This is a genomic window from Rathayibacter sp. AY1C5, from assembly GCF_002931705.1.
Taxonomy (GTDB): Bacteria; Actinomycetota; Actinomycetes; order Actinomycetales; family Microbacteriaceae; genus Rathayibacter.
Map to the genome: position 1 here is coordinate 1 of NZ_PSWD01000020.1, position 56,619 is coordinate 56,619.

Sequence of the window (56,619 nt, forward strand, 5' to 3'; positions counted from 1 at the left end):
GGGCCGGACCGGGGCCGCCGCGCCCGCCGCCCGCCCGACGGCCCCGGTCCGGCCCGCCTCCGTGCCGGCCGCCGCCGCGCTCCCCGTCATCGCGAAGCCGCCGATCCGCAAGCTCGCGAAGGACCTCGACGTCGACCTCCTCGAGGTGCAGGCCACCGGCCTCGCCGGCGAGGTCACCCGCGACGACGTCATCCGCCACGCCTCCCAGGCCAGCGTCTTCCGCAACATCCAGACCCCCGCCTGGGGCGACGACCGCGAGGAGCGCATCCCCGTGCGCGGCGTCCGCAAGGCGATCGCCGCCGCGATGTCGACGAGCGCGTTCACCGCGCCCCACGTCAGCGTCTTCGTCGACGTCGACGCGACCCGCACCATGGAGTTCGTCAAGCGCCTCAAGAACTCGCCCGACTTCGCCGGCGTCAAGGTCTCGCCGCTGCTCATCATGGCCAAGGCCATCATCTGGGCCGTCCGCCGCAACCCCACCGTCAACTCCGCCTGGACCGACACCGAGATCGTCGTCCGCCACTACGTCAACCTCGGCATCGCCGCGGCCACCCCGCGCGGACTGCTCGTCCCCAACGTCAAGGACGCCCAGTCGATGAGCCTCCTCGAACTGGCCCAGGCCCTCGAGAAGCTCACCCTCGACGCCCGCGACGGCAAGACCACCGCCGCCGACATGCAGAACGGCACCATCACCATCACCAACATCGGCGTCTTCGGGATGGACACGGGCACCCCGATCCTCAACCCCGGCGAAGTCGCGATCATCGCCCTCGGCACGATCAAGCAGAAGCCCTGGGTCGTCGACGGCGAGGTCCGCCCCCGCTTCGTCACCACGGTCGGCGGCTCCTTCGACCACCGCGTCGTCGACGGCGACGTCGTCAGCCGCTTCGTCGCCGACGTCGCCAGCGTGCTGGAGGAACCGGCGCTGCTGCTCGACTGAGCGGATTCCTCCTTCGTCGTCATCCGCTCCGCGGTCGGCTGTACGAGGTGGGGGCGTGTCGTGGAGCGGGGAGCGTACCGCTACGGCGAATCGCTGGAACGCGATTCGGCGGTGAGCTCGGCGGTGCTCGATCGGGCGGATTCCTCCTTCGTCGTCATCGGCTCCGCGGTCGGCTGTACGAGGTGGGGGCGTTTCGTGGAGCGGGGAGAGCGGGGGAACGGCAGCGGTCAGCGGGGGGAGACGGCGAAGGAGTGCAGGGCGAGGGCGTCGCTCAGGCGGGCGGCGACGCGGGCGCCGCGGACGCTGGTGCCCTGGGGGTCCAGCGGCGGGCTGACGACGGCGGCGCCGAGGCGGCCGGGAGCGGAGAGGACGAGGGCGCCCGAGACGCTCGACTTGGCGGGGACGCCGACCGCGCGCATCCAGCGGCCCGAGCCGTCGTAGACACCGCACGTCGCCATGACCGCGACCACGTCGCGCGCGACCGACGCCGGCACGACCCGCTCGCCGGTCCCCGGGTGCACGCCGCCGAACGCGAGGGTCGCGCCCATCGCGGCCAGGTCGCGGACGTCGACCAGCACGGCGCACGCCCGGGCGTACGCGGAGACGGCGTCGTCGGCGCTGCGGTGCAGGGTGCCCTCCGCGCGCATCAGGTGCGCGAGGGCGTGGTTCCGGTCGCCGAGGAGGTGCTCGTCGGCGGCGACGCTCTCGTCGACGGAGAGCGGGCGGCCGGCGAAGGCGGAGAGGCCGCGGAGGATCCGCTCGCTCCGGCCGTCGGCGTCGCCCCCGTCGACCAGGGCGGCGGTCAGCAGCGCTCCCGCGTTGACCATCGGGTTCGGCGGACGCCCGGTGCCGCTCTCGAGCTTGAGGGCGTCGAAGGCCTCGCCGGTGGGCTCGATGCCGACGCGGTCGAGCGCGTCGCCGCCGGTGTCGAGGAGCGCGAGCGCGAACAGGAACGGCTTCACGGCCGACTGGATGCTGAACCGCGCCTCCGCGTCGGCGCTCGCGCGGACGGACCCGTCGGGCAGGACGAGCGCGATCGCGCAGAGACCCGGGTCGGCGTCCTTGAGCGCGGGGATGCTGTCGTCGACCTCGCCCCCGTCGTCCGGCAGCACCTCCCGGCGCAGCGCCTCGAGGTCGAAGGCCAGGGGATCGGGGAGGGGGCTCATCCGTCCACTCTGTCAGGGCGGGGAGCCCGTCGCGTTCCGGGCCTCAGACGAGCCCGAACTCCGCGTCCAGCGCGTCCAGCTCCGCGGCGAACGACGCGCGCAGACTCTCCTTCTCGTCGGCGGGCAGCCAGGAGGCCTCCGCTCCAGTGAGCGCCATCGCGCGCAGCTGAGCGGCTGTCGCGCCGATCGGGCCGGCGGCGAGGCGGTACTCGTCGGCGAGCGTGGTCGGGAACACCCCGGGATCGTCGGAGCAGGGCACGACCCGCAGTCCCGCGTCGAGCATCGCCCGGATGGACGCGCGCCGCCAGGGCCGCCAGGAGCGGCGCGAGGTCGTCGAGGCGACGGTGAACACGACGCCCTGCTCGCGGACGCGCTCGACGACGGCGGGGTCCTCGAGGACGAAGTAGCCGTGGTCGATCCGGTCGCAGCCCAGCAGATCGAGGCAGGTCGTCGTGTTGGCCGCGGTCGGGGCGTGCTCGGAGGAGTGGGCGGTCCGCCCAGGCCGGCCTCCCCGGCGAGGCGGTAGGCGTCGGCGAAGCGCTCGGGCGGACCCGCCGTCTCGAGGTTGTCGAGCCCGATCCCCGCCACGTACTGGTGGGGGTGGCGGACGACCTCGCGGACCAGCTCGAGCGCCTCCTCCCCGCTGCGGCCCGCGGCCTGAGCCGGGACGGTTCCCGACGGGGCCCGCGGGTCCGCGCGGCTCCGGGAAGCCGGACGCGGTCCCGCGGGTCGGACGCCGCTATGCCATGAGCGCGACCGCCGTCCACGAGACGGGCGGGAGGGTCAGCGTCAGCACGCCGTCCTCGAGCGTCGCCGGGGCCTCGCGCAGGCGCACGCGGTCCTGGTCGTCGCGGGTGTTCTTCGCGTAGGGGTCCTCGTCGAACAGGGCCACCGCCTCCGCGATGCTCGAGACTCCGAGGCCGCTGACGTCGACGGTGACCTCGATCGGCTCCGTCTGCGACCGGTTCACCAGGAAGACGGCCGCGCGGCCCTCGTCGACGGTGGCGACGGAGTCGATGAGCGGAGCGTCGCCATGACGGGCGGTCGAGTAGGTCCCCGCGTCGATCCGGGGGCGCAGCACCGAGCCGGAGGCCAGGCGCGCGGTGGTCGAGAACGGGAAGAACGTGGTCTGGCGCCACGCGGCTCCGCCCGGCTCGGTCATGATCGGCGCGATCACGTTGACGAGCTGCGCGAGGGAGGCGGAGGTGACCCGGTCGGAGTTCTTCAGCAGCGTGATCATCAGGTTGCCGAGGACGACGGCGTCGGCGACGGAGTAGACGTCCTCGAGCAGGCGCGGGGCGTAGGCCCACTCGCGGGTGCTCTGGTCGCCCTCGGCGTCGGCCTTCTCCTTGGCCTGCCACTCCTCGAGGTACCAGACGTTCCACTCGTCGAAGGAGAGCTTGATGTCCTTCGTCTTCTTGAGCTTGAACTTCACGTGGTCCACGGTCGCCGCGACGGTGGCGATGAAGTACTCCATGTCGAGGGAGGAGGCGAGGAAGGAGCCGAGGTCGCCGTCGTACTCCTGGTAGTAGGCGTGGCACGAGACGTACTCGACGTCGTCGTACGCGTGCTCGAGGACCACGCGCTCCCACTCGCCGAAGGTCGGCATCGACGAGCTCGACGAGCCGCAGACGACCAGCTCGAGCGAGGGGTCGGCGATCTTGAGGGCCTTGGCGGTGCGGGAGGCGAGCTTGCCGTAGTCGTCGGCGCTCATGTGGCCGACCTGCCAGGGGCCGTCCATCTCGTTCCCGAGGCACCACATGCGGATGTCGTAGGGCTCGGTCCCGCCGTTGGCGATGCGCTGGTCGGCGAGAGCGGTGCCGGCCGGTCCGTTGGCGTACTCGAGGACGTCGAGCGCCTCGAGGACGCCGCGGGTGCCGAGGTTGACGGCGTACATGATCTCGCTGCCGGTCAGCTCCGCCCACTTCGCGAAGTCGTCCAGCCCGACCTCGTTGGTCTCGAGCGAGTGCCAGGCCAGGTCGCGGCGGCGGGGGCGCTCGGAGCGCGGGCCGACGCCGTCCTCCCAGCGGTAGCCCGAGACGAAGTTGCCGCCGGGGTAGCGGATCGTCGTGGTGCCCAGCTCCTTGACCAGCTCGACCACGTCGAGGCGGAACCCGTCCTCGTTCGAGGCGGGGTGGCCGGGCTCGTAGATGCCGTCGTACACGCAGCGGCCGAGGTGCTCGACGAACGAGCCGAAGAGGCGCGGAGTGACGGGGGCGACGACCGCGGCGGGGTCGAGGCTGATGCGCGCGGTGGCGGCGGGGGCGTCGGTCATGAGGGCCTTTCGGGCTTCGGGCTCCCGCAGCGGGCTCGGCGGCGAGCGGTCTTTCTAACGTTGTACACGATGGTCCGCCCCGCCTCCGCTGCTGTCAAGAGCGGCACGGGGCTCACCCGCCTCGCTGCGTGCCGCTGCCGAGGTCGGCCGACCTCCTCCCGCATCGACCCTCCCCGCCGCCGCTCAGCGCACCTGTGCTCGACTGGGCGGGTGCCCTCCTCCGATGCCGTCACCGACGCCTGCTCCGAGCTCGCCGACCGCGCCGACGCCCTCGCGGCGTCGCATCCCCGCCCGCGCGCGTTCCTTGCGGCCGTCGCGAAGGACGTCGCCGGCATCCGCAGCGCCCCGCTCGGCGCCCTCGACCTGGCGCACGGCGGCCGCAACCGGGTCCGGGGGAAGGGCTTCCGCCGCCCCTACGACGACGGCACCCGCGGCCAGGCCCGCCACTTCGCCGGCGTCGCGGGCGCCACGCTGTACCTCGGCGGCCCGCTCGCGCACCTGTTCCTCCGGACCGTCGGCGGCGACGTCCGCGGCTCGGCCGACGACCGGCTGACGACGCGGGCCGTGGAGTGGAGCCGGCTCCTCCGCCGCGGCGAGCTGGCCGTCGCGGACGCGGGAGCGTGGATCCGCCGCGAGATCTGCGGCAGCGGGACCTGCGCCTAGGCCCCGGCCGACGCCCGGCCGACCGGCGGGTCCTCCGCGATCGGCCGGCCCGCGGTCGACTCCCGGGCGACCACGGTGAACGCCGCCTCGTGGAGCGTCCCGGGGCCGGTGCGGGTGCCCTCGATCCGGGCCTGCAGCACCTCGACCGCAGTGCGCGCGATCTCGTCGCGCCCCGAGTCCACGCTGGAGAGGCTGGGGGAGGAGTAGCCCGCCTCGTCGATGTCGTCGAAGCCGATCACCGCCACCTCCTCGGGCACGCGGACCCCCGCCTCCTGGAGCGCGCGGACCGCGCCGAGCGCGAGGGTGTCGTTGAGTGCGAACACGGCGTCGAAGTCGAGCCCGGAGGCGAGCACGCGGCGCATCGCCTCGGCGCCGCCGGAGCGCCGCCACGGGCCCGAGACGCCGATCATCCGCTCGTCGTAGGCGATGCCGGCCTCGGCGAGCGCGGCGCGGTAGCCCTCGAGGCGGAGCGACGCCGAGCTGACCGCGGCGTCGGGGTGCGTCCCGAGCACCACGATCCGGCGCCTTCCGGAGGCGAGCAGGTGCGCGGTGGCCGCGTGCGCCGCCGCCGTGTTCTGCATGGTGACGTGGTCGACCAGCCCGGTGAAGATCCGCTCGCCGAGCAGCACCAGGGGGAAGCCGACCGCGAGTGCGTCCTCGTCGGCGAGGCCCAGCGGGCTGAAGAGCAGGCCGTCGGTGAGCTGCCGGCGCTCGCTCGCCAGGACGCTCCGCTCGCGCTCGGGGTCGCCGCCGGTCTGCTCGATCAGCACCGTCAGGCCGCGCTCGTCGGCGGCGCGCATCACGCTGTCGGCGAGCTCGGCGAAGTAGGGGAGGCTCAGCTCCGGCAGGGCGAGGCCGATCACGCCGGTGCGGCCGCGGCGCAGGCTCCGCGCGGACAGGTTGGGGCGGTAGCCCAGCTGCGCGATGGCCGCCTGCACCCGGGAGCGGGTGGCCGGGCGCACGTGCGGATAGTCGTTGATCACGTTCGAGACGGTCTTGATCGAGACGTCGGCGGCGCGGGCGACGTCGTGCAGCGTGACGGCCACGGTCCTCCCTCCGCTCGGCCCTCACGCTACCCCGGGGCTCCGCTCCGGCCTGTCGCGGATCGACGCCGGGGCGGCGTGCGGGCGGGGCGCGTCGCCGGAGCAGGACGCGCCCCGCGGCCGATCAGGTGTACCAGCTGGGCTCGGGGACGGTGTCGAGCAGGGCGAAGACGCCGACCTCGCGGCGCTTGTAGGGCAGCGGATCGTGCAGGGAGTGGGTGCGGAGGTTCCGCCAGTAGAGGTCGAGTCCGACCGAGCTCGCGGAGGCGCGGGCGCCGGTCAGCTCGAAGACGCGGGTCGCCGTCGCGAGGCCGTCCTCCACGATCCGCGCCTTGGCCGCGGCGATCCGCACGGCGATCTCGCCGCGGCGCCGAGGCGTCAGCTCCTCGCGCGGAGCGTGCAGCGCGGCCGAGAGCGCGGCCCCCGTCGCGTCGATCAGCGCCTCGTCGGCCCAGAGCCGGGACTGCAGGTCGCCGTATCCCTCGAGCACGTACCACTCGTCGCCGGCGCGCTCCTTGTCGTCGCCGCCGTACGGCCAGGCCCGGGTGCGCTCGCGGGTGTACTGCGCCGCGCGCTCGAGCGCTCCCTGCGCGATGCCGAGGTAGAACTCGGCGAAGACCTGCTGGATGACGGGCACGTTGAGGGTGTTGTAGACGAGCGGACGGTAGACCTTGTCGACGAAGCCGGCCGCCGCCGCCCACGGCACGCGGACGCCGCGGATCTCGACGGAGCCGGACTCGGTGAGGCGCTGGCCGAGGCTGTCCCAGTCGCGGCCGAAGACGATCCCCTCCTGATCGGTGGGCACGATCGCGAAGAGGTGGGTGTCCGTCCCCTCGAGCACCCCCTCGAGCACGGTCAGGTCGCTGACCACGCCGCCGGTCGAGAACGACTTGCGGCCGGTGAAGACCAACTCGTCGCCCTCCTCCCGCACGGTGAGGTCGGAGTCGCGCGGGTTCACCGCGCCTCCGTAGAGGAGGTCCCCCTCGGTCGCGAGCTGCTCGACCGCGATGATCTGCTCAGGGGTCCCCACGAGGCGGGCCGCCCAGGCCCAGAGGTAGTGGTAGCCGAGCAGCTGGCCGATCGAGCCGTCGCCGCGCGCGACGGTGCGGACGACGCGGAGGGCGGTGGTCCACTCCTGGGCGCCGCCGCCGTGCTCGGCGGGCCCGAGCAGCGTGACGAGGCCGGCCGCCTTGAGCAGGGCGACCTCGGCGAAGGGGGCGGCGCCGGCGCGGTCGCGCTCGAGGGCGTCGGTCGCGAGCACGGCGGCGACCTCCTCGGCGCGGACGAGCCAGGCGTCGGGGGAGTCGGGCCGGGGGGCGGCCGACCAGTGCTCGGCGGCGGCGCCGATCGTCGTCGCGGCGTCGGCGCCGGTGGTCGTGGGTGCGGTGATGGTCACGGTGTCCTCGTCTCGTCGGGGGCGGTGTGCAGCGACTGTGCCAGGGGCGAGGGGGCCGGAGCGAGGCGCGTGTCGCCCCGTGTCGGCGTGTGTCCGCGGATGACCGGCGGGCGCCTTCGCACGATTTTGACAATCGTTATCAATAGCCGTTAGCGTGGGGGCACCCGCCCGGCCCCTGACCCAGATCGGCTCACCGTGAAGATCCGCCTCCTCGCCCTCACCGCCCTCCTCGGCGGCACCGCGCTCGCCCTGAGCGGCTGCTCCGGAGCGGGCAGCGCCTCCGACAGCTCCTCCGCCGCCGCCGCGGGCGGGCCCGTGAAGGTCGTCGCGTCGACGAACGTCTACGGCGACCTCGTCTCGAGCATCGGCGGCGACCTGGTCGAGGTGACCAGCATCATCGACAGCCCGGACAAGGACCCGCACGAGTACGAGGCCACCGCCCGCGACCAGCTCGCCGTGTCCGGCGCGACCCTCGTGATCGAGAACGGCGGCGGCTACGACCACTTCCTCGACACCATGATCAGCGCGGCCGGCACCGAGGCCCCCGTCATCACGGCCACCGTGATCGCCGGCCTGGAGGACGTCCACGACCACGCGGAGGAGGAGGAGTCGGAGGGCGGGCACGAGCACGCGGAGTTCAACGAGCACGTCTGGTACGACCTCTCGGTGATGAAGGAGGTCGCGGGGCGGATCGGCGACGAGCTCGCCGCGCTCGACCCCGACAACGCCTCCGCCTACTCCGCCAATCTCGCCACGCTCGACGAGGGGCTCGACGCCCTGATCGCCCGTGAGAGCGAGCTGAAGGGCACGCTCTCCGGCCGCTCCATCGCGATCACCGAGCCCGTCCCGCTGTACATGACCGACGCGCTCGGCCTGACCGACGCGACCCCCGAGGCCTTCAGCGAGGCGGTCGAGGAGGGCACCGACGTCCCCGCGACCACGCTCCAGGAGACGCTGGCGCTGTTCTCCGGCGAGGCCGTGGACGCGCTGATCTACAACGAGCAGACCGAGGGGGCGCAGACGGACGCGGTGCTCGACGCCGCGAAGGCCGCCGGGATCCCGGCCGTCCCCGTCACCGAGACGCTGCCCGAGGGCGATGACTACACCGGCTGGATGACCGCCAACCTCGACGCGATCGAGGGAGCCCTCTCCCAGTGAGGCACGACTCCCCGACCAGGCCCGTCTCCCCGGAGGCGGGCCCTTCGGCGTCCGTGCTGCGGCTGCGCGGCGCCGGCCTCCGCTTCGGCGACCGCGAGCTGTGGAGCGGCGTCGACCTCGACGTGCGCGCCGGCGAGTTCGTCGCGGTGCTCGGCGCGAACGGCTCCGGCAAGACGAGCCTCCTGCGCGCGGTGCTCGGCCAGCAGCAGCTGAGCGCGGGGGAGCTGCAGGTGCTCGGCGAGCCCGTGCACCGCGGCAACCGGCGCATCGGCTACATCCCGCAGCAGAAGCTCGCCGACGAGGGCACGCCGCTGCGCGCGCGCGATCTGCTCGGGCTCGGGATCGACGGCCACCGGTTCGGCCTGCCCCTGCCCTCCCGTTCCCGGCGCGCGGCCGTCGACGCGCTGCTCGAGGCCGTCGGCGCCACCGCCTTCGCCGACGCCCCCATCGGCAGCCTGTCCGGCGGCGAGCAGCAGCGCGTCCGCGTCGGCCAGGCGCTCGCGGGCGACCCGGCGCTCCTGCTCTGCGACGAGCCGCTGATCGCGCTCGACCTCGCCCACCAGCGAGCGGTCAGCGAGCTGATCGACCGGCACCGCCGCGAGCGGAACCTCGGCGTCCTCTTCGTCACGCACGACGTGAATCCGGTGCTCGGCATGGTGGACCGCGTGCTCTACCTCGCCGGCGGCCGGTTCCGGATCGGCACCCCCGACGAGGTCCTGCGCTCGGAGGTGCTCAGCGAGCTCTACGACGCACCCGTCGACGTGATCCGCGCCCGGGGCCGGGTCATCGTGGTCGGCGCCCCCGACCACTCGCACGTGCACGAGCACGAGGAGGGGCAGTCGTGACGGACGTCTGGTCACAGATCTTCGACTTCTCGGACTACGGAGCGCTGCTGTCGCTCCTGATGAACTCGGTGATCGCCGGCGCGGTCCTCGGAGTGGTCGGCGGGCTCATCGGCGTCTTCGTGATGTCGCGCGACATGGCCTTCGCGGTCCACGGCATCAGCGAGCTCTCGTTCGCGGGGGCCTCCGCGGGACTGCTGCTGGGCGTCGGCGTCGTCGAGGGATCGATCGTCGGCTCGCTGATCGCGGCGGTCCTGATCGGCGTGCTCGGCTCGCGCGCCCGCGACCGCAACTCGATCATCGCGGTGCTGATGCCGTTCGGACTCGGCATCGGCATCCTCTGCCTGGCCCTCTACCCGGGCCGCAGCGCGAACAAGTTCGGCCTGCTCACGGGTCAGATCGTCGCGGTCGACGACCCGCAGCTCGGGTGGCTGATCGGCATCTCGGTGGTCGTCCTCGTCGGTCTCGCGCTGATCTGGCGCCCCCTCACCTTCGCGAGCGTCGACGCCGACGTGGCGGCCGCGCGCGGCATCCCCACCCGGGCGCTCTCGATCGCGTTCATGCTCCTGCTCGGCCTCGCGGTCGCCGTCTCGGTGCAGATCGTCGGCTCGCTGCTCGTGCTCGCGATCCTGGTGACGCCGGCGGCCGCGGCGCTGCGCCTGTCCGCCTCGCCGGTGATCGTGCCGCTGCTGAGCGTGCTCTTCGCCGTCGGCGCGCTGGTGGGCGGCATCCTGCTCGCGCTGGGCGGATCGATCCCGATCAGCCCCTACGTGACGACGATCTCGTTCGCGATCTACGCGGTCTGCCGGATCATCGGCCGCAAGGGCGTCCGGCGCTCCCGGCTCGCCGTCGGCGGGGGGCGGTAGCGTGGCCCGGGTCGTGCGGAATGGAGGTGGTCCAGTGGTCAAGCGCAACACGTGGCAGCGCGAGGCGGTGCGCGAGGCTCTCGGGCGTCGCGAGGACTTCGTCAGCGCCCAGGGCCTGCACAGTGCGCTGCACGCCTCCGGCTCGCCGATCGGGCTCGCGACGGTCTACCGCGCGCTCTCGGACCTGGCCGTGGAGGGCGAGGCCGACTCGCTGCAGTCGCCCGAGGGCGAGAGCCTCTACCGCGCCTGCACGCCGGGGACGCACCACCACCACCTGATCTGCCGCCGCTGCGGGCTGACGGTCGAGATCGCGGCCGACGAGGTCGAGGAGTGGGCGCGCTCGGTCGCGTCGCAGAACGGATTCACGGACGCGCACCACGTCGTGGACGTCTTCGGGCTCTGCGCGGCCTGCACCGCGGAGCTCGCCGAGGCCTGACGCCGGTCCGGCCGGGAGCCCGTCCGCGGGCGCCCCTCGATCCTGGTCCGGCTCAGGCCGGGAGGAACACCCCGATCGACCGGTCCTTCACCACGGAGCCGGCGGGCAGCACCCGCCCGCTCATCGCGAGGTAGACGCCCGGCGGCAGCAGCTGCACGGCGGCCACCGCGGTGCCGAGGTTGAACGCGGCGTCGCTGTCGAGCATCCGTGCGGGCTGCATCGCGCCGGTGAGGACGACCACCCGATCGCGGACGACGCCGAGGGCCTCGGCCGTCGCGGTCATCGTGTCGGTGCCGTGGGTGAGGACGATCCGGTCCTCCTCGGCGGCGAGCACCCGCTCGCGGATGAGGGCCCGATCGGCGTCGTCGAGCTCGAGGCTGTCCTTGGCGAGGACCTCCTCGACGCGGAACTCGAGCGTGGTGAGCACCGGGGCGAGCAGGCGCGGCACCATCGGGGCGCCGATCTCGAGCTCGCCCGCGAGCGAGTACTCCTTGTCGACGGTGCCACCGGTGGTGAGGACGAGGATGCGGTCAGTCACGCGATCAGACTAGGCGCCGCCTCCGACACCGGCACGTTCGTGCGCACTGGCCGCGCCACGGCGGCGGCGGCGGCCCGCATCGGGAACGATGGAGCGCATGACATCCTCCTCCCCCTCCCTCCTCCGCACCGGCGCCAAGGTGCTCCTCGGCTCCGCCCTCCTCTTCGCGGGGGTGAGCCACCTCACCCGCAAGCGGGAGGAGTTCCAGGCGCAGGTGCCCGAGTGGGTGCCGCTGGACAAGGACGCGGTCGTGCTCGCCTCGGGCGTGGTCGAGATCGGGCTGGGCGCCTCGCTGGTGCTCGCGCGCCGACGGGCGCCGCTGGTCGGAGCCGCGGCCGCCGCCTTCTTCACCGCGATCTTCCCGGGCAACGTCTCGCAGTGGGTGACGCGGACGAGCGCCTTCGGCCTCGACACCGACCGCAAGCGCGCCGTGCGCCTCGCGTTCCAGCCGCTGCTGGTGGCGTGGGCGCTCTGGTCGACCCGGCGTCCGCGGGGCTGATCCCACTCGGATGATCCCGCTCGCCGGGCGGCACGACGCCGGCCGTGAGCGCGTGCCGCCCGCCGCCCGCCGCAGAGGATCCCCCTCAGCCGTCGCCGTGCTGCGCCTCGGCCAGCAGCGGCGCGAGCAGCTCCTCGATCCGGCGCCGCGCCCCCTTGGCGTCGCCCGCGGCGATCGCCTCGACCAGCTCGGCGTGCTGGCGGGCGTGCACGTCCTCCTCGCCGACGACGTCCTCCTCCAGCACCGACTCGAACATGCCGGTGAGGCCGTCGTAGAGCTCGACGAACAGGTCGTTGTGGGTCGCGACGACGACGGCCCGGTGCAGCGCGGTGTCGGCGGCGATCCGCTCGGCGAGCTCCGGCGCCTCCCACGAGCGGGCCCGGCGGGCCAGCAGGGAGCGGAGGGCGGCGACGTCCTCCCCGGTGCGGCGCTCGGCCGCCAGCGCGGCCGTCGCCCCGTCGATCGCGAACCGCAGCTCGAGGCCCTCCCGGCGGGCGGCGCTCGGGATGCGGCGGCGCAGCGACTCGGCGAGCTGCGAGCGCGCGGTGACGAACGTGCCGCGCCCCTGCTCCCGCCGCACGAGGCCCGCCTGCACGAGGGCCTGGACGGCCTCGCGGACGGAGTTGCGTCCGGCGCCGGTCCAGCGGGCGAGCTCGGCCTCCACCGGGATCCGCTCGCCGACGGCCCAGCGGCCGGAGCGGATCTCCTCGTGGAACAGCGCCGTGACGTGGTCGATCACGCTCTCGCGCTGGAACGGCGCCGCGGGGCTAGACTCGCCAGGATTCATCCCATCATCCTATCTCTCGGGGACTCCATGACCGCAGCACCGACGCTCCGCGCCACCGCCCTCCTGGCCCTCGCCGCCATCGCGATCACCGCGCTGAACCTCCGCACCGCCGTCACCGGCTTCAGCCCGCTGCTCGACACGATCGGCACCGATCTCGGCTTCGGGCCCTCGCTCTACGGGGCGCTGGGGACGATCGTCACCGCCTCCTTCGCCGTCTTCGGCTTCGTCGCCGCGGCCGTCTCGCGCCGGATCGGCCTGGAGCGCACGCTCGCGATCGCGACGCTGGTGACCACGCTGGGCATCGCCCTCCGCGCGCTGAGCCCGAGCCCGGTCGCTCTGGTGCTCTCGACCGTCGTCGCCTTCGCGGGCGTGGGCACCACGAACGTGCTCATCGTGCCGATCGTGAAGCGGTACTTCGCCGAGCGGATCAAGACGGTCAGCTCGCTCTACCTGGCGCTGCTGCAGGTGGGCCAGTTCGTCGCTCCGCTGGTCGCGGTGCCGCTGGCCTCGACGGCGGGGTGGCGCTGGGCGATCGGGATCTGGGCCGTGATGACGGCCGCGGCCTGCCTGCTCTGGGCGGCGCTCGCGGCCCGCGGAGGAGGCGGGGCGGCTCCGGCCGCCGCCGGCGGCCGCGTGGACGGGGCCTGGCGCACGCCGCTGCTCTGGGCGATGGTGCTGATGCTCGGGATGACCGGTCTGCACACCTACGGGATCATCACCTGGCTGCCGACGATCCTCGTCGACGCGGGCGCGGATCCGGCGCAGGGCGGTGCGCTGCTGGCGCTGTTCTCGGTGTTCGGCCTCGCCGCCGCCTTCGTGGTGCCGCCGCTGACGCTGGGGATGCGCAACCCGGTCGTGGTCGTGGTGGTGTGCTGCGCGCTGCTCGCCGTCGGATACGCCGGCCTCGTCGTCGCTCCGCTGGAGGGAGCCGTGGCGTGGGTGGTCTGCCTCGGGCTCGGCGTCAGCACGTTCCCGATGACGCTGACGCTCGTGAACGCGCGGACGCGGACGACCACCGGCTCCTCGACCCTCTCCGGCGCCACGCAGGGGCTCGGCTACGGGCTCGCCTGCCTCGGTCCGCTGCTGATCGGCGTGCTCTACGAGGCGCAGGGGGACTGGAGCGGCGCGTACGCGCTGCTGTTCGCCGGAGTGGCGGTGCTGCTGGTCAGCGGGATCGTCGCGTGCCGTCCGCGGTTCCTCGAGGACGAGGCGGCGCTCCGCCGGGCCTGAGCGGCGGCGCTCAGCGCGACGCGGCCGGAGCGAGCGCGGAGACGATCCGCCCCAGCCCGAAGCGCCAGGCGCTCTCCACATCGCCGCCGAGGGTGAAGGCGCCGGTGATCTCCATCCCGATGAACCCCGTCGCCCAGGCGGTCAGCGTGCGCGCCGCCTCGAGGGCGTCCTCCTCGCCCGCCAGCTGCGCGGTGAGGTCCAGCAGGCGGGCGCTCGCCGCGTCGCGGTACTCCTGGGGGGCGACGGGCGTGCCGGGAGCGGGGGCCGTCACGAGGAGGAACGCGGCCGGCCGGTCTCTGGCCGGAGCTCCTGGCCGAGCTGCGCGCGATGGGCCGCACCCTCGACGACGTGCGCGGCGTCGTGCTGACCCACGGCGACTCCGACCACGTGGGCTTCGCCGAGCGCCTGCGCCGCGATCACGGCGTGCCGGTCCACGTGCACGCCGCCGACGCCGAGCGGGCGAAGGGCGGGGCGAAGCCGAGGACCGCGACACCGCGGCTGCGCGTCCTGCCGCTCCTCGGCTTCGCGGCCTACGCGCTGCGGAAGGGCATCGCGACGGTCCCGCCGCTCACCGAGGTCGTCGAGGTGCACGACGGGCAGACGCTCGACCTGCCGGGCGCTCCCCGCGTGATCGCGCTCCCGGGCCACTCCCCGGGGAGCATCGCCGTGCACGTGCCGCTGGCCGACGCGGTCTTCGTCGGCGACGGGCTGACCACCCGCCACGTGCTCACCGGCCGCACGGGTCCGCAGCCCGCGCCCTTCACCGACGAGCCGGAGCAGGCGCTCGCGTCGCTCCGGGCGCTCCTGCCCACCGGGGCGCGCTGGGTGGTGCCGGGCCACGGAGCGCCGTGGAGCGGCGGGATCGAGGCGGCGGTCCGGCTGGTCGAGAGCGCCTGAGGCGCGGAGCCGTTCAGGAGGCGGGGACGAGCTTCCAGCGGTCGGCGAGGATCTCGAGGCCCTTGTCGAAGGTCGCCGACCACGCCGTGACGTCGTGGGCGCTGTCCGGCACCTCGAGGTAGGTGGCGCTCATGCCGGCGGCGACGGCCGCGGCGTAGACGGTCTTCGCTCCGGGGAGGAACGAGGTGTCCTCGGCGCCGACTCCGAAGATCGCGACGGTGCCGGTGTAGGGGGCGTTCGCCGCGAGGACGTTCACCGGCTTCGCGGCCTCGTAGGCGGCCTGGTCGTCGCCGAACCCCTGCGCGACCGTCGCCGCCTCGCTGCCGAGGGTCGGCGCGAGCTCGCCCGAGGCGTCGACGATGTTGCCGAAGAGCGACGGGTGGCCGGCGCCGAGCTGGATCGAGCAGGTCCCGCCCTGCGAGAGGCCGCCGATCGCCCAGTGCTGCGCGTCGCCGAGCACCGGCAGGTTCGCGCGGATCCAGTTCGGGACGTCGACGGTGAGGTAGGTGGCGGACTTCCCGAGCGGCGAGTCGACGCACATCGGGTTCCTGTCCGGATCGCCCAGCTGGTCGGGCGACACGACGATCGGCGCGAGGCCGGCGTGCGTGGCGGCGTAGGCGTCGAGGGTCTGCTGGAACTTCTCGGTCGAGAGCGGATCGGAGGGCGACCCCGGCTGCCCCGAGAGCATGATCATCACCGGCAGCAGCGGCGGTGCCGCGGTGAGGGCCGCGGGCGGGAGGTAGACCACGGCGTCGCGGGCCGGGAAGCCCGACGCGGTGGCGGGGATGGCGACCGTCGAGACCGAGCCGACGGCGGGCATCCCGGCCGGGGCCGTCCAGGTCGCGAGGTCCGAGTGCGGTCCGTCCGCGGCGGCGACCGGCACGGAGGAGTCGGAGTACGCGCTGATCCCGAGCGCGCTGCGCACCGTGGGGTACTGGCCGAAGTCGATGTTGACGGTCATCGCGGCCGCCGCGACGACGAGCACTCCGGCCGCGAGCGACGCGAGCACCCCGCGCGCGCGCCGGCGGGCGATCGCGTGTCCGAGGACGACCAGGGCGACGCCCAGCCCGCCGATCCCCAGGCCGATCGCGACCCGGGTGACCGGCGTGAAGTCGACGCCGAACGGGCCGTCGGGCCCGTCGACGAGGGCGGCCAGGGCGGCGCCGCCGATCAGGCCCAGGAGGAGGACCGCGACGGCGATCCCGCCGCGCCGGGAGCGCCCGCGGCGGGGAGCGCGGACGTGGGCGGCGAGCAGGAGGAGGAGCGCTCCGATCGCGAGCACGTAGACGGCGACGACGAGGGGGCCGGAGACGAGGCTCAGGTCGAGGAGAGAGGTCATGCGTCGATCCGGTCTGTGGGTGCTCGGGCGGGCGTCAGTCTGGCGGCGGTCTCTGGAGGAGAGCCGGGAGCTGTCGGGAGCGATTCTCCTCCCCGGGCGCGGATCCACCGAGCTCTCCACCGATCGGGCGCAACCCCGCGCGCCGCGCCGCCGCTCCCGCCTAGCGTGGGACTCCCGACGCACACCGCGCCCTCACGAAGGAGCCCGCACCATGACGCAGCACCCCCGCCTCGAGACCTCCTCCCGCGAGGCCCGCGCATGAGCCGCGGAGTCGCCGTCGTCACGGGCGGCACGGCCGGGCTCGGACGCGCCACGGTCCGCGAGCTCGCCTCCCGCGGCTGGGACGTCGCCGTGCTGGCGCGCGGCGAGGACGGACTGGCGGCCACGGTGGCCGAGATCGAGCAGAAGGGCCGGCGCGGGCTGGGCATCCCGACCGACGTGGCCGACCGCGAGGCCGTCGAGTCGGCGGCCGACCGGGTCGAGGCCGAGCTCGGCCCGATCGAGCTGTGGGTCAACGACGCGATGGTCGGCGTCTTCGGCGAGTTCCTGTCGACCGAGCCCGCCGACTTCGAGCGCGCCGTGGGCGTCAACTTCTTCGGCTTCGTCAACGGCACCCGCGCAGCCCTCTCCCGGATGACCCCGCGCGACCGCGGGCACGTCATCCAGGTCGGCTCCGCCCTCGCGCACCGGGGCATCCCGCTGCAGGCCGCGTACTGCGCCTCCAAGTTCGGCGCCCGAGGCTTCACCGAGGCCGTCACCGCGGAGCTGCTGCACGCGAAGAGCCGCGTGCGCCTGTCCGAGGTCGACATGCCGGCGCTCAACACCATCCAGTTCAACTGGGTGAAGTCGCAGCTGCCGCACCACCCGCAGCCCGTGCCGCCGATCTACGAGCCCGAGGTGGGCGCGATCGCGATCGCCGACGTGGCCGACGAGCCGCGCCGCCGCACCTGGGTCGGCGAGCCGACCGCGGGCACCATCCTCGGCGACCGCTTCGCCGGGCGCTTCATGGACTGGTACCTCGCCCGCAGCGCCTTCGACGGTCAGCAGGCCCCCGACAAGACGGAGCCGATGCTCCCGAACAACGTCTACGAGCCGGTCCCCGGCGATCACGGCGCCCGCGGCCTCTTCAGCGATCGCGCGCACACCATGACGCCCCAGATCTGGATGATCCGCCACCGCGCCCTGAGCTACGCGGGGGCCGCCGCGGCCCTCGCCGCCGGCGCCGCGGGCGTCGTCTCGGCACTGCGGAGGAAGTGACCGTGGTCGACGCCGTCGTCATCGGGGCGGGGCCCAACGGCCTCGCCGCCGCGGTCACGCTCGCGCGGGCCGGGCTCTCGGTCACCGTGCTCGAGCGCAACGAGACGATCGGCGGCGGCGCGCGCACGGCGGAGCTGACGCTGCCCGGCTTCCACCACGACGTCTGCTCGGCGGTGCACCCGATGGCGCTCGCGTCCGGCTTCTTCCGCGCCTTCGGGCTCGACCGGCGCATCGAGCTGGTCGTCCCCGAGATCTCGTACGCGCATCCTCTCGACGGCGGCCGCGCGGGCATCGCCTACCGCGACCTCGACCGCACGGTCGAGGCGCTGGGGCGCGACGGAGCGGCGTGGCGCGCCCTGATGGGACCTCTCTCCGAGCGGGCCGACCGCGTCGCGGGCTTCACCAACGACGCGCTGCTGCGGATCCCGACGGACCCGAGCGTGCTGATCCGCTTCGGACTGCGGGTGCTCGAGCAGGGCACCCCGGTGTGGAATCTGCGCTTCCGCGAGGACGTCGCCCCGGCGATGTTCTCCGGGGTCGCCGCGCACTCGATCCGCCCGATGCCGAGCCCGTCGACGGCCGCGGCCGCCCTGGCGCTCGGCGCCTACGCCCACGCGCGCGGCTGGCCGGTGCCGATCGGAGGCAGCCAGTCGATCGTCGACGCGCTCGCCGACGACCTCCGGGCGCACGGCGGCACCATCGAGACCGGCGTCGAGGTGACCTCGCTCTCCGAGCTGCCCCTGGCCCGCGCCGTGCTCGTCGACGGCACGCCGACGGCGCTGCTCGCGATGGCGGGGGACCGGCTGCCCCCGGCGTACGCCGCGGCCCTCCAGCGCTTCCGCTACGGCAACGGCGTGGCCAAGGTCGACTTCGCCCTCGACGGGCCGGTGCCGTGGACGAACCCGGAGCTCGCCGGCGCGGGCACGCTGCACGTCGGCGGGAGCCGCGCCGAGATCGCGGCCGCCGAGCGCGACGTGAAGCGCGGCCGGCACAGCCGTGGCCCCTACGTGCTGGTGGCGCAGCCCTCGATCGTCGATCCGACCCGGGCGCCCGAGGGCAAGCACGTCCTCTGGGCGTACACGCACGTCCCCCGGTACTCGCCCGCCGACCAGCAGGAGGCGATCACCGCCCAGATCGAGCGCTTCGCCCCCGGGTTCCGCGACCGCGTGATCGGCGCCTCCTCGATGACCGCCCGCGACATGCAGGCCTACAACCCGAACTACCTGGGCGGCGACATCGCCGCCGGCGCCGCGAGCGTCGCGCAGCTGCTCTCGCGCCCGGTCCCCACGACCGACCCGTGGCGGACGCCCGCGAAGGGGCTCTACCTCTGCTCCTCGTCCACCCCGCCCGGGCCGGGCGTGCACGGCATGGCCGGCTGGCACGCCGCCCGCAGCGCGCTGTGGCACGAGTTCGGGGTGCGCGAGTCGCCCGACCTGTCGCCGGAGGCGCGCCCGGCCTGAGCCGCCGCTGTTGCGCTGCGCCCGTCGTCGCCCCCGGCCTGCCAGGCTGAGGGACGGCGCCGCCACGCGCCCCACCACCACTCGAAGGAGCCCGCGATGTCCCGCACCACCCGCGTCGTCCACTGCCCGCCCGAGTCCGTCTTCGCGGTGCTCGCCTCCGGCTGGCTGTTCCCGAGCTGGGTCGTCGGCGCGTCGCGGATGCGGAAGGTCGACGCCGACTTCCCGCACGTGGGCTCGCAGCTGCACCACTCCTTCGGCCTCTGGCCGCTCGTGATCGACGACCGCACCACGGTCCTCGAGTGGGACCCGCCGCGCCGGATGGTCATCCAGGCCGCCGGCTGGCCGCTCGGCGAGGCCCGGGTGCGCGTCGAGGTCGAGCCGCACGCGCGCGGCGCGAAGGTGCGGATGCACGAGGCGCCCGTGAAGGGCCCGGGCACGCTCGTCCCGAAGCCGCTGATGCACTCGTTCCTCTGGATCCGCAACCGCGAGGCCGTGCGCCGGCTCGCCCACATGGCCGAGGCGGGAGCCGCGGGCCGCACGCTCGCGCCCGCCTCGCTCCCCTCGCCCGCCGACCGCGCCGGGATCGACCGGCCGAAGCACGTCTGGGCGCGCCTGACCGGAGCGATCGGGTCGATCGCGGTCGGGACGCTCGTGGTCCGCGGCGTCCTCGCGGCCGTGCGGCGCGCCCGGAGCTGACGGGCCCGGACCCGACGGCGCCCGGACCCGACGGTGCCCGGAGTCGGCGGCGCCCCGGCAGGACGCCGCCCGGGTCAGACGATCCGCTCGACCAGCCGCACGTGCTGCACCGCGACGCGCTTCGGCTCGCCCGCGAAGGCGGCGTCGCGCTCGGGCGAGGCCAGGTACGCCCGCTCGACCTCGGCGAACGCGTCGGCGTCGCCGGCCGTGCTGACCGCCCAGACGAACTCGTTCACCTCGCGGTCGGCGTAGGCGAACTCGATCCGGAAGCCGTGGGCCTCGCGCGCCGGCACGATCCGCTCGGGGAACCAGGCGAGGAAGTCGTCCATCACCCCGTCCATCAGCTCGTAGCGTCGGAGTTGGATCGTCCTGGTCTCGGCTGCAGCGCTCATGCTGCGACGGTACCCGCCCGGCGGCCGCGCCGTCGCCGCGCTACGCTCGCCGCCGACAGCCCCACGACGAGGAGGACAGCACGGACCCCCGCCACCGCTCCCTCGCGCTGCTCGTCGCCGGCTGCTTCTTCATGGAGAACCTCGACGCCACGATCGTGACGACCGCCGCGCCCGCGATCGCCGCCGACCTGGGCGTCGACTCCGCCGCGGTCTCGATCACCGTCACCGCGTTCCTCCTCACCGTCGCCGTCCTCATCCCGGCCTCGGGCTGGCTCAGCGAGCGCTTCGGCGTGCGCCGCGTCTTCACCAGCGCGATCGCCGTCTTCACCCTCGCCTCCCTGCTCTGCGCGCTCAGCCCCACGCTGCCGCTTCTGGTCGGCGCCCGGGTCCTGCAGGGCGTCGGCGGTGCGCTGATGGTGCCGGTCGGCCGGCTCGCGGTGCTGCGGGCGACTCCGCGGGAGGGGATCATCCACGCCATCGCGATCCTGGTCTGGCCGGGACTGGTCGCCCCCGTGATCGCGCCGTTCCTCGGCGGGCTGCTCACGACCGTCGCCTCCTGGCACTGGATCTTCCTGATCAACCTGCCCCTCGGGGTCGTCGCGTTCGCGATCGCGCGCCGGATCGTCCCCGCCACCTCCGAGAGCGCGCCGCCCCCGCTCGACGTCACGGGGCTGGTGCTCGTCGCGGTCGGGCTCGGCGCGCTGGTCGGAGCGGCGGGGCTCCTCACCGGCTCCGAGCTCGACGGGCGGGCGGTGGTGCCGCTGCTCGTCGGCGCGGTCGTGACGGCGCTCGCCGTGCGGCACCTGCGCCGCGCCGAGCATCCGCTCGTGCGGCTCGACGCCTTCCGCTTCCGCACCTTCCGGGTCGCCAACGCGAGCGGATCGCTCTACCGGGCGACCGTGAACGCGGTGCCGTTCCTGCTCCCGCTGCTGTTCCAGGACGCGTTCGGCTGGAGCCCGGTGCAGGCCGGCTCCGTGGTGCTGGCGCTCTTCGCCGGCAACCTGGCGATCAAGCCGGCCACGACTCCGCTGTTGCGGCGCCTCGGCTTCCGCGGGGTGCTGGTCGCGGCGAGCGCGGTCGGGGCGGCGTGCATGGCGGCGATGGCGTTCCTCGAGCCGGCGACTCCGGTGGCGCTCGTGGTGGCGCTGCTGGTGCTGAGCGGAGTGGCCCGCTCGGCGGGCTTCACGGCCTACAACACCGTCACGTTCGCCGAGGTCCCGCAGGAGGGGATGTCGGGCGCGAACACCCTCAACGCCACCACGCAGCAGATCGCGGCCGGCCTCGGAGTCGCAGTGGGCGCGGTGGCGCTCGCCGTCGGCACCGCGATCGGGCCCGGCCTCGTCCCCTACCGCGTCGCCTTCCTCGCCCTCGCGGTGCTGACCCTCGTGCCGCTCGCCGCCGCCGCCCGGCTCCCGCGCGACTCCGGGAGCGCCCTCACCGCCTGACCCGCGCGGGCGTCAGGCGAGGCCGAGCGCGATGCCGTCGAGGATGTCGTGCGCGGTCGAGCGGACCCGGTCGACGCCCGGCGACGCCTCGTGGACCGCGCGGAGGACCTCGCCCCAGACCAGCGCGCCGGCCGCCAGCACGTCCTCGCGCCCCGGGCGGACCCAGGGGAGGGCCGCCGTCCCCTCCGGAGACAGCGCGGCGAGCTCGTCGCAGGCGGCGAGGACCTCGGAGAGGGGGAGGGACGTCTCGAGCGCGGCGTGGTCGGTGCTGCGGAGGACGTGCGCGGTGATCGTGAGCACGGTCGCGGCGACGCCGACGACGCTCCGGGCCTGCGAGAGGTCGACGGAGGAGGCGGCCAGCGCGGCGCCCACGTCCACCCGCATCGCCGCGCGCTCGCCCTCCGTCGGTTCGGCGGCCCGGCGGTGGCGCTCGGTCAGGCGGACGCTGCCGACGTCCATCGAGTGCGCCTGCTCCGGCTCCGCTCCGCCGAGCACGAGCTCGGTCGAGCCGCCGCCGAGGTCGACGACCAGCACGGGCCGGGCGAAGTCGACGGCCGAGACCGCGCCGCGGAAGGAGAGCCGCGCCTCCTCCTCGCCGGAGATCGTCTCCGGGGTGACGCCGAGGATCCGCTCGACGGCGGCGAGGAAGTCCTCGCGGTCGGCCGCGTCGCGGGTGGCCGAGGTGGCGACGAAGCGGAGGCGCTCAGCGCCGGCCTCCTGCGCGGCGGCCGCGTACTCGCGGGTGACGGCGAGGGTCCGCTCGAGCGCGGCCGGGTCGAAGCGGCCGGTGCGGTCGACTCCGCGGCCCAGCCGCACGAGCTCGGTGCGGCGCTGGACGTCGCGGAGGCGGCCGCCCTCCACGTCGGCGATCAGCAGGCGGAGGGAGTTGGTGCCGCAGTCGAGCGCCGCGACGCGCGTGGGGGAGGACATCCGCCCATTCTGCCCGCGCGGCCCGGGCCGGAGGCGGGCGATAGCCTGGGGGAGAGACGAAGGAGCCGCCCGTGCACGAACACCACGTCCGCGTCCACCGCAGCGACGAGGAGCTCCCGCGACACGGGCAGCTCGCCCACGCGCTCGCCGAGGTCGCCGCCGATCCGGTCGAGATCGACGACGAGGTCGCCGAGATGGTGGTCAACCGGGTCATCGACAACGCCGCCGTCGCCACCGCGTCGCTCCTGCGCCGCCCGGTCGTCGCCGCCCGCGCGCAGGCTCTCGCGCACCCCGCCTCCATCGGCGGCCAGGGCTCGGTCGTCCTCGGCGTCGACCCGGCCCGCCGGGTCTCGCCCGAGTGGGCGGCCTGGGCCAACGGAGTCGCCGTGCGCGAGCTCGACTACCACGACACGTTCCTGGCGGCCGAGTACTCGCACCCGGGCGACAACATCCCTCCGCTGATCGCCGTCGCCCAGCACGCGGGCATCGGCGGGGCGCAGCTCGTCCGCGGCATCGTCACCGGCTACGAGGTCCAGGTCGACCTGGTGCGCGCGATCAGCCTGCACCGGCACAAGATCGACCACGTCGCGCATCTCGGCCCCTCGGCCGCGGCCGGGATCGGCACGCTGCTCGGCCTCGACGTCGCGACGATCGAGCAGGCCGTCGCGCAGGCCCTGCACACGACGACCGCCACGCGGCAGTCGCGCAAGGGCGAGATCTCGAGCTGGAAGGCGTACGCGCCGGCCTTCGCGGGGAAGATGGCGATCGAGGCGGTCGACCGGGCTATGCGCGGCGAGACCAGCCCGTCGCCGATCTACGAGGGCGAGGACGGCGTCATCGCCTGGATGCTCGACGGCGCCGACGCGAGCTACGACGTCCCGCTGCCCGACCGCGGCGAGGCCAAGCGCGCGATCCTCGACACGTACACGAAGGAGCACTCGGCCGAGTACCAGGCGCAGGCGCTGATCGACCTCGCCCGCCGCCTGCACCGCACGCACCCCGAGGTCGCCGATCCCGAGCGCGTCGAGCGGATCGTCCTGCACACCTCGCACCACACGCACTTCGTGATCGGCTCGGGCGCGAACGACCCGCAGAAGTACGACCCGGCCGCGTCCCGCGAGACGCTGGACCACTCCGTGCCGTACATCTTCACGGTGGCGCTGCAGGACGGCGCCTGGCACCACGTGCACAGCTACGCCCCCGAGCGGGCCGCCCGCGCCGACACCATCGCGCTCTGGCACCGGGTCACGACGCAGGAGGACGCGGAGTGGACGCGCCGCTACCACTCCACCGATCCGGGCGAGAAGGCGTTCGGCGCCCGCGTCGAGATCCTGATGACGGACGGCACGACGATCGTCGACGAGATCGCGGTGGCGGACGCGCACCCGCTGGGCGCGCACCCGTTCAGCCGAGAGCAGTACGTGTCGAAGTTCCGCACGCTCGCCGCCGACGTGCTCGAGGAGTCCGAGATCGAGCGCTTCCTCGACCTCGCGCAGCGCCTGCCCGAGCTGACCCCGGAGGAGGTCGGCCGCCTCAGCGTGATCGCCGCCCCCGGCGTCCTCGCCTCGATCGAGCCCCCGCGCGGCCTGTTCTGATCCCTCCGCGGGAGGGTCGTCCGCACGCACGGTGACGCGCGCACGGACGGCCTCCCGCGGCGGGGAGCGCCGTCGTCAGGCGGTCTGCTCGGCGACCCAGTCCTGGATCTCGGCGATGAAGCGCCGGCGCGAGAAGACCCGGGTGCGAGCCCGGAAGGAGTCGACGTCGAGCGCGAGCGCACGGCGCAGCAGGTCGCTCCAGTCGGGATCGCCCTCGAGGTCGGCGATGACGCCCCCGCCGGCGAGGGACACGCTCTCGCGCACTCCGCCGATGTCGGTCCCGATGACCGGCGTCCCGCAGGCCATCGCCTCGACGGGCATGATCCCGAAGTCCTCGACGGCGGGGAAGACGTACACGAGCGCCTGCGCGTAGAGCGCGCGGATCAGCTGGTCGGAGGGCGAGATGACGAAGGTCACGTCGGCCCGGATCTCCTCGGCGTAGGCGCGGAGCCGCGCCTCCCAGGGGCCGTGCCCGGCGATGACGACCGGGAGCCCGGTGCGGGCTCCGGCGTCCATGACCTTCTCGAGGCGCTTGTAGGGGACGAACCGCGAGGCGCCCAGGATGAACGGCCGGGCGAGCGAGTCGAGGAGGCGCAGCTCGTCGTCGTCGAGCGGGGAGCGCCAGTCGGTGATCGTCGAGAGCAGCTCGGTGTTCACCGGCGGGTAGATGACCCGCGACGGCTGGTGCCACGCGTCGCGCACCCGCTGCCCGGTGAAGAGGCTGTTCACGGCGATGGAGGAGGCCTCGGCGGCGCGGAGGCGGTCGATCGGCTTGAGGAGCAGGCTCGCGGTGCGGGCGGCGAGGCTGCTGCCGCGGCCGTCGCGGTCGGGCTCCCAGATGTAGCGGGCCGGGGTGTGCGCGTAGACGAGCTTGCGGGTCGGTCCGCTGGTGCGGACGTGGTGGGCGAAGAGGTGCGAGCTGACCAGCACCCACTCGCGGGAGGCGCCGACCGGGAGCCGCCACGTGGGCAGCATCGCCGGCAGGGCGAGGACCTTGTGGCGGCGCAGCGGCGTGCGCGCCAGCCAGGACTCCGAGACGGGCCTGCCGACGACCTCGGCGCAGTCGCTCCAGAGGACGCGGACGTCGGCGTCGGCGAAGGCCTCGGTCATCGCCTCGAGCACGCGCTCGGCGCCTCCGCGACGCTCGACCCACTCGTGCACGATCAGGCCGGGACCGACCGGCGGGACGGATCGGGAACGGGTGGTCGCGTCGATGACGGCAGTGATGATGGGCCCCTTCCCCCGGGCGTGCGGTGAGGATCGGGCGGCCATCCGGAGACGGGAGCGGCTCCGAATGCTTATCCGTCGTCGGTGACCGATCAGCAGTGCAGTAGAAGCTAACCGGCTCGTGGAGAAGGAATCGAAAGGCGAGTACGAGTCGTCGCAGAACGACGGGGAAAGGAGAGTCCGATGATCCGGATAAGCCGCGAGTGGAATGGCGAGGATCGTCTGGAGTGCGTCGCGGAGGCGCTATTCCCTCGGAGATCACAACGATGGAGGAGAGTCGCGGAGAAGAAGAAATCACTCTTTCAGTGACGCCGTGCCCGAAGGATCAGGAGACGCCGATGCGCTGCAGGGTCTGCCACCGCCACTGGTCGCGGACGCCCTCGCGGACGGTGCGCACCGCCCGCCAGCCCAGCTCCCGCTCGGCGCGTGCCGGGTCGGCCCAGCTCGCCGCGAGGTCGCCCGGCCGGCGCCCCACGGCCCGCCACCGGACCGTCTCCCCGCTCGCGCGCTCGACCTCGTCGATCAGCTCGAGGACGCTCGTCGGCGAGCCCGTGCCGAGGTTGTAGACGCGGTGCCCGGGCCGCGCGCGCTCGAGTGCCGCGACGTGCCCGGCCGCGAGATCGCAGACGTGGATGTAGTCGCGCAGCCCCGTGCCGTCGGGGGTCGGGTAGTCGTCGCCGAGGACGTCGACGCACCGGGAGGGGTCGCCCGCGGCCCGCGTCAGCACGGGCAGGAGGCTCCCCGGCGCCGTGGCCGGATCCTCGCCGATCCGCCCCGACGGGTGCGCGCCGATGGGATTGAAGTAGCGGAGGCTGACCGCGCGCAGGAGGGGATCGGCGCGCGCGGCGTCGCCGAGGATCTCCTCGATGACGCGCTTGGTCGCGCCGTAGGGGCTCGCCGCGCTCAGCCCGGCGGGGGAGTCCTCCCCGACCGGCATCACGCCGCCCGGGCTGTAGACGGCCGCCGAGCTCGAGAACACGACGGTGCGGATCCCCGATTCCGCCGCGACCGAGAACGCCGCGGTGGCGAGCCCGACGTTGACCGTCCAGTACTCGAGGGGCCGCCGCACCGAGTCGCCGACCGACTTGAGCCCGGCGAGCAGGACCAGGGCGTCGACCGGTCCGTGGGCGGCGAGGAAGCGGGTCAGCGCGGCCGTGTCGCGCGCGTCGGCGATCAGGCGGGGGACCACTGAGCCGGTCAGCTCCTCCACCGCGTCGAGGGTCCGCTCGCTCGCGTGCGAGAGGTCGTCCACGACCAGCACCTCGTGGCCGCTCTCGAGGAGCGCGACGGCGGTGTGGCTCCCGATGTAGCCCGCTCCGCCCACCAGAAGGACTCGCATGCGGGGGAGCCTAGATCGGCTCCCGCGCGTCGTCGGCGCCGCTGCCGGGCCCGCGGGTCCGTCGATCCGCGCCGCCGTCACCCGTGCGCGGGACGCCCTCTGCCGCGGTCGTAGCCCGCGATCGCCGCGGACTCGACGGCGAGCGCGACCAGCTTCTCGCCGACCGGGCGGGGCACCACTCCGAGCGCGGCGTCCGCGACTCCCGCGACCAGTGCCGTCCGCCGCTCGCTCCCGCCGCGGGCCAGGAGGCGCACGGCCGCGTCCCACGCGCCGGCCGCGGGCACCGCCTCCCGCACCTGCTCGGGGTGCAGCCGCTCGAAGGTGCGGCGGGCCGCCCCCGAGAGGAACGCGCGCCGGCTGCGGACCGCCGCCGAGACGGAGGCGCCGTGGTGCAGGGCCTCGGCGCCGGGCTCGATCCGCACCGGCACTCCCAGGCGGTGCAGCCGGTAGCCCCAGTCGACATCCTCCCAGCCGTACTCGCGGTAGTCGGTGCTGTAGCCGCCGACCCGGTCGTACGTCGCCCGCGTCACCGAGACGTTGCCGCCCCAGTAGCGCCAGGAGGCGTCGGAACCCGCCGCGTAGGCGCCGCGGCGGAAGCGCTCGCCGGCGGGTCGGCCGTAGGCGCGCGAGTAGGCGGTGCCCGGGTCGACGTCGGGGCAGAGGCCGACGACGCCGACGACCGCGTCCCGGTGGGCCCCGACGTGCGCGGCGGCCCAGCCCGGGCCGGGCTCGAGGTCGTCGTCGCAGCGGATCAGCACGTCGCCCCGCGCGGCGTCGAAGCCGGCGGTGAGCGCGGCGGAGCGCCCCCGGTTCTCGGGGAGCACGACGCGGCGCACGGGCACGGGGGAGGCGTCGAGGGCGCGCTCGCTGGCATCGACGACGCCGTCGAGGACCACGACCACGTCGAGGTCGCGGTGGGTCTGAGCCGCGAGGGCGGCGAGGAGGCGGGGCAGGCGGGCCGCACCCGCGTAGCTGGGGACGACGACGCTCGCGACGCTCATCGTGGCTCCTCGCCGCGCGGGCTGCTCTCGACCAGGAGCAGCTCCTCCAGCCCGCTCAGCACGCGCGCCAGGTCGTCGGCGATGGCGCCGGGATCGGTGGAGTGGAGGCGGGCGAGCCGGTCGGCCAGGCCGGAGAAGTCCTGCGGCTCGTCGTCGAGCGCCCGCCAGGTCGCGGCCACGCTCTCGCGCAGCGCGTAGGGGCTGCCCATCGGGGAGACGTCCAGCGGGAGCACCAGGACGCGCCCGTTCAGATCGACGGAGGCCGTGTCCGGGCGGCGCCGCCAGAGAAGGAGCCGGGGGTCCTCTGCCATCTTCTCCGCGTCCTCTCCGCTGATCACCGCCAGTGCGAGTAGAAATCCGCCAGCGCCTCTTATGGCGACGCCTCTCTCGCTATGTTTGCCGCCGACGCGCCAAGGGGTGTACGTCGAGCGACAGCACCGGAGGGCCGCCAATGTCGGAGTCTAATCCGCTCGCATCCAGCGATATCAGCGATAAGAGTGAGAAGAAGAGCGCGAATTCCGCGGGCGTCTTCGCACGGCGGACGGTCGTGGCCGGAGCGGTCTGGTCGGTGCCCGCGGTGATGCTGGCGCAGTCCGCCTCCGCCGTCTCGATCAGCTGCTTCCCGGTGGGCACGGTCTTCCAGGCGGTCGCCCGCGGACGCCTCCTCAGCGGCTTCCTCGGCGGAGTGAACCTCGACACCGTCGCCGGCGTCTCGGGCGTGACGGCGATCGCTCCCGACCAGGGCAACCCGGCCGTCGTGACCGGCGGCGTCAACGCCACGGTGCTGAACACGATCGCCGTGAACGCGACCGGGCTGACCGGCACGCTCTCCTCCCTCCTCACGCTGGCGGCTCCTGCCGGCGTCGGCACCCTCAACCAGTACGCGTCGGCGAACACGAACGGCACCGTCCGCGGAGCCGCCGGTGCGATCACGGACGCGGGCCAGCTGGCGCTCGACTCGACGGCGGGGAGCTTCCCCGACTTCGGGACGGTGAACCTCCGGGCGATCCTCGCGGCGTCCGGCGGCGCCGGAGTGGCCGCTCTGCTCACCAACGTGACGGACCTGACCCTGCGGATCGGCGCCCTGACCGGTCGCGCGTCCCTCCAGTCGGCGTGCGTGCCCGGGTCGGACAACCTGCAGCGCGACTACCAGGTCGGCCGCCTGGACCTGGTGCTGAGCTCGCCCACCCTGAGCGCGATCACGAGCGCGCTCACCCTTCTGCTCACGAACGCCGTCAACCTGTCGGTGCCCGGGGTCCTCTCGGTGACGGTCGACGGAGCGGCGCTCCTGACGGGAAGCCTGCCGGGCGGCACGCAGCCGATCCAGGCGCAGCTGTCGGCGAGCCCCGCGACCATCACGGTCGATCTCTTCTCGCTGCTCGGCGGAGCGCCGGGCCAGGGGGCGACGTCGCCCTACGTCAACGGCCTCCCGCCGAACTCGACCCTCTTCGTCGACAACGCCCTGCAGGTGCCGGGCACGGCGGTGGGGAACTTCACCGCCGCGCTCCTCACCTCTCTGACGACCCGCATCGGGAACGTCATCAGCGTGAACGGGACGCCTCTCGTCAACGCCGGGGCCGCCGGAGCCGGAGTGCGCCTGCTGGTGAACACTCTGCTGACGGCGACTCTCCCGCCGCTGCTCACGACGCTGCAGAACGCGGTCCTCACCCCGGTCTTCACCGCCCTGCGGGACGTCATCCAGATCGACGTCAACGCGCAGAACCGCTCCACCAACCCGACCGGGCCGGCCGCCCTCGAGGCGCTCCCCGTCGGCCGCTACGACGTCGCGGCGCTCTACATCCGCGCGGTGGGGCTCGTGAACCTGCTCGACCTGTTCATCGCCCGCGGCTCCGTCGGGCCGAACGTCCGCACGGGCTAGCCGCGCTCGGCGCCGTCAGGCGCCGCGGACCACGAGGCCGTGCTCGACCATCGCGTCGAGCACGGCCTCGACGTGCGCCCGGGGGTCGCCCGCGGGCGGGGCGCCGTGCTCGGCGACGACGGCCCCGGTCAGCGCGTCGACCGTCGCGGGCGTCCCGAGAGCGCGCCACAGCACCGGGCCGATCCCGTTCAGCGTCTCGACCCGCTCGTCGAGGAGGCAGCTGACCACTCCGTCGCGCTCGACCCACTCGACGCCGGCGGCTCGCGCGAGCAGGCCCGGGCCGGGCGCCGCCGCATCGGCCTCCGGCGCGTCGGCGACGACCGGCGACGGCTCCCCGATCCGCTCCAGGAGCGGCAGCACGGTCTCCGCCTCGCGGTAGTGGAGCACCCGGGCCCCGCCGACGGAGTCGAGCAGCCCCGCGAGGTGGTGCAGCGCCGCGGGCAGTCGTGCGAAGTGGCTCAGCTCGGGCAGCAGCACCGAGAGCGCCTCGTCGAAGGCGATCGGCTCGAGCCGGGGCTCCGCCGGGCCGGACGGGTCGCGGGCGATCAGGAGCAGGGCGGCCAGGCGCAGCGGAGCGTCCGGCAGCGGCTGCAGGCCCATCGCGGCGGGGGAGCGGTGCCGCTTCCAGTCGCCGCCGTCGAGGAGGGCGACGGGCTTCCGGAACGGCAGCACCCGCCCGTCGCGGCGGACGGCGAGCGTCTCGTCGGTCACGTACCCGTACCGGCGCGCGGCGAGGCTCACGAGCGTCGACTTCCCGGCACCGGGCCGGCCGACGAACGCGACGACGCGGCCGTCGGTCAGGGCGACCGCGGAGGCGTGCACGCTGAGCAGCCGGCCCTCGCAGGCGTCGGCCGCCGCGAGGGTGAGCGCGGCGCCGATGTGCTCGGCGAGGGCGTCCTCGGTCGGCTGCGCGATCACTCCGGGCTCCCCGACCGGCTCGGTCAGCGACACCCGGTACTCGGAGCCCGGGCGATCGGCGTCGTCGTCCACGTCGTTCCACGACTCCTCCACCTCCGCCACGAAGCGGTCGGGGACGGTGTCGTCGAAGGTGAAGCGCACGCCGAGCCCGAAGGGGGCGCGGATCAGCCGGCGGGTCATGTCAGGTCCTGTCCGTCCGTCGGAGGTGGTCCCACGCGAGCGGAGCCGTGCGGGCGCCGCGGCGCAGCCGCCGCCACCAGCCGGCCGCCACGTCGATCCGGCGCGGGCCGATGGCGGGGTCGGCGGCACGCAGGGCGTGGGGAGCGGGGAAGACGGCGCGGGCGAGGAGCAGCGGCCGCTGCCGCCAGCCGGCCGCGCGCACGGCCTGCACCCACCCCGCGGAGGCGTGGGGCGAGCTCGCGTTGATCCGCCACGCCCGCAGCTCGGCCACGGGCACCTCCCCGGCGCGCGCGCGGATGCCGAGCGCGTCGAGGAAGGGCTGCGCGGTCTGGACGGCGCCGAGCTCCTCCGCCGCCGCCCGGAGCGGAGCGTGCAGCTCCGCGCGGGCGCCCACCGCCTCGACGAGCAGGTCGTAGTCGGAGGGCCGCGTGAGGCGCGGGTCGGTGATCTGCCAGGCGTCGCGGAGCGCGTGCAGCGCCAGCACGAGCGCCGAGTCGGCGACGCTCGCGGTCGCGACCGGACGGCCGGCCAGCTCCACGATCCGGTGCCGGCTCCACAGCGCCTCGAAGGCGTCGCGCGGCGGCACGAGGAATCCCGGCCACCGCCAGTGCACGTCGATGTCGACCGGCCACGCGGCGTGCCGGTAGGAGCGCGAGTGCTTGGCCGCGAGCGTCGGTCCGTCCGGCCAGGGCCGCTCGGTCCAGCCGTCGGCGGCCAGGAGGGCCAGGATCCGGGGCAGGTCGTCGGGGGCGACCAGCAGGTCGACGTCGCCGGAGGCGCGGGGCGGCCGGAGCCGGTCGGCGGCGGCGGTCGGTCCCTTGAGCACGAGTGCGCGCAGCCCCGCCGCGTCGGCCCGCCGGTGGACGAACGCCGACACGAGCGGCACGGCCTCGTCGGCCCAGAGAACGCCCACGAGCTCCATCCGGTCAGTATTCCAGCGCTCCCGCGGCCCGCGGAGCCCGTCCGGGGCGGTGGAGCCGGGCGCTCGTCTCGGTGAGGATGGGCCCGCGGGCCGCGGGGGCGCCGCACGGAGGCGGGCGGGGCGGCGGATGATCCACGGGGGAGCGGGCGGCGCCGGGCGGCCTCCGGTGGCGCTCGCGACCAACAACGGCGACATCGGCGGCGGCGAGGTGATGCTGCTGAGCATCGCGGAGGCGCTCGAGGCGCTCGAGGTCCCTGTCGTGGTCGTCGGCCCCTCGGAGCCGCGTGCGCTCGTCGCCGCCGCCCTCGCCGCCGGCCACCGGGTCGTCGAGCTCGAGGCCGTGGGCAGACCCGCCTGGATGCGCGCGCTGCGGCGCTGGGACGCCTCCTCCCGCGAGGGCGTGCTGTGGTGCAACGGGCTGGTGCCGGCCGTCGCGACCGCAGGGCGTCCGCGGCGGATCGTGCATCTGCACCAGCGCCCGTCCGGCCTGCAGCGGCTGCTCGCGCCCGTGGCCCGCCGCGGCGCGCTGGCGACCCTCGTCCCCTCTCGCTACCTCGCGGGGGTCGTCCCCGGGTCGACCGTGCTGCCGAACTGGAGCCGCCGCGTCGAGCTGCCGGAGGCGCGGCCGCGGAAGGACGGGACGACCGTCCTCGGCTTCCTCGGGCGTCCCTCGCTCGCGAAGGGGGTGCGGGTCCTCACCGAGGCGCTGGCGCTGCTGGAGGCCGGGGAACCGGGCGCGTATCGCCTGGTGCTGGCGGGCGAGCCCCGTTTCGTGGCGGAGCGGGAGCGTCGCGAGGTGGAGGCGGCCCTCGCTCCGGTCGCCGCTCTGGTGGACCGGCCGGGGTGGATCGAGCCCGGCGACCTCTTCGCGCGGATCGACCTCCTGGTGGTGCCGTCGGTGCAGCCGGAGTCGTTCGGCCTGGTCGTGACGGAGGCGATGTCGGCCGGCGTCCCCGTGGTGGTGAGCGATGCCGGTGCGCTCCCCGAGGTCGTCGGCCCGTCGATCGACGCCACGTTCAGAGCCGGGGATCCGCGGGCTCTGGCCGAGCTGATCAGAGCCCGGAAGAAGAGAGGACTATCGGAGTCGCGGGAGAGGGATCGTGCCCGCTGGAACGATTCCTACTCCCCGTCCTCCGGGAAGTCGGCTATCGACGGACTTCTGGCGCGGATGGCCCTCTCCGATGATTCCTGATCCTCCCGCCAGGAGACCGATCCGCTTTCCGGGGAATGCCGCGGGGAGCATCTCCTCCTCCCTCGGGAAAGGACGACGATGACCCGCGAACCGGAAGTCCTCAGAGTGCTCGGACTGTTCCTCAAGCACTCGACACTGCGCCTGGCTCCGGGCGAGCCCTTCGCCCGCGGGAGGCTGCCGTACCGGGCCGACCTCCTCCGGGACGACTCGACGCGGCTCCTCGTCCCCGGTCACGCGTCTCGGCCCGCGCACGTGAAGCTCCGCGACGTCGTGGAGCACCGCACGGGGCTGAACGTGGACACGCAGCTGCGCGCACTCCGGGCGGTCCGCTCGGCCGACGCGGTGCTCTGCGTGCTCGAGCCGGAGGCGGGCCTCCCCGCCCTGCTCCGGCGCGCGCGGCTCGGGCCGTACGGCCGCACGCCGCTCGTGGTCCTCTCCTGCTGGTGGGCGGAGGAGCTGCTCACCGGCTCGCCGGAGCGGCGCCGACAGGTGGTCCGGCTGCTCCAGGGCGTGGACCGGCTCGTCGTGCTCAGCGAGAACCAGCGCGAGGTCTTCGCCCGGCACGGCGTCGACGAGCGGCGGATCGCACCGGTCCTCTTCGGGGTCGACTCCGACTACTACCGGCCCGTTCCTCCGCGTCCGAAGCGGTTCGAGGTGCTCGCCGTCGGGGTCGACCGCGGGCGCGACTTCGACTCGCTGGTCGCCGCCGCCGAGCGCCTGCCGCACCGGCGGTTCGACATCGTGACCACTCCTGCACGGCGGCCGTCCCGGGCGCTGCCGGCCAACGTCGTCCTGCACGATCCCGTCCCGGTCGGCCGGCACCGCGACAACCTGCGCGACGCCGAGCTCGTCGTCGTCACCAGCCACGACCTCGCCTACCCGACGGGCCAGAGCGTCCTGCTGGAGGCCTCCGGCTGCGGGACCTGCACGGCGGTCACCGCGAGCGCCGCGATGACCGGCTACGTCCGCGACGGCGAGACGTCCTTCTCGCTGCCCCTGCACGATCCAGCGGGGATCGCGGCGGTGCTGGAGGCGGTGCTGAGCGACGACGGGAAGCGGGCCGAGGTCGCCCGCGCGGGCCGGGAGCGGGTGCTGGTCGAGCTGAACGCGCGGCACATGTGGGCGGGCGTCCGCGCCATCCTCCGCGACGCGGTCCGCGAGCGCGGCCGGGGCTGAGCAGCGGTCGGCCGGGGCAACACCGGTCGACCTCCGCCCCACCGGGAAGGGCCCGCCGACCGGGACCTCCGCGCCCCGGACCCGCGGATCCGCGCCGGATCGGGCGGACGCGGGAGGCGCTACTCCGGCGGCAGAGCGCGGGCGCGGGCGGACTGCTCCGCGAGCAGAGCGAGACCCGCGCCGATCACGACGAACGAGATCGGGGCGAAGAACACCTCGCCCAGCTGCGTCGCACACAGCAGCACCAGGATGCTCGCCGCGCCGACCGCGTGCCCCGGGCGGCTCCCGGCCCCGGCGGCCGTCGTCGCGAAGCCGGCCACGAGCACGGTGCCGATGACGCCGACGAGCAGCACGACGCCGCCCTCGGCCATCAGCGCCAGGTAGGAGTTGTGGAAGAACCAGTCGATCCCGTCGACCCGCGCGGTCGCCTCGCCGAGTCCGGAGCCGGTCCACGGCGAGAGCGCCACCTTGTCGACCGAGGCGTCGAGGATGCGGGCGCGCAGGGCGTCGGAGCCGGCCCGCTCCACCCCGTAGTCGCCCGCCGTCGCCAGGTTCCGCTCGGCCCAGAGGAACAGCAGGACGAGGCCGCCGCCGAGGAGCGCGCGGAAGAGCAGGCGCAGGTACGGCGCCGCGACGAGCCACACGAGCGCGCAGGCGTAGGCCGCCATCGACGTGCGGGAGTCGGTGGCGACGACCGCAGCGGCTCCGAGCGCGAGCACGCCGATCCGCAGCCACAGCCGCGAGCCGAGCGCCGAGACCAGCAGCGCCGCCGCTCCGTAGACGAGACCGGCCACGTTCTTGTCCTGGAGGAAGCCGGTCAGGGCGCCCTGGTAGCTGTCCGGGGCGAGTCCCGCGACGAACAGCACGGCGTTCAGCGACAGGGCCGCGGCGAGTCCTTTGAGCCCCGAGACCACGTCGATCCGCCCGCTCGCGAGGAAGCCCGCGGCGAGCATGACGAGCGCGATGTTCGCCGCCCGGCGCAGGGCGTCGAGGCCGTCGAAGGACGAGCCGGCGAGGACGAAGGCGAGCAGTGCGAGGCACAGCCACGGGTACCAGGCGGCCCGTCCGAGACGGCGGGTGGGCCGCCGGAAGAGGCTGACGAGGACCAGGGCGGCCAGCGCCGTCTGGGCCAGCGGGACGCTCCCCGGGAGGAAGGGGGTGGGGAGCCGGTAGACCAGGAGGCCCATCAGGACGGCATCGAGTATCCGAGCGGAATGTGCTATCGGAAAGGCCGCGTGAACGAGCGGGGAACGCCTCTCGACGACGATCTCTCCCCCTGGCGCGGACATGTCGTCATCCTCGCAGAAAGGGCCTCCCGAGGGGTCGGGGACCGCCTAGGGAAAGGCGCTCCGCATTGCTAGCGTGACCGACACCTCAGCATCGTCGTGCGGCGCATGCGCGGCACGCAGAAAGGTGCGCAGTGACTGTCGTCGATCTCATCGCATTCATCCGGCGGAACTGGCGGACCCTCGTGGGCGCCGTGCTCGTCGGAGCCCTGGCGATGGCCGCCTTCTCGTTCCTCACTCCGAAGGTCTACGAGTCGAGCTCGGCCGGATTCGTGATCGCCGCGAGCGACGGCAGCTCGGCCGATGCGATCAGCGGGTCGCAGACCGCGGTGACCCGGGCGAACGCCTACCTGCCGCTGATCTCGAGCAGCGCCGTCTCCGAGCGGATCGAGGCCGACCCGGAGGCGAACCCCGGCGGAGAGGCCCTGAGCGGCCGCCTCACCGCGAGGGTCGCTCCGGGCAGCACCCTGATCGAGGTCACCGCCGCGGCCGGGACCGCGCAGAACGCCGCAGCCCTGGCCAACGGGGCGCTCGCGGCGCTGGCGGCCGTCATCACCGACATCGAGACGCAGTCCACCGCCGACCGCACACCGCAGATCACCGTCGTCCCGCTCGAGAACGCGGAGCCGCCCGCCGCCCCGACGAGCCCCGACTGGGTGCGGAACATCCTGCTCGGCGCCCTGGGCGGCCTGGTGCTCGGCTTCGGTCTCGCCTTCCTCCGCCGGGCCCTCGACATCCGCGTGCGGACCGTCGACGACCTCACCGAGCTCTTCGGCGTCGGCGTCCTCGGGCGCATCCCCAAGGCCGGACGCCCGGGCCGGACCGGCGGCCGCCGCGGCACCGACGCGCTCACCGCGGAGGCGTTCCGCTCGCTCCGGACGGGCCTGCGCTTCTCCAGCGTCGACGAGGAGACGCGCAGCGTCGTGATCACCAGCGCCAACCAGGCCGAGGGCAAGTCCACGATCGCCGCCGGACTGGCCCGCGTCACCGCGGAGTCCGGGCAGCGCACCCTCCTGGTCGACGCGGACCTCCGCCGGCCCTCCGTGGCGCGGATGCTGGACATCGACGGCGCCATCGGCCTCAGCGAGGTCCTCAGCCACCAGATCCCTGTGGACGACGCGATCCGCCCCACCGGCACCGCGGGCCTCTACGCCCTCCCGGCCGGGCACATCCCGCCGAACCCGTCCGAGATGCTCGGCTCCGAGGCGATGCGCGCCCTGGTCGCGCGCCTCTCGAAGGACTACTTCGTCATCATCGACGCGCCGCCCGTGCTGCCCGTCACCGACGCCTCCATCGTCGCGACCGTCGTCGACGGCGTCGTCTTCGTCGTCGCCTCGAACCAGACGCACCGGCCCGAGGTGGTCGCCGCCCGGCGGATCGTCCAGCAGGTCCGCGCCCGCGTGCTCGGCACCGTGCTCAACATGGTCACCGCCCGTGACGGCGACACCGGGTACTACTACTACGACCGCAAGAACGCGTACTACGCCGAGCCGCAGCCGGCGACGGGGCGCAAGCGCGCGGCGGCGGCACCGCGCCGGTCCGAGCTCGCCCCGGTGGAGTCGCGGGCCCTGCCTCCGCAGACGTCCCGCCGGGCGGCTCGATGAGCGGGCGCCTGCTCCTGCTCTGCCATGCGAACGTGGCCCGGTCGCCCTCGGCCGAGCTGATCGCGGCGCGCCTGCTCGGCGCCGGCTCCGACTGGCGGGTCGAGAGCGCGGGAACGCACGCGGAGGCCGGCCGCGGGCTCGACCCCGAGCTCAGCGATGCGCTGCGGGCCCGCGGACTCTCCACGGCCGGGCACCGCGCGCGCCAGGCCGACGGCCGGATGCTCGCCGGCACCGATCCCGTGCTGGTGTTCGAGGCGGGCCAGCGGGAGTGGGTCACCCGCCACTTCCCGGCCGCCGCGCGCCGCACCACCACGGTCCGCCGGGCGGCGCGGCTGGCGGGAGCCGCCCCCGGCGTCCCGCTCCTGCGGCTGCTCGCCGACGACACCGCCCCCTACGGCGCCGAGGACGACTTCGCCGACCCGTTCGGGCGCGGACCGGACGTCGCCGCGGCGGCCGTCGAGGACATCGACGCCCTGCTCCGGGTGATCCTCCCCGCTCTCGGTGCTCTGCCCGTCGGCGCGGAGCCCCCGGCCGCCACCGTCCGGAGCACCCGCCGCTCGCTCCGCCGGGACCGCGCCGCCGAGACGGTCGCGAGGTGACCGCCGAGGGGGTGAGCGTCGTGATCCCGCACTACGGCGACCCCGCGCCCGCGCTCGCCCTCGTCGAGCGGCTCCGCAGCCAGGAGTCGCCCCCCGCCCTCGAGATCGTCGTCGTCGACGACGCCTCCCCGGTCCCGTTCCCGGCCGGGATCGACGGAGTGGAGGTCGTGCGGCGCGAGCGGAACGGCGGCTTCGGCGCCGCGGTGAACACGGGCGCCGCCCGGGCGCGCCACCCGCTGCTCCTGGTGCTCAACAGCGACCTCGTCGTCGGACCCTCCTTCCTCCGAGACCTGCTCGAGGCGGGACGGCCGTGGCTGCCCGCGGTCGTCGCTCCGGACCTCGTCGACGCGGGCGGGGAGCGGCAGTGGGTCGGCCGGCGCTTCCCGCGGCTGCGCCACTACGTCGTGGAGTGGCTCACTCCGCTCGCGCGCTGGCGCCCGCGGCTGCACGCCGCCGTCGGCCACGACACCCGGTGCGCCCCGGGCGCGACGGTGCCGGTGGACTGGGTGGTGGGCGCCGTGATGCTGCTGCCGGTGGCCGAGTTCCGCGCGGTCGGCGGGTTCGACGAGTCCTTCCACATGAACTGCGAGGAGGTCGACCTCCAGCGCCGGCTGCGCGAGCGCGGCGTGCCCTCGGTCTTCGCCGGCTCCGTCGTCGCCGAGCACACGGGAGGCGGCTCCTCCGACCCCGCGCGCCGGCTGATCTGGCTGGTCGCCTCGCGCCTGCGCTACGCCCGCAAGTGGGGCGGGCGCCCCGCCGCCCTCGCCGCGGCCCTGCGCGCCGCCTCCGCCGTGAACCTCGCCGCCAACGCGGTGCGTGCCGCCGCCGGCAGCGACGTGCGCCCGCTGGCCGTCCTCCGGCGCGAGCTCCGGCTCGTCGCCGCCGCCGAGGCGGCGTCCCGGTGAGCGGGCCCGTGCTCGTGGTGAGCCCGGTCTTCCACGGCTACTGGGAGGCGCTCGAATCGGCGCTGGCCCACCTGGGCGACGACGTGGTCGTCCACCGCTACGACGCCGCGACCGGGCTGGGCCACGTGCGCGACGCACTCGGCCACCGGCTCCCCGGGGGCCGGCTCCGGCGCTCGTCGATGCGCGCCGAGACCGACCGCGCGATCGCGGCGCTGCGGGCCGTCCGGCCCCGGGCCGTCCTCGTGGTGAAGGGCGACTCCCTCGGCGACGCCTGGTGGGAGGAGATCGGCCGCGCCGGCGTCCCCGTGGTGCTCTGGCTCTACGACGAGCTCCGCAACATGGGGCACCCCGTCGACCGTCTGCGCTCCCTCGCCGGGGAGGCGGTGTCGATCGTCAGCTACTCCGTCGCCGACGTCGCCGAGCTCGTCCGCGCGGGGGTTCCGGCCGGGCACCTGCCCGACGCCTTCGACTCCCTCCTCTCCTTCCGCCCCCGCCCCTCCTCCGCGGTGACCTTCGTCGGCGCCCGCTACCCCGAGCGCGAGCGCGTGCTGCGGGAGCTCGCGGCCGGCGGGGTCGCGGTCGAGGCGTACGGGCGGCAGTGGTCGCGCCATCCCTGGGACGTGGCGCGCACCGGCCGCTGGCGCTCGGCCGGCGTCCCCGCCCGCCGCGACGTCCCGCGGGCGGGCTACTACGGAGTGATGGCCGGCTCGACCGCGACCCTGGCGCTGCACGGCGCGGGCCACGGCGGGCTCTCGATGCGCGCCTTCGAGGCGCCGGGCGTCGGGGCGCTGACCCTGATCGACCGGCCCGAGGTGGCGGAGTTCTACGAGGTGGGCAGCGAGGTGCTCGTCTTCGAGGAGCGCGACCAGCTCGTCGAGCACGTGCGGCGGGCGGGCGCGGACCCCTCGTGGGCGCGGCGCATCCGCGAGGCGGGCGCGCGCCGCACCGGCGCCGAGCACACCTTCGTGCACCGGATGCGGGAGGTGAGGGCCTTGTGGCGCTGACGCACCCGACCGACCTGGAGGCCTGGCGCCGCTGGCAGCGCGGCCGCGACCCGCTGCGCACCGCCCGGGCGGCGCTGCGGGGCTCCGAGCCGACCCGCCTGGTGCTGCACGTGCGCGGCGACCGGCCCGCGGTCCTGCTCGCGGTGGAGGCGTCGACGGCGAGCGCCCTCGCCTCGACCGCGGCCTCGCTCGCTCCTCTCGGCGGGGCTCCCGCGGCGGTCCTCGCTCCCTCCGGAGCCGGCGACGCGCTGTCCGGGCTGCTGCCGGGCCGCTGGAGGGCGCACCCGGTCGACCCGGAGGCGGACCCGCCCGCCGAGCTGCGGGGCCTCCGCGCCGTGATCGCCACCGGCCACTTCCTCGCGGCGGGAGCGGCCGCCCACCGCTGGTCCGGAATCCTCGGCGCCCGCTTCCTGGTCGTGCAGCACGGCCTGCTCACCCCCTCCGCCCCGCCGCTCCCGCCCGGAGCGACGCTGCTGGCGTTCTCGGAGGAGGACGCGGCCTTCTGGACCTCCGGCCGCAGCGACGTGGAGACCGAGGTCGTCGGCAGCCAGCTGCTCTGGACCGCGTCGCGCCGCCCGCGCCCCGAGCGGCTCGAGGAGCGGCCCCTGTTCCTCGGCCAGCTGCACGGCGCGGAGCTGCCCCGGCGGACGGCCGCGGCCACCGCCTCCCGCTTCTGCCGCGAGGCGGGCGCCGACTACCGCCCCCACCCCGCCGAGGTCGACCGCCGCTCGCGCTGGCAGCACGCGCGGTGGGAGCGCCGCGGCATCCGGGTGCTCCGCGGCGGCGACCTCGCCGCGCAGGCCCGGCCGGTCGCCTCGATCTTCTCGACCGGGGTCCTCGAGGCCGCGGCCGCCGGGATCCCCGCGTGGGTCGTCTGCGAGGACCCGCCCGCCTGGGTGCTCGAGTTCTGGAGCCGGTACCGGCTCGCGCGCTGGGGCGGGGAGACGCCGACCGCGGCTCCGCCCGTCCCGTCCGTCGAGCCGGCCGTCGCCGTCGCCCGCCGGGCACTCGCCATCGCCGAAGGAGGCACCCCGTGACCGTTCTCTGCGTCATCCCCGTGCGCGGGGGCTCGAAGGGCGTCCCGCGCAAGAACGCCCGCCCCGTCGCGGGCCGCCCGCTGGTGGTCTGGAGCATCGAGCAGGCGCTCGCCGCCGGTCTCGACGTGCTCGTGTCGACCGACGACCCCGAGCTGGCCGCGATCGCGGAGGGGGCGGGAGCGGACGTGCCGTTCCTCCGGCCCGCCGAGCTGGCGCGCGACGAGACGGCGACCGAGCCCGTCGTGCTCCACGCGATCGAGCACCGGGCCGCGCTGGGGCGCCGCCCGGACGCGGTGATGCTCCTCCAGGCGACCTCGCCGATCCGGCTCCCGGGCACCCTCGCCCGCGCGCTCGAGCAGTTCGCCTCGACGGGGGTCGACTCGCTGGTGGGCGTCGTCCCGCAGACGCCGTTCCTCTGGCGGCTGCAGGAGGGCGCCTCCGTGCCGCAGTACGACGTCACGGCCCGGCCGCGGCGCCAGGACCTCGCCGAGGCCGACTTCTTCTACCGCGAGACCGGGTCCCTCTACCTCACCCGCACCGAGGTCTACGAGCGCGAGCGCAACCGGATCGGCGGCCGGGTCGGCCTGTTCGTCATGGACGAGGCGGAGGGCGGGGACATCGACACCGAGGCGGACCTCGCGGTGGTCGAGCAGACCCTCCTCGGCCTGTCGGCGGGAGGCGGCGCATGATCATCGACCGGCACCTCGCCCCGTTCATCGTCTTCGCCGAGGACCCGGTGCTCACCGCGCTGGCCAAGATCAACGCGAACAAGCAGCGGATCGTCTTCTGCGTCGACGGGCACGGGATCCTCCGCGGGTCGGTGTCCGACGGCGACTTCCGCCGCTGGATCATCGCGAACCCGACGGCCTCCCTCGACGTCCCGGCCCTCGCCGTCGCGAACACCGCCGTCCGCACGGCGGGAGCGGACGAGCCGGCCACCGCGATCGCCGCCCGGCTCGGCCGCGACGGGATCAGCCACCTCCCGCTCGTCGACGATCGCGGGCACCTCGTCGCGATCGCGGTCGAGGGCGACCGGGCGCTGCGGATCGGCCGCCACGAGGTGGGCGACGGCCACCCGGCCTTCCTGATCGCGGAGATCGGCAACAACCACAACGGCTCGGTCGATCTGGCGCGGCGGCTGGTCGACCTCGCGGTCGAGGCGGGCGCCGACGCGGTGAAGTTCCAGCTGCGCGACCTCGACTCCCTCTACCGGCGCGCCGGCGGGGCCACCGCGGGGGAGGACCTCGGCGCCCAGTACACGATCGACCTCCTGCGCCGCTTCTCGCTGCCCGCCGAGCCGCTCCTCCGGGTCTTCGACCACGCGGCCGAGGCCGGGATCGACGTCCTCTGCACCCCGTGGGACGCCCCGAGCGTGCAGGCCCTCGTCGACTACGGGATCCCGGGCCTCAAGATCGCCTCGGCGGACCTCACCAACCACGGCCTGATCGAGGACGCCGGCACCCGGGGGCTGCCCCTGCTGCTCAGCACCGGGATGTCCCGCGAGTCCGAGATCCTCGAGTCGGTCGCGCTGCTGCGCTCGCTCGGCACCTCCTTCGCCCTGCTGCACACCCAGTCGACGTACCCGGCGCCCTACCGCGACCTCAACCTCGCCTACCTCGACCGGCTCGCCGAGATCGGCGGCGGCGTCGTCGGCTACTCCGGCCACGAGCGGGGCTGGCACGTCCCCATCGCCGCCGTCGCCCGCGGGGCCCGCATCGTCGAGAAGCACTTCACGGTCGACCGGGGGATGGAGGGCAACGACCACACGGTGTCCCTGCTCCCGGACGAGTTCCGCCGCATGGTCGGCGAGATCCGCGACATCGAGGACTCGCTCGGCACGCGCGACGCCCGATCGGTCTCGACGGGCGAGTCGATGAACCGCGTCTCGCTCGCGAAGTCGCTGGTCGCCTCCCGCGACCTCTCGATCGGGGACGTGGTGCGCGCCGCCGACGTCGTCGTCCGCAGCCCCGGCCGGGGCCTCCAGCCCAACGAGCTGCCGCAGCTGCTCGGCCGCGCCCTCCACCGCGACGTCGAGGAGGGCGGGTTCTTCTTCGCCGGCGACCTGCGCGAGAGCACGCCGTCCGGCCGGCCGTTCCGGTTCCGCCGCCCCTGGGGCCTGCCTGTGCGGTACCACGACCACGCGGCGCTCGCCGCGGAGTCGAACGCCGACTTCCTCGAGTTCCACTTCTCGTACCGCGACCTGGAGATCGAGCCGGACGACGTGTTCACCCGCCGCCTCGACTCCGGCTTCACCACCCACCTGCCGGACCTGTTCGCGGGCGACTTCCTCGTCGACCTCGCCTCCTTCGACGACGACGTGTGGGAGCGCTCGATCGCGGAGGTGCAGCGCACCGTCGAGACCACCCGGAGCCTCGCGCGCTGGTTCCGCCAGGAGGAGGACCCGATGATGGTCGTCACGATGGGCGGCTTCACCCGGCACGCGCACGTGGCTCCGGATCAGCGCGCTCCCCTCTACGAGCGCGTCGCCGACGCCCTCGAGCGGATCGACGCGAGCGGCGTCCGCGTGCTGGCGCAGACCCTCCCGCCCTACCCGTGGCTCATGGGCGGGCAGCAGTTCCACAACCTCTTCGTGGACCCGCGCGACACCGCCGAGTTCGCGGCCGCGACCGGCACGCCGCTCTGCCTCGACGCCTCGCACACCAAGCTCGCGGCGAACCACCTCGGGCTCGCCTTCTCGGAGGCGGTGGCACTGCTCGCTCCGCTCAGCGCGCACCTGCACCTCGTCGATGCGACGGGTGTCGACGGCGAGGGGGTGCAGATCGGCGAGGGCGAGATCGACTGGCCGGACTTCGCGGCGTCGCTCGACGAGCTGGCGCCCGGGGTGCCGTTCATCCCCGAGATCTGGCAGGGGCACGTCAACAGCGGCGAGGGCTTCTGGACCGCGCTCGAGCGGCTGGAGGAGTGGCTGTGACCCCGCTCGCGCTCTGGGCGGTGCCGGTCGGCGAGTTCGGCGGGGTGGCCCGCCACGTCCTCGACGCCGCCCGGCACGGGATCCCCGGCCACCGGCTCGTCGTGCTCTGCCCGGAGGGAGCGCTCGCCGAGCGGCTGCGGGAGCAGGGCTCGGCCGTGACGACCGGGCGCTTCGGAGTGTCCGCCGGTGCCGCCGCCTCCGTGGCGACCCTGCGCGCGACCGCGGCGGCTCTCCGCCCGGCGGTCGTCCACTCCCACCTCGCCCACGCCGACCTCGTGACCGCGGCGACCCCGCTGCCCCGTGGGGTCCGCCGCGTCACGACGGAGCACGGCATCGCCGGGCCCGACGTCTACCACCGCACCGCACTGCGGGCGCGGACGACCGCGGCGGCGCACCACGCGCGGCTGCGGTCGTTCCACGGCGCGATCGCCGTCTCGGAGGCCACCCGCCGCACCATGATCGAGAAGTGGCGGCCGAGCCTGCCGGTGCAGGTCGTGCTGAACGGAGTCGACGCCGCGCCCCGCGACCGCGAGCCGGGGGAGCCGGGCTCCCTCCGGGTCCTCTCGCTCGCGCGCCTGGCGCCGGAGAAGCGCCTCGACGCGCTGCTCGAGGCCTTCGCGGTGCTGCGCCGGCGCGTCCCCGGCGCCACGCTGACCGTCGCCGGCGAGGGGCCGCTCGACGGCACCCTGCGCGCCCGGGCCGAGCGGCTCGGCCTCGGCGACGCCGTGTCGTTCCCCGGCTTCGCCGATCCGGAGGCGGCGCTCGCCGCGGCGGACGTCGTCGCCCAGCTCTCGGTCTGGGAGAACTGCTCCTACACGCTGCTCGACGCGGCCGCCCGCGGGATCGGCGTGGTCGCCTCCGCGGTGGGCGGGAACCCCGAGATCGTCGAGCGGGACTCGCTGGTCGACGCCGACGACCCGGAGGCGGTGGCCGCGGCGCTGGAGCGGCAGGCGTCGAGGGCCGCGGCTCCTCGCGCCGTGCGGGACGTCGCCGCCATGTGCGGCGGGATCGCCGCCGTGTACGAGGGGGTGGCGGCGTGAGCGGCGGGTCCCTGCGACCGGGGCTGCGCACCCTCCTCTCGCTGGCCGGCGCCGCCTCTCCGGGCTGGATCACCGCCGCCGTCGCGGGCTCCCTCGCGCTCGCGGTCCTCGACACCCTGGGCGTCGCCGCGATGGTGCCGCTCATGGCGCTGCTCACCGGGACCGACACCACCACGGGCGCGCTCGGCGTCCTCTCCGGCGTCCTCGGCTCGACGGACGTCCAGACCCTCCTCCCGATCATCGCCGGCTTCGTCGCGGTCGTCTTCGTGCTCAAGAGCGCCGGGACGATCGTCTTCCGGTGGTGGCTGCTCGGCCGCACCACGCGGATCTCGGCCGACGCTGCGACGGAGCTGCTGCGGCGGTACGTCCTCGCGCCCTACGCCGTCCACCGCTCCCGGCGCCTCGCCGAGGTGTACCGGACCATCAACGACGCCAGCGCGCAGGCGGCCGGCGTGCTGCTCGGCGTGATCGGCATCGCCTCCGATCTGCTGGTGCTCGTCGCGATCGTGGCGATCCTGCTGGTCGCCTCGCCGGTCGCGACCCTGTTCGCGGCCGTCTTCTTCGCGGTGCTGCTCGGCGGCGTCCAGGCCCTCCTGCGGCGGCGGCAGGGCCGGATCGGCGAGGAGATGGCGGAGGCGGCGCTGGAGTCGTGGCAGTTCCTGCTCCCCTCGCTCGACGGGTTCCGCGAGGCGCGCCTCACCTCGAGCGCGGCGAGCCTGGTCGCCGGCTTCAGCGGGGCCAAGCGCCGCAGCGCCCAGGCTCTGCGCTCCCTCTCGCTCGTCTCGGAGCTGCCGAAGTACCTGCTCGAGATCGGCTTCGTCGTCGCCGTCGTGGGCGTCTCGGGGATCCTGGTCGCCACCGGCTCCGGCGCCGAGGCGCTCTCCGTCCTGGGCGTCTTCGCGGCCGCCTCCCTCCGCGCCCTGCCGACCCTCAACCGCGTCTCGGCCACCTTCGCGATCGTGCGCAGCGGCCAGGCGGGCCTGCGGATCGTCTCCGAGGCGGCCGAGGAGCTCGCCTCCGAGGGGGCGCACGACGAGAGGCCCGGGCCGGGCGGCCGCTACTCCGGCGACATCGCGCTCGAGCACGTCACGTACCGCTACGCCGACTCCGACGTGGACGTGGTGCGGGACGTCTCCCTGGTGATCCAGCGGAACGCCACGACCGCCTTCGTCGGATCCAGCGGCGCCGGCAAGAGCACCCTCCTCGACCTGGTCCTCGGCCTGCTCCCGCCCACGAGCGGCCGGATCCTCTGCGGCGGGCGGCCGATCGACGAGGACCCGGCGGCCTGGTACGCGGGGCTCGGCGTGGTGCCGCAGGACGTGTTCCTCCTGGACGCGACCGTCGCCGCGAACGTCGCCTTCGGGGTGCCGGCGGCCGAGGTCGACCACGAGCGCGTGCGCGAGGTGCTGCGGACGGCGCAGCTCGAGGAGTTCGTCAGCGGGCTGCCGCAGGGTCTGGACACCCGCGTGGGCGAGCGCGGCGTCCGCCTCTCCGGCGGCCAGCGCCAGCGGCTCGGCCTCGCCCGGGCGCTGTACCGGCGCCCCTCCGTCCTCGTCCTCGACGAGGCGACGTCGGCGCTCGACAACCGCACGGAGCACGAGATCTCGCGGGCCGTCGCCGAGCTGCACGGCAGCATGACCGTCCTCGTGGTCGCCCACCGGCTCTCGACCGTGCGCGGCGCCGACCGGCTGCTCTTCCTCGACGGCGGCCGGATCGAGGGGGCCGGCACCTTCGAGGAGGTGCGGGCCGCGCACCCCGGCTTCGCCCAGCTCGTGGCGCTCGGAGAGCTCTCGTGAGCGGGGGAGGCCCCCGGTGGTGACGCGCGGCGACGTCCGCTCGGCGCTGCTGGCGCCCCTCCGCCGACGGGGCACGACGGTGCTGCTGCCCGGCGAGTCGTTCGGGGTCGGGAACCTCGCCTACTTCTGGCTGCAGGCCCACGCCCGCCGGAGCCGCGGGGTGCCGACCGCGGTGCGCGCGACGCGGAGGACCGCGGAGTGGGCGGAGGTCTTCCCGCGGGTCCTCGAGGAGCTCGTGGTGCCCCCGGCGGAGATGTCGTTCTTCAGCCCCCGCGAGCTCGGGAGCGTCCACCAGGAGCTCGGCGTGGAGTTCACAGCGGACGAGCTGGCGGACTTCGTCGCGACGATGCTGCTCCCGCCCGGCGGCCCCTTCACCGCTCTGGTGGCGGCGGCGCGACCGGAGGCGGACCTCACCCTGAACATCCGGCGCGGCGACTACTACAGCGTCCCGGCCTTCCGCGGCCGCTACTCCTTCGACGTGGTCGAGTACGTCGACGCGGCGCTCGCCCTGGCCCGCGAGCGGGAGCCCGTGCGCAGCGTCCTGATCGTGTCGGACGACCTCGACTGGTGCCGGGTGAAGCTGGCCCGCGTCCTCGAGGGCCTCGAGGTGCGCTTCCCGGGGGCGGGGACGCCGGTGCCGCAGCAGCTCGCCCTGCTGGCCGCGTCCCGCCGCCTGGTGCTGACGAACTCGACCTTCTCGTACTGGGGCGCGCATCTCGGCGACCACGTGCACGGCGGCGCCGACGTGATCGCGCCGTGGTTCCACAGCCGCGCGTGGAACGGAGGGGCGGCGACGCAGCTCGACCCGCGCTGGCGGGTGGTCCGCGACCTCCCCGGCGGCTGGGACGGCTGACGCGGAGAGTCGGAGTCCGGCGGCTGCGCGGGGCTCGCGGGTACCGGCGGGGGCTGCGGGCGGGCGGCTCCGGGGGCGCGACCGGGCATGGACGGCTGCGGGCAGGCGGATGTGCGAGGACGGCTGCAGGGTCACGGCTCCGGGCTCTTGGCTCGGGGCCTCAGCGCAGGACGTGGCCCTCGACGTCGACGGGAGCCCGGGCGGTGAGGCGCTTCAGCCGCATCGCGGGGCGCTCGACCAGCAGCCAGCTCGCCCACGCGAGGGGGACCGTCGCCGCGACCGAGAGCGCGATGTACGCCCAGAGCGGCACGTCGGCTCCGGCTCCGACGATCGCCAGCGAGAGCAGCTGCTGCACGGGGAACGCGTAGATGTACATCCCGTAGGAGACGTCGTGGGTCGCGCCCACTCGACGCAGGGGGAGCCGGGCGCCGAGCGCGACCATCAGATAGGCGAGGGGGAGGCCGGCGAGCACGCGGTAGAGGCCGGTCGCGATCACGAGGACGAGCAGCACGGCCGCGACGGCGGTGAGCGCGCCCGTCAGGGGGAGGCGGTCGCGGTACAGGTGCACGAGCGCGCCGGCGAGGAAGTACCCGACGAGCGTCACCGTCTGGTTGAGGGGCGCCGGGAACGGGACGAGGTCCGTCGCGAGCACCGCCGCGACGAGGGTGAGGCCAGCGAATCCCGCGACCACGAGGGGGCGCACCCAGCGCGCGGGCGCCAGGGAGACGAGCAGGCCGATCACGACGTAGCTGACGAACTCGTAGAACAGGCTCCAGAGCGAGCCGTTCCACGCGCCCGGGTAGGGCACGGAGCCGAGCATCCCCGCGATGCCGTACTCCCGGATGTAGAGGGCCGCATTGGCGACCACGAAGCGCACCGCCCCGGCCGCGCTGTACTCGCCGGCTCCGAGGAGGAGCGACGCGAGCGGTGCGGCGACGAAGGCCACGACCAGGAGCGAGACGAGGAAGGCGGGATAGATGCGGAGGAAGCGCCGCCAGAGGAAGTCGACCAGGGATCGCGAGCGCAGCCGGCTCGCGGTGATCAGGAAGCCGGAGGTGGCGAAGAACCCGCCGACCGCCCAGGCGCCGAGGGTGGAGCCGCCGAACCCGGGGTCGTCGCCGTAGCCGCCGAGGGGGAAGGAGTGCGACACGATGACGAGGACCGCCAGCCCGAGCCGCAGGGCGTTGATGCTGTTCGACCGCTGGTCGAAGGCGGAGCCGACGGTCGGGCGCGTGCGCGGGCCTGGCGCGCGGGCGGGCGCGGCGGTGCGCCGGCCGTTCTCCTGGCGGGTCATGCGCACATCCTGCTGACCCCGGCCGCCGCCGTCGATCGGGCGTGGGACGCGCCGCGCTCCTCCCGGAGGGCCCGCGCGCCAGCAACGACGCGCGCTCCACCCCTGCGGACCCGCCGCGGAGCTGACGCGGACTGACGTGCGGCCTGCGGCTGACCCCTCTCCGCCCGGTCGTTCCTCCGTCGCCCTCTCCGCGAGACGCCGCTCCGGTAGTCGACACGCCGGAGCGGGTTCACCGGAGCGGGATCCCGCGGCGGGCGGTCGGATCACGCCGGTCGGATCGCGCCGGTCAGAGCAGCCCGTCCGTGAGATGGTCCGGCGTGCCGAAGCGGTGGGCCGTGATCGACACGGCCTGCTCGCGGAGGAACGGCAGCAGCTCCAGCCGGCCCGCCTCGGTCGCCGGGCCGGCGTAGACCGCGAGGTCGGGGCGCCCGCCCGTCACGGCCGTCACCGTCGCGGCGGACGCGCCCAGCAGGCGCACCCGTCCGGCGCCGTGGGCGCGCACCCGCGCCTCCCACGCCGCGTCGTCCTCGACCACGACGGCGCCGGCCGCCTCGTCGAGACCGGCGGCGAGCTGCGGAGGCAGCGCCACGGCGCTCGAGACGACCACCCGTGCCTGCGCGGTCGCCGCCGCGACGGCCACCCGCACGAGCGAGCCCAGCGGCTCCCCGGCGGCCAAACGCACCAGCACGGCGGAGTCGTAGGGCAGGCGGCGGAAGACGTTGCGCTCCGCCTCCAGCCCCGTCACGTCACGAGGAGCGCTCGCGGCCCGCGCCGCCGCGCAGCTGCGCGCCGTCCGTTCCACCGCGGCGTGCTCCTCCGCCGGGAGCTCCGCGCGCGACGCGGCGAGCAGGCGGGCGGCCGGTCCGACGACCGGAGCGGTCGCCTCCGACGACGCCGCGGTCCACGAGCCCAGGCCGAGCAGGTAGTCCGGCCCGCCCGCCTTGGTGCCCGGGCCGACCGCCGACTTCTTCCAGCCGCCGAACGGCTGGCGCTGCACGATCGCCCCGGTGATCCCGCGGTTCACGTAGAGGTTGCCCGCCTCGATCCCGTCGAGCCAGGTGCCGATCTCCTCCGGGTCGAGCGCGTGCAGGCCCGAGGTGAGCCCGTAGTCGACCTCGTTGACGATCGCGATCGCCTCGTCGAGGGTCGCCGCCGTCATGATCCCGAGGATCGGCCCGAAGTACTCGGTGCGGTGGAACTCGGAGCCGCGGCGCACGCCGTCGCGGACGCCGGGGCTCCACAGGCGTCCGGAGTCGTCGAGGCTCCGCGGCTGCAGCAGCCAGGTCTCACCGGCGCCGAGCCGGGTCAGGCCGCGCAGCAGCTTGCCGCCGGCGGGTTCGATCACCGGCCCCATCCGCGTCGCGGGGTCGGTCGGGTAGCCGACCGTGAGGGAGGAGACCGCGTCGAGCAGCTGCGCACGGAACCGCTTCGAGCGCGCGACGGAGCCGACCAGCACCACGAGCGAGGCTGCGGAGCACTTCTGGCCCGCGTGCCCGAAGGCGCTCGCCACGACGTCCTTCACCGCCAGGTCGAGGTCGGCCGAGGGGGTGACCACGATCGCGTTCTTGCCGCTCGTCTCGGCGAGTAGCGGGAGGTCGTTCCGGAAGGAGCGGAACAGCTCCGCCGTCTCGTAGGCGCCGGTGAGGATCACGCGGTCGACCTGCGGGGAGGCGATCAGGTCGCGCCCCAGCTCCTCCTCCGGCAGGCGGAGCAGGCGCAGGGCCTCGCGGGGCACGCCCGCCGCCCACAGCGCCTCGGCCACCACCGCGCCGCAGCGCGCGGTCGGTCCGGCGGGCTTGAGCACCACGGCGGAGCCGGCCGCGAGCGCCGCGAGGACGCCGCCGGCCGGGATCGCGACCGGGAAGTTCCACGGCGGAGCGACCAGGGTCAGCGCGGCCGGGTGGAAGCGGGCGCCGTCGACCGCGTCGAGCTCGAGGGCGCGCTCGGCGTAGTAGTGGGCGAAGTCCACGGCCTCCGAGACCTCGGGGTCGCCCTGGTCGAGGGTCTTGCCGCCCTCGGCCGCCATGACCTCGAGCAGCTCGGCGCGGCGCGCCTCCAGCTCGTCGCCGGCGCGGTGCAGGATGCGGGCGCGCTCCTCGGCCGGGACGTCGCTCCAGCCGCTGCCGCGGGCGCCGGAGAGCACCGACTCCAGCTCGTCGAGGGTGCCGATCGTGGCGGCCTCGATCGCGTCGGCGCCGGCCCGGGAGGAGGGGACGCGCGCGAGGATCGCCTGCGCCCACTCGCGGTTCGCGGCGACGGACGGGTCGGTGTCGGGGGTGCTGCGGAAGTCGCCCGGTCCCGGACGGCCGCTCGCGGCGAACCGGTCGGGCACGCGGTGCGCCGGGGGGACGGCCCCGTCGAGGGCGGCGACGGAGGCGCGGAACCGCTCCTCCTCCCGCGCGAAGAGCGCCGGGTCGGCCTCGAGCTCGAAGACGGCCGACATGAAGTTCTGGCTCGACGCGCCCTCCTCCAGCCGGCGGATCAGGTACGCGATCGCCACGTCGAACTCGGCCGGCGCGACGACCGGCGTGTAGAGCAGGAGCGAGCCGACCGTGCGGCGCACCGCCTCCGCCTGGCCCTGGGCCATGCCGAGGAGCATCTCGTACTCGATCCCCTCGCGGACGCCGCGGGTGCCGGCGAGCAGCCACGAGTACGCGACGTCGAAGAGGTTGTGCCCGGCGACGCCGACCCGCACGTTGCGGATCCGCTCCGGGTGCAGCGCGTAGTCGACGACGCGCTTGTAGTTCGTGTCGGAGTCCTGCTTGCTGCTCCAGGTCGCCAGCGGCCAGCCGTGGACCGAGGCCTCGACCTGCTCCATCGGCAGGTTCGCGCCCTTGACCAGGCGCACCTTGATGCCGGCGCCGCCGCGGGCCCGGCGGGCGGCGCTCCACTCCTGCAGGCGGATCATCGCCGAGAGCGCGTCCGGCAGGTAGGCCTGCAGCACGATGCCGGCCTCGAGGCCGAGGAACTCCGGCCGGTCGAGGATGCGGGTGAAGACCGCGATGGTGAGGTCGAGGTCCTTGTACTCCTCCATGTCGAGGTTGATGAACTTTTGCGGCGAGGACGCGGCGGCCCGGGCGAACAGCGGCGCCAGCTCCTCGACGATGTCGTCGACCGCGGCGTCGAAGGCCCACGGGTTGTGCGGGGCGGTGCTCGAGGAGACCTTGATCGAGACGTAGTCGACGTCGTCGCGGGCGAGGAGCCGGTGCGTCCCCTCCAGGCGGCGGTGGGCCTCCTCGCGGCCGAGGACGGCCTCGCCGAGCAGGTTCATGTTGAGCCGGACGCCGTCGCGGCGGATCGCGGCGATGGCCGGGCCCAGGCGCGAGTCGGTCGCGTCGATGATCAGGTGGCCGACCATCCGTCGCAGCACCCGGCGCGCGATCGGCACCACGACGTCCGGGAGGAGCGGCGCCAGGACGCCGCCGAGGGCGACCGCGCCGCGCATCGGAGCCGGGAGGAAGGACGGCACGCCGCCCGCGATCGCCTTCAGCGCCGCCGCCGCGACGCGGGTGTCCTCGGGGCGGACGACGCCGTCGACGAAGCCGACCGTGAAGTCCAGGCCGGCCGGGTCCTTCAGCACGCCCGCCAGCTGCGCCCCGGAGGCGTCGATCGGGATCGCGGACGCCTCGCGCAGCCAGCGCCGCACCAGCGCGACGCTCTCGTCGACCAGACGGGGATCGATCGAATCGGCGGACGGGCCGTCGGTGGCGGGGCCGGTGGCGGGAGCGGGGCTGGCGAGATCCGTCATGGTGCGGTCCTTCTGCTCTGAGAGGCGGTGCCTTCAGTATTCGACCGACTACCGTTGAGCAGAAGCGACCGTTCCTTACCGGTACCGGTCAGCTCAGCTGAACGATCGGAGAGACGCCGTGCTCGATGTCCGCCGCCTGGTCCTGCTCCGCGAGGTGGCCATCCGCGGCACTCTCGCCGCCGCGGCCGAGGCCCTCGCCTACAGTCCCTCCGCCGTCTCGCAGCAGCTCGCCGTGCTCGAGCGCGAGGCCGGCGTCGAGCTGCTGCGGAAGGCGGGCCGGCGCGTGCAGCTGACGCCCCAGGCCGAGATCCTGGTCGAGGCGGCCGGCGAGGTGATGGCCCTGCTCGAGCGGGCGGAGGCGGCGCTCGCGGCCTCGGGGGAGTCGGTGACCGGGCGGGTGCGCGTCGCGGTGTTCCAGTCGGCCGCGCTCGCGCTCATGCCGGGCGCGCTCCGGGCTGTCGCTGACCGCTTCCCGGAGGTGCGGATCGAGATGGTGCAGCGCGAGCCGGAGGGCGCTCTGCACGAGACGTCGTGGGCGCGGGAGTTCGACCTCGTCGTCGCCGAGCAGTACCCCGGCCACTCGACCTCCTGGCTGCCCGGACTGGTGCGCAGCGACCTGACGACCGACGCGATCCGCCTCGCCGTGAGCCGCGACTCCGCCGTCGTCGACCTCGCCTCGGCCCGCGACTCCGCCTGGGTGATGGAGCCGCGCGGCACCGCGAGCCGCCACTTCGCCGAGCAGACCTGCCGGGTCGCGGGCTTCGAGCCGGACGTCCGCTTCGAGACCGCCGACCTGCAGGCGCAGATCCGCCTCGCCGCCTCCGGCCACGCCGTCGCCCTGATGCCCGACCTGGTCTGGGCGGGCGAGGCGCCGGACTGCCGCCTCCTCGAGCTGCCCGGCACGCCCCGCCGCACGATCTTCACCGCCCAGCGCGAGGCGCAGCTGGCGTCGCCGGCCGTGCGGGTGTTCCGGGAGTGCCTGGCGGAGGTGGCGGGGCGGTTCGCGTGAGGCTGGGGGCGTGCGGGGGTGCGTGAGGCGGTGCGGTTCGGGTGAGCGGGGGCGTGTGGCGGTGCGGTTCGGGTGAGCGGGGGCGTGTGTGGCGGTGCGGTTCGCGTGAGCGGGGGGCGTGTGGCGGTGCGTGTGGCGGGGTGTTGCGCCGGTGTCCTGCGCGCGCCGCCCCGAGGACGGCGGGGATGTGCGGCGTCGGCTGCGGTGATCCCTCCCTCCACAGGAGGGCCTCACGCCGGTTCTCCACGGATGTGACGATCCGTCGCTTCCGTGTCGGTGGTCGCTGATTGAATACACGTATGCTGATGATCAGCAGGTCGACAGCAGCGGAGGCGGTGCTCAGCGAGGCGCGTGCTCGCGGCGACCGAGCCGCGGCGCTGGCCCGCTCGGCGTCCCCGCTGCTCCTGGCCGCGGCCGAGGAGCTGCACGCCGGGCACCGGGCCGCGCTCGAGCATCCGGAGTCGTTCGCCCGCGGCTCGGCGCCCCACGCGTCGAGCGACCTCGCCGAGCGGTCGATCCGCGCGGAGTTCGCGGTCGCCCTCGGAGTCTCCGAGCGGGTCGCCTCCCGCGAGCTCGACCACGCGCGCCTCCTCGTCGAGGACCTGCCGACCACCCGCGCCGCCCTCGCCGGGGCGCGCCTGCGGTGGGAGGCGGGCCAGGTCGTCTGCGCCGTCGCGGCCACCCTGCCTCCGGGCTCCCGCGCCGCGTTCGATACGCGGGCGGCCGAGCTCGCGGCCCGCACCACGCCGACCCAGCTGCGGCGCGCTCTGGCCCGACTGCGGGAGGAGCTCCACGAGCAGCCCCTCGCCGAGCGCCACCGACGTGCCCGCGAGGACCGCGCGGTCTGGCTGACCCCCGAGGTCGACGGCATGGCGACGCTCTGCGCCCTCCTCCCCGCCCCGGTCGCCGTGGGGGCGTACAGCCGCCTCGACCGGATCGCCCGGATCCTCCGCGACGCGGCGGAAGGGACGCCGCCGCTCGCCGCTGCGGAAGCGGGCTCCTGCGGAGCGGAGTCCAGCGAAACGACCGGAGCGGAGTCCGCCGGAATCACCGGTGCGGGCGCCGCAGGCGTGATCTCCGGAGCGGGCGACGAGCGGACCCTCGCCCAGCTGCGAGCCGACGCTCTGGCCGACCTCCTCTGCGAGGCGGACGTCATCGACACGGTGCCCGACTCGGTCGGTGCCGATCGGCCCGTTCCGACCCTCGTCACCGGCGTGCGCGCCGAGGTGCGGGTCACCCTGTCGGCGAGCACCGCGTCCGGCGCCGACGACGCCTCCGCCGAGCTCGACGGCTACGGCCCGATCCCCGCAGACGTCGCCCGGAGCCTCGTCCCCGCGACCGTCACCCGCGTGCTGACCGAGCCCCGGACGGGCGCCGTCCTCTCGGTCGGGCGCACACGCCGACTGCCGCACCGCGAGCTGCGGCTCCTCCTCCAGCTCCGCGACGTGATCTGCCGCTTCCCCGGCTGCACCCGCTCCGCCGCGAGCGCCGAGGCCGACCACGTCGTCGAGTGGCGAAACGGCGGCGGCACCGACCCCGGCAACCTCGCCAGCCTCTGCGTCGCCCACCACCACGTGCGGCACGGCGACCGCTGGACCTACGTCCTCCACCCCGACGGCACCGCCGACTGGACCACCCCCACCGGCCGCCGCATCACCACGCGCCCGCCGGGCCTCGAGGAACGGCTCCGTCCAGGCCCACCCGCGACCCCGAGGTTCGAGGACCGGCCGCCGCCGTTCTGACACGCTGCCGTTCTGACACGCTGCCGTGCTGCCGTGCTGCCGTGCTGCCGTGCTGCCGTGCTGCCGTGCTGCCGTGCTGCCGTGCACCCCTGAGGGAATCGGCTGTCGGGCGGGTTCGGCCCATGGCGCGGGTTCGCACTGGTGATCGGGCCGTGCTGTCGCTCGGGGGCGAGTGCTCAGCGCCCTCCCGCCGCGCCACTGCCGCTCGGATCTGCGCCTTCGCTCGGGTTCACGCGGCCGCCCCGCCGCACCACCGCCGTACCACCGCCGCTGAGGCGCGGACCGTCACCGGGGCCGCACCGTCGCCTGACGCCGTGCCGACACCAGGGCCGTGCCGCCGCCGTTCGCCATGCCGCCGTTCGGCCACCACGATGCAGCACCTCGGCTCCTCGGCACCTCGGCTCCTCGGCACCTCGGCAGCTCAGCGCGCGCCGAACCGCCGTCACGCGCCGTCGCGGCCCGCCGTTCGGGCAGCGCGACTCGGGACTGCGCTGGCGCCCCGCACCGCCCCACGGCTGATACGGCGGGGTGCGCAGTCCAGGCGCGCAGTCCGGGCACGCCCTCGCGGTCAGTCGGCGACGCGCAGGAGCACCTCGCCCGTCCTCCCGCCCCGCAGCCGCCCCGCAGCCGCGACGCTACGCCGCCAGGAAGCGGTCCGCCGTCCGCAGCGAGAGCGCCATCGTCGCGAGCGCCGGGTTCGCGATCAGCGCGCTCGGGAACACCGAGTTGTCGCACACCCAGAGGTTCGGCACGTCGAAGCTGCGGCCGTCCGCGTCGATCACGGCGTCGCCCGCGTCGGTGCCCATCCGCACGGTGCCGAGCGTGTGCGCCGTGCGCGCCATCACCCGCGTGCTCGTCGCGCCGGCCGCCTCCACGATCGCGGTCATCGTCCGGATCGCGTGCCGGTCGATCGCCTCCTCGTTGGCGCCCGCCGAGAACGTGATGCGCGCCTTCGGCACCCCGTGCTCGTCCAGCTCGTCGGTCAGCTCCAGCCGATTGCCGTCGGCGGGCAGGCACTCCGCGTTGATCCCGACGCCCGCCGCGAAGCGGTATCCGTCGAGCGCGTCCATCAGATCGCGGCCCCAGAGTCCCGCGCCGCGGGCGAGCGTCGTCGCGTAGGTCAGCGGCATCACTCCGAGACTCTGGATCAGGTAGCCGCCCGCGAAGTCCGCGTCGGCCGGGCGGACGGTGTCCTCGGTGATCACCGAGGAGGGGTAGCCGCGGTAACCGCGCATCTCGCTCTCGAAGGTGCCCCAGACCTGGGTCGCCCCGTGCGCCAGGAAGTTCCGGCCCACCTGCCCGCTGCTGTTCGCGATGCCGGTGTGCAGGAGGAGCCGGGGCGTCTCGACGCCGCCCGCGCAGAGGAACAGGGCGGAGCAGCGCTGCCGGTGCTCCACTCCGCCGCTCGTGTAGACCACGGCGCACACGCGTCCCGCGGCGTCCAGCTCGATCCCGTGCACGAACGAGTCGGCCCGGATCTCGGCACCGGCCCGCACCGCCTCCGGCAGGTAGGTCACGTCCATGCTCGTCTTCGCGCCGGTCCGGCAGCCCTGATGGCACTGGCCGCAGTTGACGCAGGAGGGCCGGCCGTCGTCCCGCGGGCCGCTGAGCACGGCGGCGGGCGCGTCGGTCGCGCGCATCCCGATCGCCGCGCAGCCGCGCAGCATCATGTCGGCCGAGGCGTTCCGCGCGAGCGGGCCCTGCAGGTAGCGGCGCGACGGGTCCCACGGGTACTCGGCCGGGCCCGCCACTCCGATCGTCGCCTCCACCTTCTCGATGTACGCGGTGAGCTCGGCGTGCCCGATCGGCCAGTCGCGGCCGACGCCGGAGTCGCTCCGGAGCCGCAGGTCGCGCGGGTCGGGGCGGGGCGTGAACGCTCCCCAGTGCAGCGTCGAGCCGCCGACCCCGCGGCCGCTGTTGTTCTGCCCGAAGGCGGTGGGGGTCTCGCCTCCGCTGAGGCGCTCCTCCATCCAGTTGATCTCGACGGCCGCCGTCTCGTCGGCGGTGTGGCCGAGCGGATCTAAGTGCGGCCCGGCCTCGAGGGCGACGACCCGCAGCCCTCGAGCGGCGAGCACCGAGAGCAGGG

General features: G+C 74.9%; 50 protein-coding genes (1 of these 50 only partly in view). 29 read left to right on the plus strand and 21 right to left on the minus strand.

Features of this window, described 5'->3' with window-relative positions:
* Positions 1-940: dihydrolipoamide acetyltransferase family protein (locus C5C57_RS13115; RefSeq protein ID WP_104297699.1), on the plus strand; the 940-nt coding region annotated here is incomplete at its 5' end.
* Between the two features lie 227 nt (positions 941-1,167).
* On the opposite strand, the gene glsA is transcribed toward C5C57_RS13115, so the two are convergent.
* The 3 genes from glsA to C5C57_RS13130 all read right to left on the minus strand — a co-directional run bounded on the left by glsA (position 1,168) and on the right by C5C57_RS13130 (position 4,381).
* Positions 1,168-2,106 carry a glutaminase A gene (gene glsA / locus C5C57_RS13120; protein ID WP_104247993.1) on the minus strand — a complete coding sequence of 313 codons (939 nt, stop codon included), beginning with the start codon at positions 2,104-2,106 and terminating at the stop codon, positions 1,168-1,170.
* 43 nt (positions 2,107-2,149) lie between these two features.
* Positions 2,150-2,542 (minus strand): hypothetical protein, encoded by a 393-nt coding sequence (locus C5C57_RS13125; protein ID WP_258072450.1) that lies wholly within the window; start codon positions 2,540-2,542, stop codon positions 2,150-2,152.
* A 303-nt stretch (positions 2,543-2,845) separates the two neighbouring features.
* Positions 2,846-4,381, minus strand: a complete 1,536-nt coding sequence (locus tag C5C57_RS13130; protein WP_104247994.1) for an alpha-N-arabinofuranosidase — start codon at positions 4,379-4,381, stop codon at positions 2,846-2,848.
* 210 nt (positions 4,382-4,591) lie between these two features.
* Here C5C57_RS13130 and C5C57_RS13135 point away from each other — a divergent pair, with 210 nt between their 5' ends.
* Positions 4,592-5,044 carry a hypothetical protein gene (locus C5C57_RS13135; protein ID WP_104224546.1) on the plus strand — a complete coding sequence of 151 codons (453 nt, stop codon included), beginning with the start codon at positions 4,592-4,594 and terminating at the stop codon, positions 5,042-5,044.
* On the opposite strand, the gene C5C57_RS13140 is transcribed toward C5C57_RS13135, so the two are convergent.
* The gene (locus C5C57_RS13140; protein ID WP_104247995.1) at positions 5,041-6,090 is read right to left on the minus strand and encodes a LacI family DNA-binding transcriptional regulator; all 1,050 of its coding nucleotides are present in this window, start codon (positions 6,088-6,090) and stop codon (positions 5,041-5,043) included. The two genes, C5C57_RS13135 and C5C57_RS13140, sit on opposite strands and share 4 nt — an antisense overlap.
* A gap of 121 nt (positions 6,091-6,211) precedes the next feature.
* Positions 6,212-7,483, minus strand: a complete 1,272-nt coding sequence (locus tag C5C57_RS13145) for an acyl-CoA dehydrogenase family protein (RefSeq protein WP_258072448.1) — start codon at positions 7,481-7,483, stop codon at positions 6,212-6,214.
* A 195-nt stretch (positions 7,484-7,678) separates the two neighbouring features.
* Between C5C57_RS13145 and C5C57_RS13150 the strand changes: the two genes are divergently transcribed.
* Genes C5C57_RS13150 through C5C57_RS13165 form a run of 4 tightly spaced genes read left to right on the plus strand, consistent with a single transcriptional unit; the run spans position 7,679 to position 10,785 of the window.
* Positions 7,679-8,641, plus strand: a complete 963-nt coding sequence (locus C5C57_RS13150) for a metal ABC transporter solute-binding protein, Zn/Mn family (protein WP_258072449.1) — start codon at positions 7,679-7,681, stop codon at positions 8,639-8,641.
* Complete coding sequence (locus C5C57_RS13155) at positions 8,638-9,486, plus strand: metal ABC transporter ATP-binding protein (protein WP_104247996.1); 849 nt, start codon at positions 8,638-8,640, stop codon at positions 9,484-9,486. Before C5C57_RS13150 ends, C5C57_RS13155 begins: the two co-directional genes overlap by 4 nt.
* A gap of 59 nt (positions 9,487-9,545) precedes the next feature.
* Complete coding sequence (locus tag C5C57_RS13160; RefSeq protein ID WP_104233592.1) at positions 9,546-10,349, plus strand: metal ABC transporter permease; 804 nt, start codon at positions 9,546-9,548, stop codon at positions 10,347-10,349.
* 34 nt (positions 10,350-10,383) lie between these two features.
* Positions 10,384-10,785 carry a Fur family transcriptional regulator gene (locus C5C57_RS13165; RefSeq protein ID WP_104238381.1) on the plus strand — a complete coding sequence of 134 codons (402 nt, stop codon included), beginning with the start codon at positions 10,384-10,386 and terminating at the stop codon, positions 10,783-10,785.
* 52 nt (positions 10,786-10,837) lie between these two features.
* On the opposite strand, the gene C5C57_RS13170 is transcribed toward C5C57_RS13165, so the two are convergent.
* Positions 10,838-11,323 (minus strand): asparaginase domain-containing protein, encoded by a 486-nt coding sequence (locus C5C57_RS13170; protein WP_104224541.1) that lies wholly within the window; start codon positions 11,321-11,323, stop codon positions 10,838-10,840.
* Positions 11,324-11,411: 88 nt separating this feature from the next.
* Between C5C57_RS13170 and C5C57_RS13175 the strand changes: the two genes are divergently transcribed.
* Positions 11,412-11,822 (plus strand): hypothetical protein, encoded by a 411-nt coding sequence (locus tag C5C57_RS13175; protein ID WP_181027249.1) that lies wholly within the window; start codon positions 11,412-11,414, stop codon positions 11,820-11,822.
* Between the two features lie 85 nt (positions 11,823-11,907).
* Here the strand turns inward: C5C57_RS13175 and C5C57_RS13180 are convergent, their stop codons facing one another.
* Positions 11,908-12,609, minus strand: a complete 702-nt coding sequence (locus C5C57_RS13180) for a FadR/GntR family transcriptional regulator (protein ID WP_104247997.1) — start codon at positions 12,607-12,609, stop codon at positions 11,908-11,910.
* Positions 12,610-12,636: 27 nt separating this feature from the next.
* Between C5C57_RS13180 and C5C57_RS13185 the strand changes: the two genes are divergently transcribed.
* The gene (locus C5C57_RS13185) at positions 12,637-13,839 is read left to right on the plus strand and encodes an MFS transporter (RefSeq protein WP_104247998.1); all 1,203 of its coding nucleotides are present in this window, start codon (positions 12,637-12,639) and stop codon (positions 13,837-13,839) included.
* A 10-nt stretch (positions 13,840-13,849) separates the two neighbouring features.
* On the opposite strand, the gene C5C57_RS13190 is transcribed toward C5C57_RS13185, so the two are convergent.
* A complete protein-coding gene (locus C5C57_RS13190; RefSeq protein WP_104247999.1) occupies positions 13,850-14,110 on the minus strand; it encodes a TetR-like C-terminal domain-containing protein in 261 nt (86 codons plus the stop codon).
* A 38-nt stretch (positions 14,111-14,148) separates the two neighbouring features.
* Between C5C57_RS13190 and C5C57_RS13195 the strand changes: the two genes are divergently transcribed.
* The gene (locus C5C57_RS13195; RefSeq protein ID WP_258059934.1) at positions 14,149-14,736 is read left to right on the plus strand and encodes an MBL fold metallo-hydrolase; all 588 of its coding nucleotides are present in this window, start codon (positions 14,149-14,151) and stop codon (positions 14,734-14,736) included.
* A gap of 13 nt (positions 14,737-14,749) precedes the next feature.
* On the opposite strand, the gene C5C57_RS13200 is transcribed toward C5C57_RS13195, so the two are convergent.
* Positions 14,750-16,075, minus strand: coding sequence for an esterase family protein (locus C5C57_RS13200; RefSeq protein WP_104297700.1), 1,326 nt, complete (start codon positions 16,073-16,075; stop codon positions 14,750-14,752).
* A gap of 258 nt (positions 16,076-16,333) precedes the next feature.
* Here C5C57_RS13200 and C5C57_RS13205 point away from each other — a divergent pair, with 258 nt between their 5' ends.
* The 3 genes from C5C57_RS13205 (at position 16,334) to C5C57_RS13215 (ending at position 19,488) form a co-directional block, all read left to right on the plus strand.
* Positions 16,334-17,332 carry an SDR family oxidoreductase gene (locus C5C57_RS13205; RefSeq protein ID WP_104248002.1) on the plus strand — a complete coding sequence of 333 codons (999 nt, stop codon included), beginning with the start codon at positions 16,334-16,336 and terminating at the stop codon, positions 17,330-17,332.
* 2 nt (positions 17,333-17,334) lie between these two features.
* A complete protein-coding gene (locus C5C57_RS13210; RefSeq protein ID WP_374953609.1) occupies positions 17,335-18,792 on the plus strand; it encodes a phytoene desaturase family protein in 1,458 nt (485 codons plus the stop codon).
* Positions 18,793-18,888: 96 nt separating this feature from the next.
* Complete coding sequence (locus C5C57_RS13215; protein WP_104233566.1) at positions 18,889-19,488, plus strand: SRPBCC domain-containing protein; 600 nt, start codon at positions 18,889-18,891, stop codon at positions 19,486-19,488.
* 74 nt (positions 19,489-19,562) lie between these two features.
* Here the strand turns inward: C5C57_RS13215 and C5C57_RS13220 are convergent, their stop codons facing one another.
* Entirely contained in the window at positions 19,563-19,880 is a 318-nt protein-coding gene (locus C5C57_RS13220; RefSeq protein ID WP_104224531.1) for an NIPSNAP family protein, read from the minus strand.
* A gap of 131 nt (positions 19,881-20,011) precedes the next feature.
* On the opposite strand from C5C57_RS13220, the gene C5C57_RS13225 reads away from it, so the two are divergent.
* Positions 20,012-21,325: an MFS transporter gene (locus C5C57_RS13225; RefSeq protein ID WP_104297702.1), complete on the plus strand. Its 1,314-nt coding sequence runs from the start codon at positions 20,012-20,014 to the stop codon at positions 21,323-21,325.
* Positions 21,326-21,337: 12 nt separating this feature from the next.
* Here C5C57_RS13225 and C5C57_RS13230 read toward each other — a convergent pair whose 3' ends face one another.
* Positions 21,338-22,255, minus strand: coding sequence for an exopolyphosphatase (locus C5C57_RS13230; RefSeq protein ID WP_104297703.1), 918 nt, complete (start codon positions 22,253-22,255; stop codon positions 21,338-21,340).
* Between the two features lie 71 nt (positions 22,256-22,326).
* Between C5C57_RS13230 and C5C57_RS13235 the strand changes: the two genes are divergently transcribed.
* Positions 22,327-23,850 (plus strand): MmgE/PrpD family protein, encoded by a 1,524-nt coding sequence (locus C5C57_RS13235; RefSeq protein ID WP_104297704.1) that lies wholly within the window; start codon positions 22,327-22,329, stop codon positions 23,848-23,850.
* 75 nt (positions 23,851-23,925) lie between these two features.
* Here the strand turns inward: C5C57_RS13235 and C5C57_RS13240 are convergent, their stop codons facing one another.
* The 4 genes from C5C57_RS13240 to C5C57_RS13255 all read right to left on the minus strand — a co-directional run bounded on the left by C5C57_RS13240 (position 23,926) and on the right by C5C57_RS13255 (position 27,728).
* The gene (locus tag C5C57_RS13240; RefSeq protein ID WP_104269539.1) at positions 23,926-25,122 is read right to left on the minus strand and encodes a glycosyltransferase; all 1,197 of its coding nucleotides are present in this window, start codon (positions 25,120-25,122) and stop codon (positions 23,926-23,928) included.
* A 280-nt stretch (positions 25,123-25,402) separates the two neighbouring features.
* Positions 25,403-26,416: a UDP-glucose 4-epimerase GalE gene (gene galE, locus C5C57_RS13245; RefSeq protein ID WP_104297705.1), complete on the minus strand. Its 1,014-nt coding sequence runs from the start codon at positions 26,414-26,416 to the stop codon at positions 25,403-25,405.
* 77 nt (positions 26,417-26,493) lie between these two features.
* On the minus strand, positions 26,494-27,417 hold the full coding sequence (locus C5C57_RS13250) for a glycosyltransferase family 2 protein (protein WP_104261308.1): 924 nt from the start codon (positions 27,415-27,417) through the stop codon (positions 26,494-26,496).
* A complete protein-coding gene (locus tag C5C57_RS13255; RefSeq protein ID WP_146076975.1) occupies positions 27,414-27,728 on the minus strand; it encodes a hypothetical protein in 315 nt (104 codons plus the stop codon). The genes C5C57_RS13250 and C5C57_RS13255 overlap by 4 nt, the downstream gene beginning before the upstream one ends.
* A gap of 236 nt (positions 27,729-27,964) precedes the next feature.
* Between C5C57_RS13255 and C5C57_RS13260 the strand changes: the two genes are divergently transcribed.
* Complete coding sequence (locus tag C5C57_RS13260) at positions 27,965-29,296, plus strand: choice-of-anchor G family protein (RefSeq protein WP_104297706.1); 1,332 nt, start codon at positions 27,965-27,967, stop codon at positions 29,294-29,296.
* 15 nt (positions 29,297-29,311) lie between these two features.
* Here C5C57_RS13260 and C5C57_RS13265 read toward each other — a convergent pair whose 3' ends face one another.
* The gene (locus tag C5C57_RS13265) at positions 29,312-30,394 is read right to left on the minus strand and encodes a PqqD family protein (RefSeq protein WP_104297707.1); all 1,083 of its coding nucleotides are present in this window, start codon (positions 30,392-30,394) and stop codon (positions 29,312-29,314) included.
* Between the two features lies 1 nt (position 30,395).
* A complete protein-coding gene (locus C5C57_RS13270) occupies positions 30,396-31,316 on the minus strand; it encodes a nucleotidyltransferase family protein (RefSeq protein WP_181069208.1) in 921 nt (306 codons plus the stop codon).
* A 127-nt stretch (positions 31,317-31,443) separates the two neighbouring features.
* Here C5C57_RS13270 and C5C57_RS13275 point away from each other — a divergent pair, with 127 nt between their 5' ends.
* Together C5C57_RS13275 and C5C57_RS13280 are read left to right on the plus strand one after the other, a co-directional pair.
* Complete coding sequence (locus C5C57_RS13275; protein WP_104287876.1) at positions 31,444-32,508, plus strand: glycosyltransferase family 4 protein; 1,065 nt, start codon at positions 31,444-31,446, stop codon at positions 32,506-32,508.
* Positions 32,509-32,586: 78 nt separating this feature from the next.
* Positions 32,587-33,684, plus strand: coding sequence for a glycosyltransferase family 4 protein (locus tag C5C57_RS13280; protein WP_104297709.1), 1,098 nt, complete (start codon positions 32,587-32,589; stop codon positions 33,682-33,684).
* Between the two features lie 119 nt (positions 33,685-33,803).
* On the opposite strand, the gene C5C57_RS13285 is transcribed toward C5C57_RS13280, so the two are convergent.
* Entirely contained in the window at positions 33,804-34,871 is a 1,068-nt protein-coding gene (locus C5C57_RS13285) for an O-antigen ligase family protein (RefSeq protein ID WP_104297710.1), read from the minus strand.
* A gap of 233 nt (positions 34,872-35,104) precedes the next feature.
* On the opposite strand from C5C57_RS13285, the gene C5C57_RS13290 reads away from it, so the two are divergent.
* Genes C5C57_RS13290 through C5C57_RS13335 form a run of 10 tightly spaced genes read left to right on the plus strand, consistent with a single transcriptional unit; the run spans position 35,105 to position 46,740 of the window.
* The gene (locus C5C57_RS13290; protein WP_104247947.1) at positions 35,105-36,574 is read left to right on the plus strand and encodes a polysaccharide biosynthesis tyrosine autokinase; all 1,470 of its coding nucleotides are present in this window, start codon (positions 35,105-35,107) and stop codon (positions 36,572-36,574) included.
* Entirely contained in the window at positions 36,571-37,173 is a 603-nt protein-coding gene (locus tag C5C57_RS13295) for a hypothetical protein (RefSeq protein ID WP_104227202.1), read from the plus strand. Before C5C57_RS13290 ends, C5C57_RS13295 begins: the two co-directional genes overlap by 4 nt.
* Positions 37,170-38,078, plus strand: coding sequence for a glycosyltransferase family 2 protein (locus C5C57_RS13300; RefSeq protein ID WP_104297711.1), 909 nt, complete (start codon positions 37,170-37,172; stop codon positions 38,076-38,078). The genes C5C57_RS13295 and C5C57_RS13300 overlap by 4 nt, the downstream gene beginning before the upstream one ends.
* Positions 38,075-39,082 (plus strand): glycosyltransferase, encoded by a 1,008-nt coding sequence (locus tag C5C57_RS13305; RefSeq protein ID WP_104263340.1) that lies wholly within the window; start codon positions 38,075-38,077, stop codon positions 39,080-39,082. The genes C5C57_RS13300 and C5C57_RS13305 overlap by 4 nt, the downstream gene beginning before the upstream one ends.
* Positions 39,073-40,119 carry a hypothetical protein gene (locus C5C57_RS13310; RefSeq protein WP_104273572.1) on the plus strand — a complete coding sequence of 349 codons (1,047 nt, stop codon included), beginning with the start codon at positions 39,073-39,075 and terminating at the stop codon, positions 40,117-40,119. The genes C5C57_RS13305 and C5C57_RS13310 overlap by 10 nt, the downstream gene beginning before the upstream one ends.
* The gene (locus tag C5C57_RS13315; protein ID WP_104273571.1) at positions 40,116-40,808 is read left to right on the plus strand and encodes a cytidylyltransferase domain-containing protein; all 693 of its coding nucleotides are present in this window, start codon (positions 40,116-40,118) and stop codon (positions 40,806-40,808) included. Before C5C57_RS13310 ends, C5C57_RS13315 begins: the two co-directional genes overlap by 4 nt.
* Positions 40,805-43,051, plus strand: coding sequence for an N-acetylneuraminate synthase family protein (locus tag C5C57_RS13320; RefSeq protein ID WP_104297712.1), 2,247 nt, complete (start codon positions 40,805-40,807; stop codon positions 43,049-43,051). Before C5C57_RS13315 ends, C5C57_RS13320 begins: the two co-directional genes overlap by 4 nt.
* Entirely contained in the window at positions 43,048-44,091 is a 1,044-nt protein-coding gene (locus C5C57_RS13325) for a glycosyltransferase family 4 protein (RefSeq protein ID WP_104297713.1), read from the plus strand. Before C5C57_RS13320 ends, C5C57_RS13325 begins: the two co-directional genes overlap by 4 nt.
* Entirely contained in the window at positions 44,088-45,887 is a 1,800-nt protein-coding gene (locus tag C5C57_RS13330) for an ABC transporter ATP-binding protein (RefSeq protein ID WP_104227195.1), read from the plus strand. Before C5C57_RS13325 ends, C5C57_RS13330 begins: the two co-directional genes overlap by 4 nt.
* Before the next feature lie 16 nt (positions 45,888-45,903).
* A complete protein-coding gene (locus C5C57_RS13335; protein WP_104247954.1) occupies positions 45,904-46,740 on the plus strand; it encodes an alpha-1,2-fucosyltransferase in 837 nt (278 codons plus the stop codon).
* Between the two features lie 160 nt (positions 46,741-46,900).
* Here C5C57_RS13335 and C5C57_RS13340 read toward each other — a convergent pair whose 3' ends face one another.
* Positions 46,901-48,034 (minus strand): acyltransferase, encoded by a 1,134-nt coding sequence (locus C5C57_RS13340; protein WP_104247955.1) that lies wholly within the window; start codon positions 48,032-48,034, stop codon positions 46,901-46,903.
* Between the two features lie 286 nt (positions 48,035-48,320).
* Entirely contained in the window at positions 48,321-51,782 is a 3,462-nt protein-coding gene (locus C5C57_RS13345; RefSeq protein WP_104247956.1) for a bifunctional proline dehydrogenase/L-glutamate gamma-semialdehyde dehydrogenase, read from the minus strand.
* 118 nt (positions 51,783-51,900) lie between these two features.
* Between C5C57_RS13345 and C5C57_RS13350 the strand changes: the two genes are divergently transcribed.
* A complete protein-coding gene (locus C5C57_RS13350) occupies positions 51,901-52,791 on the plus strand; it encodes a LysR family transcriptional regulator (RefSeq protein ID WP_104261769.1) in 891 nt (296 codons plus the stop codon).
* 305 nt (positions 52,792-53,096) lie between these two features.
* The gene (locus C5C57_RS13355; RefSeq protein ID WP_181027243.1) at positions 53,097-54,533 is read left to right on the plus strand and encodes an HNH endonuclease signature motif containing protein; all 1,437 of its coding nucleotides are present in this window, start codon (positions 53,097-53,099) and stop codon (positions 54,531-54,533) included.
* A 635-nt stretch (positions 54,534-55,168) separates the two neighbouring features.
* On the opposite strand, the gene C5C57_RS13360 is transcribed toward C5C57_RS13355, so the two are convergent.
* A protein-coding gene (locus C5C57_RS13360; RefSeq protein ID WP_104297714.1) for a GMC family oxidoreductase crosses the window boundary here: on the minus strand, positions 55,169-56,619 show its 3' portion. 82 nt of this gene lie beyond the right edge of the window; only the last 1,451 of its 1,533 coding nucleotides appear in the window; the start codon falls outside the window, past its right edge; it ends in the stop codon at positions 55,169-55,171.

Coding starts and splice junctions, on each gene's coding strand:
- C5C57_RS13295 (WP_104227202.1), top strand. CDS start 36,571: ATGAGCGGGCGCCTGCTCCTGCTCTGCCATGCGAACGTGGCCCGGTCG.
- C5C57_RS13225 (WP_104297702.1), top strand. CDS start 20,012: ATGGAGAACCTCGACGCCACGATCGTGACGACCGCCGCGCCCGCGATC.
- C5C57_RS13185 (WP_104247998.1), top strand. CDS start 12,637: ATGACCGCAGCACCGACGCTCCGCGCCACCGCCCTCCTGGCCCTCGCC.
- C5C57_RS13280 (WP_104297709.1), top strand. CDS start 32,587: ATGACCCGCGAACCGGAAGTCCTCAGAGTGCTCGGACTGTTCCTCAAG.
- C5C57_RS13240 (WP_104269539.1), bottom strand. CDS start 25,122: ATGGCCGCCCGATCCTCACCGCACGCCCGGGGGAAGGGGCCCATCATC.
- C5C57_RS13205 (WP_104248002.1), top strand. CDS start 16,334: ATGAGCCGCGGAGTCGCCGTCGTCACGGGCGGCACGGCCGGGCTCGGA.
- galE (WP_104297705.1), bottom strand. CDS start 26,416: ATGCGAGTCCTTCTGGTGGGCGGAGCGGGCTACATCGGGAGCCACACC.
- C5C57_RS13180 (WP_104247997.1), bottom strand. CDS start 12,609: ATGAATCCTGGCGAGTCTAGCCCCGCGGCGCCGTTCCAGCGCGAGAGC.
- C5C57_RS13215 (WP_104233566.1), top strand. CDS start 18,889: ATGTCCCGCACCACCCGCGTCGTCCACTGCCCGCCCGAGTCCGTCTTC.
- C5C57_RS13275 (WP_104287876.1), top strand. CDS start 31,444: ATGATCCACGGGGGAGCGGGCGGCGCCGGGCGGCCTCCGGTGGCGCTC.
- C5C57_RS13160 (WP_104233592.1), top strand. CDS start 9,546: ATGAACTCGGTGATCGCCGGCGCGGTCCTCGGAGTGGTCGGCGGGCTC.
- C5C57_RS13200 (WP_104297700.1), bottom strand. CDS start 16,075: ATGACCTCTCTCCTCGACCTGAGCCTCGTCTCCGGCCCCCTCGTCGTC.
- C5C57_RS13250 (WP_104261308.1), bottom strand. CDS start 27,417: ATGAGCGTCGCGAGCGTCGTCGTCCCCAGCTACGCGGGTGCGGCCCGC.
- C5C57_RS13220 (WP_104224531.1), bottom strand. CDS start 19,880: ATGAGCGCTGCAGCCGAGACCAGGACGATCCAACTCCGACGCTACGAG.
- C5C57_RS13175 (WP_181027249.1), top strand. CDS start 11,412: ATGGAGCGCATGACATCCTCCTCCCCCTCCCTCCTCCGCACCGGCGCC.
- C5C57_RS13230 (WP_104297703.1), bottom strand. CDS start 22,255: ATGTCCTCCCCCACGCGCGTCGCGGCGCTCGACTGCGGCACCAACTCC.
- C5C57_RS13270 (WP_181069208.1), bottom strand. CDS start 31,316: ATGGAGCTCGTGGGCGTTCTCTGGGCCGACGAGGCCGTGCCGCTCGTG.
- C5C57_RS13345 (WP_104247956.1), bottom strand. CDS start 51,782: ATGACGGATCTCGCCAGCCCCGCTCCCGCCACCGGCCCCGCCACCGAC.
- C5C57_RS13265 (WP_104297707.1), bottom strand. CDS start 30,394: ATGACCCGCCGGCTGATCCGCGCCCCCTTCGGGCTCGGCGTGCGCTTC.
- C5C57_RS13255 (WP_146076975.1), bottom strand. CDS start 27,728: ATGGCAGAGGACCCCCGGCTCCTTCTCTGGCGGCGCCGCCCGGACACG.
- C5C57_RS13340 (WP_104247955.1), bottom strand. CDS start 48,034: ATGACCCGCCAGGAGAACGGCCGGCGCACCGCCGCGCCCGCCCGCGCG.
- C5C57_RS13130 (WP_104247994.1), bottom strand. CDS start 4,381: ATGACCGACGCCCCCGCCGCCACCGCGCGCATCAGCCTCGACCCCGCC.
- C5C57_RS13320 (WP_104297712.1), top strand. CDS start 40,805: ATGATCATCGACCGGCACCTCGCCCCGTTCATCGTCTTCGCCGAGGAC.
- C5C57_RS13355 (WP_181027243.1), top strand. CDS start 53,097: ATGATCAGCAGGTCGACAGCAGCGGAGGCGGTGCTCAGCGAGGCGCGT.
- C5C57_RS13285 (WP_104297710.1), bottom strand. CDS start 34,871: ATGGGCCTCCTGGTCTACCGGCTCCCCACCCCCTTCCTCCCGGGGAGC.
- glsA (WP_104247993.1), bottom strand. CDS start 2,106: ATGAGCCCCCTCCCCGATCCCCTGGCCTTCGACCTCGAGGCGCTGCGC.